The organism is Psychrobacillus sp. OK028, assembly GCF_900103605.1.
Lineage (GTDB): Bacteria > Bacillota > Bacilli > Bacillales_A > Planococcaceae > Psychrobacillus.
Genome location: NZ_FNHY01000002.1, coordinates 57672 through 115342 on the forward strand (window position 1 = coordinate 57672; position 57671 = coordinate 115342).

The window sequence follows — 57671 nt, forward strand, 5'->3', positions numbered from 1 at the left end:
ACTTATCTTTAAAAAAATGGCTGTTCATGATAAATATCAAGAACAGCCACTCTATTAAAACTAAATTTTCACCAAATCAACAACTGAACCTGTTTTTGCATCTGCTGCGAACTCATATTGCTCAAGTTCACCATTCTTCACACGGGAAATTCCACCTTTATAAACATTCATACTTATGGCAGCTTTTTGAAATTTTTCTGGTGACATATATATCCATGATCCATCAATTGGACCCTCTTTTTTGAAAGAATTTTTAATTTCATTTAATACAAGCTCGGCTGAACGATTGAAATCCATCTTATTAGTAGCTTGGCTGGCAATAACCCCAATAACAATTCCAGTTCCAAGTCCCATCATATAATCTTTTAATTTCATTATTATTCCTCCCATCTTATTTTTTTTAGTGTATCATACATCCTCATTACTATTAAAATTTTTCGGATTACGAAGTTTTATTGTAGTAAACGAAGAGATCTTTTATTACAATAAGAGAAGGATATTATTTTCTGCATAGCTTTAGGAGGCTTTTTTATATGAATGAAGAAACACGCTCACTATTTAAAACGTTGACAGAACTTCCAGGAGCACCTGGCAATGAATATGCAGTTCGTGCCTTTATGCGCGACGAGCTGACTAAATATTCAGATGAAATTGTTCAAGATAACCTAGGTGGAATTTTTGGACTTAAAAAAGGTGATGAAAATGGACCGAAAATTTTAGTTGCAGGTCACATGGATGAAGTCGGATTTATGGTAACAGGAATCACAGATAATGGAATGGTACGTTTTCAACCACTAGGTGGCTGGTGGAGCCAGGTTTTACTTGCACAGCGAGTAGATGTGGTCACTAAGGATAAAACAATTCCTGGTGTAATCGGTTCTATTCCTCCTCATTTGTTGAGCGATGAGCTTCGTAACAAACCGATGGATATAAAAAATATGTTAATTGATATTGGAGCAGATGACAAAGAGGATGCTGTACGAATGGGTATTAAACCGGGTGATCAAATCGTACCAGTTTGTGCATTTACACCGATGGCAAATGATAAAAAGATTATGGCGAAGGCTTGGGACAACCGTTATGGCTGTGGCTTAGCAATTGAGCTTTTAAAAGAGGTACAGAACGAGCAACTACCGAATATGCTTTACTCGGGTGCAAACGTTATGGAGGAGGTTGGTCTTCGCGGTGCACAGGCATCAGCAAATATGATTAACCCTGACTTATTCTTTGCTTTAGATGCAAGTCCTGCCAATGATGCTTCGGGTAACAAAAGTGAGTTTGGACAACTTGGTAAAGGAACACTTTTACGAATTTTCGACCGTACAATGGTAACTCATAGAGGTATGCGTGAATTTGTATTAGATACTGCAGAAACGCATAATATTCCCTATCAGTATTTCATCTCACAAGGTGGTACAGATGCTGGACGTGTTCATACATCGAATGAAGGTGTTCCAAGCGCGGTAATTGGTATTTGCTCACGTTACATTCATACGGCTGCATCTATTATTCATACAGATGATTATGCTGCGGCTAAAGAGCTTATAGTCAAATTAGTTAAATCATGCGATAGCACTACTTTAGAAACAATTAAATCGAACGTATAAGTAAGCGACAGATGCGATACTGTACTTTAAAAAGATGCCTTTAAAGGCATCTTTTTAACTAGAAAGAAGGATAAATGTATGAAGATATTAATAGGTACTCATAATAGAGCTAAAACAAAAGCAGTTCAGACGATTGCTAGTATTTATTATCCAAATGCAATATTTGAGAACAAAGAAGTTCCATCACTAGTGTCGGATCAACCTATGAGTCAGGAAGAGACACGGCAAGGGGCTATTAACCGAGCAAAGCAACTTATGGTGGACTCAGAGGAAGCTGTGTTTGGAATAGGCTTAGAAGGTGGAGTTCAGGTAATTGATGGTCAAATGTACATTTGTAATTGGGGAGCTCTTGTAACGCAAAAGGGTGATGTTTTTACGGCTACAGGAGCTGGAGTTCCACTCCCTGCTGAAATAGCGGAACAATTAATAGCTGGTGCGGAACTTGGACCAATTATGGACGTCTATTCTAATAAGAATGGTATTCGTCATGAAGAAGGTGCCATTGGAGTATTTTCAAGTGGATTTGTTAATAGAAGTGCTATGTTTGAGCATATAATGTTATTATTGATAGGGCAATTTGTATTTTCTAATAAGCTCAAGTAGTTGCAACTGTATGTAATCATCGTTAAAATATATAGCAGTTATGCACTGAATGGAGGAACGAGAATGACCCGAAAATGGATGCGATTATTGATCGCGTCACTAGCTGTCATTTTGTTAGCTGGATGTTCTACTTTAGAGGAACAGACTTCAGATGGGCTTGAAAATGCAAAAGTTGCATTTCAAGATGATGCAGAAAAACCAAATGAAAAAGTGAATGATATCAATATATTTCTACCTAGAGGTTTTTCGATAGAGGAAGAATCAAATGAGACGAATATTATTCTTTCCAAAGGAAATGACTCATATATTCTATTTATTAATCCGAATGAATTGCAAAGCAGTCAACTATATTATAATTTGATGACATCAGATAGTAATCTAAAAGTAGTAAAAGAAAAAACTTTTGAGCAAAATGGACGTTTTGGATTTGCTGCGATTATTGAAAATAGTGAAGAAAAATACGAGCTCATAACAAGTATTGGCGGTATTAAACTAACTACCATATCCGAACAGCAGGATATTGCAACTAATTTAAAGAAAATGATGCTTATTGTTCGGTCCATTGCAACAAACTAGAGGAGTGATACATATGGAAAATCTAGCTTCAGTAGAACAATTTGAACAATTAAAACAACAAGAAAAAGTTGTATTTAAATTTACGGCAGGATGGTGTCCAGATTGTCATTTCATCGATCCTTTCATGGGAGAGGTAGAAGAAAAGTTTAAGGAGTTCACGTTTATTTCCGTAGATCGCGATCAGTTCATCGATTTATGCATCGAGCTTGATATATTTGGTATTCCTAGTTTTCTAGTATATGAAAATGGCGTAGAAAAAGGTCGGTTTGTTAGTAAGGACCGTAAAACTAAAGAAGAGATTGAGACATTTCTACAACTGATTTAAGCGGACGAAACGGTTCACATAGTGGACCGTTTTGTTTAATGAAGGGAAAAGATAAAAATGAAAGCACTTGAACTTGTACGACTCTTAAAAACGAAGCTTTCCGAAGATATTTATACGTATGATTATAATAGAGAAACGAATAAGCTTCGATTGACTCATAAAGCTACAGCGAAAGGAATTGAAATTTCGGTTCCTCCAATCTTAGCTAAATATGAAACGAAAAAAGAAGCCGCTATTAATGAGGTTGTATATACGATACAAGAAACATTTCAAGCGATGGAAAAAGAGATGGCCGGTGAAATAGATCCTTCATTATCAGTATATCCAGTAATCCGTTCTACCTCATTCCCGCTTAAGTCTAATGAAGGCAATCGTTTTATCACGAAGGATCATACTGCAGAAACACGAATTTACTATGCTGTTGATCTTGGTAGTACTTACCGTTTGCTAGATGAAAAGATGCTCGCAGACTGGAAGGTAAGAGAGACGGAAGTAAGAGAACGAGCTCTTTTCCAAGTTAGAAATTTAGAAAATCGCTTTAAAACGGACGAGGTTGCGGGCAATATATTTTATTTCTTTAATAATAACGATGGCTATGATGCAAGTCGTATACTTAACGAATCGTTATTAAAAGACATGAAAAAACAAATTACTGGAGATATGACTATTTCTGTACCCCATCAAGATGTTATGATAATTGGGGATATTAGAAATGAAACTGGCTACGATGTTCTAGCGCAAATGACGATGCATTTCTTCACCGTTGGAACTGTACCTGTTACTTCATTATCTTTCATCTATGAACATGGTGATTTAGAACCGATATTTATCATGGCGAAAAATCGAGTATCAAAGGAGAACGAAGACAAATGAATATTTTTTACAACAAAGCTGGAGTTGGCGATGTGTTATTAATCCAACTAACACCTGAAAAAACAGATAAGGTTATTACAGAAACTAATGGTGATGTCACGCAAGTAAAAGATGCACAAACAAATGAAGTATTGGCTATAAATATTTTTGAATTTAGTAAATACAAAGAGTTGGATGTTCAAGGTAATGTTCCTTTAAACGAAGAAATAGTTGAAACTGTAAAACAAATATTATCAAAAAATGGCTTATCTTTCACACTAGAAGTGGACCTATCTCCTAAATTTGTTGTTGGGCAAGTGGAATCGCTGGAGCAGCATCCTAATGCTGACAAGTTAAAAGTATGCCAAGTGAATGTTGGGGATACTACATTACAAATTGTGTGTGGCGCACCGAACGTAGAAGCTGGTCAAAAGGTAGTAGTAGCAAAGGTAGGAGCGGTTATGCCTTCGGGTATGGTTATAAAAGATGCTGAACTGAGGGGTGTTGCTTCAAGTGGAATGCTATGCTCCGCAAGAGAATTGGCGATTCCTAACGCACCAGAAGTAAAAGGAATTCTTGTTCTGGAAGAACAAAAAGAAGTCGGAAGTGAATTTTTAGTTTAATGAATGAAAAGCATACCATGATGGTGTGCTTTTTTTCTTTAGAAAATTATAGATCTTATATAAAGTGGTTATTGTGAATTATAGCGCAGGTCGGCGACTCTAGTTGAACAATATGATGAAGTGAATACAGGCTCGAGTCGCCCTGAGAAAGATTCCGACCGCAAAGGAAATGAGAGGTATATCTGGATCTTTTTTTGACTGCACTGCATTCGTCTAGGTAAGTCGTTACACGCTCTCGAGCACATTTATTTGTGCTTGTATGAAATTTACTTCCTCTCTCCGTTATGTTACGCGAACACTCATTATTTACTCGCTCATTGCCATTATTTACTCTCGGAATGCCCAAAATATTCACCGTCCCAATATATAAGTGGCACTTTACAAATAGTCAAACAACAAAAAGGCATGATATTTTTCCCATTCTACCTGTTAAATACAGACGAAACCTATTATTATTGATAGAATAAGAGGTATCTTTTAGAAAGAGTGATGAATTTGAATTGGTTAAAAAAATTATTTGCATCAGATGAAAATGAAGTTGAAGAGGAGTACGAAGAGCAACAACAAGTGATCCATTCCGCAACAAAGAAAACTCCTTTTCGTTTCCCGTTAATATCAGATGAAGAAAAAAATGAATTGTTATACGGATATCCCAAGGAAGAAAAAATAGTAGAACCATATAAAGAGGAACCTTATTTAAAGGAACAAGAATTTAAACCATTGCATACCCAAAGTCTGTGGCAGCAACGTAAACAGCCCACTGTAACACATCGTGCTGAAAAGAAAATGATGGAAGAAACTCCTGCTATAAATCGAAAGAAAAGAGCATTTACACCTACAGAGGTACCTTCTCCTGTTTATGGCTTTTCCAAAACGGTAGTAACAAAAGAAAAAGAGTTCACAGAAGAGATTGAACCTAAAATTGAAGAAGTAACTGCTGCAGCAACTTATCCGGAACCTACTATTTTAGAACCGGAAGTAATAGCAACAGACAATCTCGTTCAGCAAACAGAGCTAGAGGAAAATCAGTTGGCTTATGATTTAGAAGAGAAAGCACATGCAACCGAGTTAGTAGAAGTTGTACAAGCAGAGGTAGCTGTAGCGGAAATGGTAGAAACAATTGATCTAGCTCAAAATGCAGAAATCATTGAAGAAAAGCCAGTAAAAGAAAATATTCGACCATTTAATGTACTAATGCTGAAATCAGATAAAAGTAAATTGAATAGAATAGATACTATGAACAAAATCTCTCCGGTAGCGCAAAAGGCGGTTAATACACCAAAGCCATCCATTCAGCAGGAGCAGAAACAAACAAATGAAACGGTTCAATTAAGTGTGCAGGAAGTTAAAACAATAGAAGAAAAAGTAGAGGAAGAGATACTACCTAATTATGTCAGACCCTCTTTTAGTCATTTACTTCCTCCCGAGATGAATGTGGAAGATAAGGAATGGATGGAGGAGCAAGCATTTACATTAGTAGATGCGTTATCACATTTTCAAGTAGTTGGTGAAATTGTTCAAATGGTACAGGGACCAGCAGTTACTCAATTTGAAATAACAGTTGGTCAGGGAACAAAGGTTAGTAAAATACGAAACTTGGCGGATGATCTTAAGCTTGCGTTAGCAGCAAAGGATATTCGTATTCAAGCACCAATACCTGGGAAGAGCTCTATTGGAATAGAGATACCAAATAGAAAATCTCGTGCAGTGCGCTTAGCTGAAGTAATAAATACAGATATATTTTTAGGCTCGGATTCTCCCTTGGAAGCCGCTTTAGGATTGGATCTTACAGGTAAACCAGTGACATTGGATTTGCGTAAAATGCCTCACGGACTCATTGCAGGAGCAACTGGTTCTGGTAAATCTGTATTTATCAACTCATTATTAGTAAGTCTGTTGTATAAAGCGACGCCAGCTGAAGTAAAATTATTATTAATAGATCCTAAAATGGTAGAGCTTGCACCGTTCAATCATATTCCACATCTTGTCAGTCCAGTTATTACAGATGTAAAAGCCGCAACTGCAGCACTGAAGTGGGCAGTGGAAGAGATGGAACGACGCTATCAGTTGTTTGCACATATTGGGGTGCGGGATATATCGAGATATAATACGCTCGCTACCGAGAAGCGCCAGTTTGCTCAGAAGCTTCCGTATATTGTCATAGTAATTGATGAGCTTGCGGATTTGATGATGATGGCTCCTACGGAAGTAGAAGATGCTATTTGTCGAATTGCACAAAAGGCAAGAGCCTGTGGAATACATTTAGTATTGGCTACACAGCGACCTTCAGTTGATGTTATCACTGGTCTCATTAAAGCAAATATCCCTACACGAATTGCATTTTCCGTATCTTCACAAATTGATTCACGCACGATTTTGGATCAGCAGGGTGCAGAACGTTTGCTAGGAAAAGGAGATATGCTTTACCAAGGTAACGGAATGTCTAGCCCTGTTCGTATCCAAGGTACCTATGTATCGGATGACGAAATTGAAAGTGTTATTGAATATGCTCGAACTCAGGGGAATCCAGATTATTTGTTTGAACAAGAGGAGCTTCTCCAAAAAGAAATAACCTCTGAACAGGACGAATTATTTGAAGAGGCTTGCCGATTTATTGTAGAACAAGGAACTGCATCCACTTCATTATTGCAGCGTAAATTTCATCTAGGATATAACCGAGCAGCCCGCTTAATAGATGCCATGTATGAAAATGGTTATGTTACAGAGCAAAAGGGAAGTAAAGCTAGAGATGTTCTTTTAACAAGTGAAACTTTAGACGAAATATTTAGTTAACATTTTTTATTAAATGTTCACAAGAAGAAGTGTTATAATGATGAATACGTCCAGATAGGCGCATGAATTATTCAATGTATTTAAGTGGGGCTAATCCCAGGAGGTTACTACGTATGACAAAGTACCATTTTACAGGCATTAAAGGGTCTGGTATGAGCCCGTTAGCGCAAATTTTGCATGATACAGGCTATGAAGTGCAAGGCTCTGATATTGAAAAATATTTTTTTACAGAAAAACCATTACATGAGCGAAATATAGAAATATTATTGTTTGATGAATCTAATATTAAAGAGGGTATGACAGTTATTGCCGGGAATGCTTTTCCAGACAATCATCCTGAGTTGGTCAAAGCTAGAGAGCTTGGCTTAGAGGTAATCCGATATCATGACTTCTTAGGCGATTATATGAGTCAGTTTACATCTATTGCAGTTACTGGGGCTCATGGTAAAACATCGACTACTGGTTTGTTATCTCATGTATTGAGTGGATATGAACCAACTTCGTATTTGATAGGTGATGGAACTGGAAAAGGCGTGCATAATGCTTCTAATTTTGTGTTTGAAGCTTGTGAATATCGTCGTCATTTTCTAGCGTACAATCCTGATTATGCTATTATGACTAATGTTGATTTTGATCATCCAGATTATTTCCAAGATATCGATGATGTTTTCCAAGCATTTAAGTCCATGGCGATGCAAGTGAAAAAAGGTATCTTTGCTTGTGGCGACGACAAATATTTACAACAGATAAAATCGGAAGTTCCGGTCGTATACTACGGCTTTGGGGAACATAATGATTTTGCAGCCCGCAATCTTGAAATCTCAACAGAGGGTACATCTTTTGATGTATTTGTACGCAATGAATTTTATGATCGCTTTTCTATTCCAATGTTCGGTGATCATACTATTTTAAATGCGCTTGCAGTTATCTCTCTTTGCCATTATGAAGGTGTCCCATCAGATACTATTCAAAAAGGGTTAGAGACGTTTGAAGGTGTAAAAAGAAGGTTTACGGAGACTATTGCAGGTGATGATATTATCATTGATGATTATGCTCATCATCCTACAGAGATAAAGGCAACTATTCAATCGGCTAGACAAAAGTATCCCACTCACCAAATCGTTGCTATTTTCCAACCACATACTTTTACAAGAACGCAAAAGTTTTTACAGCAATTTAGTGAGGCTTTAAGTTTAGCAGATCGCGTTTATTTATGTGATATTTTTGGATCTGCAAGGGAAAATGCTGGAAATTTAACGATTGAAACGCTTGGTGATATTATTGAAGGCAGTCACATTTTAACAGAAGAAAATGTAGGCGAATTGCAAACAAATGAACAATCTGTATTCTTATTTATGGGAGCAGGCGACGTTCAAAAGTATCAAAAAGCCTTTGAAGCAAAACTTAATAATTAATAAAAGAGCTTAATCTATTTAGATTAAGCTTTTTTTAGAAGGATATTTAAAAGAAACGTAGTATAGTATAGATAGGAAGTTTAATTTGATTTGATTGGGGTAAAATTGTATTAAGACAGATCAGCTTTAGGAGGATGTTCAATGGAAAATCTTTTATACATAGCCGCTATAATAGCCGCTGTTGCATTTCTAATACTTTGTATAAGTTTAGCGATGACCTTATTTTCAGTTAAAAAGACATTAAATAATGTGGCGGACACATTAGATGGGTTAGAAACGAATCTTCAAAACATGACAAAAGAAACAGCGGAACTTCTTCATAAAACAAATGACTTAGCAGAAGATATTCAAGCTAAATCTGAGAAGTTAAATACAGTAGTCGATGCAGTTAAAAATGTAGGAACATCTGTAAATGGATTTAATCATTCTATCCAACGTTTAACAACTTCTGTAACATCCGAAGTGGAGAAGAATGAAGAGAAAATTGCTCAGGTTGTACAATGGAGTAATGTTTTTCTAGGCGTTCGAGACAAATGGAAAGAACGTAAAGCATTAGAACGTGCTGGGTATTACACTTACGACAATGACAACCAAAAACCACTATAATTGGAGGAATTTTACATGACAAATCAAAAGCAAACTAAACCTAACTACAATGATGCAACTTATAATCATGAATATTATGCCAACCAATCATCTTATAATCAGCAGGGAAATCCCAATTATCCACCAGTACCATACTACAACAATGATCCAAGAGATGATATTTACCGTGATGAAGAAGTAAATGGTAAAGATTTTATTCTCGGTGTGTTAATTGGTGGAATAATCGGGGCAACGACTGCTTTATTGTTAGCACCAAAAACTGGTACAGAACTTCGTGGAAATCTTTCTACTCAGGCTGGTCAGCTAAAAGAGAAAACGATGGATTTATCTTCTACTGCGAAAGAAAAAACAACTCAGCTTTCAAAGCAAATTCAAGAGCAGTCCGGACAATTAGTTGAAAAAGTAAAAGCTATTAAACCAGCTGCCTCTTCACCGTTGGATGACGGTACGGCTTCTTCTGAGGGAGAAGAGCCAATGGAATTTATGGAAACGGTCACCTTTACAACTGAAGAATTAACAGATCAAGAAGAAAATGCGACAGCAGTTGCAGAAGCGATTAAAGAAGCAGTTGCAGAAGAAGAAAAAAAGTAAATATATCATAAAAAAGCATTGCACATAGCAATGCTTTTTTGTATTTATCCTTTCTTTCACGAAAAATTAATTATTGCATAAAATATTATGGAGATGATTTTAACTTTTAGGGAGCTATTGACTTGAATAAAAATAATTTAAATTTTAGACAAGATAATCCAGACCAGCAAACGGAGAGTCAAGCTGCAAAACTAGCTGTGATTGCCACAGCAATCACAACCTTTGGAGATGCGTTAGCCACAATAGCTGCTGTTCTTGCACTAGAAGAGAGCCGACAGAATAATAGCGATAGTTCTGATAACAAAAATTTACAGAAACAAATTGACCATTTAAACGATGAAATTAAATATCTAAAAAAACAAATAAATAGTCAGAAGCGTTTTTACTGAAATAAATCTAATAACGAATTAAATTTTATAAAATCGGGCACGCTATACTTGAGGTGACAAGATGAACTTTCCAATAATCCATACAAATTTTTGGGATGCTCTAATAGCTGTTCCGGCAATTATGATTCTAACTCAACTTCTAAAAGTATACTTTAAAATCCCTAGCACATTTACACCGTATATTGCACTCCTCATTGGGCTATTAATATCCATTTTTATTAGTCATCCAAATAACTTATTCGCTGGTATTTTCATGGGGTGGTTTTATGGATATGCAGCTGTTGGAAATTACGCTGCATTAAAAACATCGTGGGTCGCCTATAGAAATGAGTGAAGGTTCATAAACAAGAAGAAAAAGAGTCGGATTCACAAAATTTGAATCTGACTCTTTTTGTTTTATCCAAACAAGATCTCTAAAAAATCGCCACCAAATATTTCTTCATCAAAACGTGAAGGCTCTCCGTTTTTTAATATTTGGAATGAACCAGCTTGCTCCGGCATAGTCCATTCAGTAAAACGAAAAACGTCTTGAAAGATCCAGGGGGAATTATTTATATCCTGCCACTGAATGTTCGATTTTTTAGGAATTATATCAGTAGGGGACAATTGGACGTTTTCTTTCTGCACAATTGCACATTCTTTCATGAGCTCCACTGTTTTGTTTTGGAATGTAACTATTATTTTGTCCATTAACTTTTTTTCAAGTTGATTTGCAAGCTGTTGCAACGTTGGTGAACTAAATGTTTCCAGTTGTATAATATCATTTTCTTGAACAGGATAGGTTAGTTTGGCCTGGCTACCATTTAACAATAGCTTTGATGAAAATGATGGGATAAAATGTTCTTTATTGTTTATGGTTACAGTGTAAGGTTGTAGTTGGATTAAGTAATTTTCTTTGTGAATAGAATATATAACCTGTTCTATTGTTTGCGGCGTTTCAACAGTTATTTTGTCGTTGTCTTGCAAAACCTTATCTAAAGAAACCTTATGCCCATTTTGTTTCACAATAGGTTCAACTATATACATAACACCTTGAAAAGTAATAGATTTAATCGTCGCATCGTCCAAAAGATCCCGCACTGTAGCGAAACCTTCTTTTCCGTCAACGCCCTCTAATAGTTCTATTTTATCATTATTTTGAATAGCTGTTTTTGTACTAGCTTCAACTCCGTTTAGCTGGATAACAGCTGGTTTTCCATGCTCTCCTGGAATATGAATGATTTGCCCATTTACTTCTACAGTTAATGCAGCTCCAGGCTTACCATAAAGTTTACGAGCTGAAATATTAGCAGCTAAAAAGGCATCAGCAATAGTCATTTCTTTAAGTTCAAATAACCGAACGATTTGGTTATTCACTTGCACAGACATGTATTGAATTGGTGCACGTTTTGCTGCAATGGCAATTCCGATAGGGGTAACCAATTCAGGCGTGATTGGAATATGTTCTTCCTTCGTTAAGTGCTGTATTGCATCTATCCCACGAACTGCAACACGATTGAGAGGTAAATTTAGTTTTTCAGCCAAAACACTAGGGAGAGTTGGAGTTAAACTTCCCCCACCTACTAGCATCACAGCCTTCGTAGGTTTGTTGTTATTTAAGCGCAAAATTTCGTTTGAGATGGCACTTGCTAAAACCTCTATAGCAGGTTTTAGTGCTTTAATCACCTCATCTTTTGGGATATCCTGCTCAAAACCTAAAATATCGTGTATTTGGACAAATTCCTCGGTATTAATTTTTCTCTTTGCTTGTTCAGCTAACGGGAAATCCAATAAGTAATGATCACTCAAAGCTTCGGTAATTTCATCTCCAGCGGTTGCTACCATTCCATAGGCGACTACAGTTCCTAAATCTGTAAGAGCAATATCAGAAGTTCCCGCCCCAATATCGACTAATGCTACGTTTAATCTTCTCATCGAAGGAGGTATAAGCACATTGATCGCAGCAATTGGTTCAAGCGTCAACGCTTCCATTTCCAAGTTAGCACGTTTTAGTGCAGAAATAAGAGATTCTACTACGACGCGTGGAAGAAAAGTTGCTATAACCTCTATAGACGCTTCGTTTCCTTGTTGATCTACTAAACTTCCTATTTCTTCTCCATCTAATCGATAATAGACAACACTGTATCCAACACAATAATAGTGATTAGAATGCTTGTCTGTATCATTTTGTATTAAATTACTCTGTGCTTTTTGGACGGCTGAAAGCTCCAGTCGATTCATATCATCCTCTGAAAAGATAGGTCTATTTTTAATGTCCATTACAACTTCTGCCTGCTCTGTTTTCAACGCTCTACCAGCCGCAGCCACACTTACTTTTTCCAATTTTCCATGCTTTTTTTCAAGCTTCTCTTTTACGGACTGAATGACCTCAGCCACTTTTAACACATTATGTATTTGACCGTCAACCATTGCTCTTTCTTTGTGTTCTTCCACTAATATATCCAATACATGGAAAGAGTCTCCATTTTCTTCTAAAATAATCCCTACTACAGATCTTGTACCAATATCTAATGCAAATAATTTAGGTGTCAATTTCCCACGTCCTTTTTCAGACAAATACTTTAACGAGTTGAATCGCTAAAATAAAATGCGTGACATTTTCTCGAGCATTGATTATAATATTACTTATATCTAAAAATGTATCACAATTTTCTGTCGTTATAAAGTATCGGTGGAAAGAAGAGAGGAGAAATTATCTATGAGTCATGTAGATTTAGACGCTTTACGCGCACGTGTTGATGAGATTAACGTAGAGATTTTACAGTTAATCAACGAAAGAACTGGTGTTATTCAAGAGATTGGTAAAGTAAAAGAGAAACAAGGTGTTAATAGATATGATCCTCTTCGCGAAAGACATATGCTAGATCACTTGAAAGAAAATAACGCTGGACCACTTCCACAATCAACGGTTGAGCATATCTTTAAAGAAATCTTCAAAACCGCTTTAGAAATTCAAGTGGATGATCAAAAGAAAGCATTACTTGTTTCTCGTAAAAGAAAACCTGAAAATACGATTGTTAATATTAATGGGGAACAAATTGGAACAGGTACACCATCATTTGTTTTTGGTCCTTGTTCAGTTGAATCCTATACACAAGTTGCAGAGGTAGCAGCAGCTATCCAATCTAAAGGATTAAAACTTATCCGTGGTGGGGCATATAAACCACGTACTTCCCCTTATGATTTCCAAGGATTGGGATTAGAAGGATTAAAAATATTAAAGAAAATTTCACAAGAGTTTGGCTTATCTACGGTATCTGAGATTGTAACGCCAAGTCATTTAGATGAAGCTCTAGAATATATTGATGTTGTTCAAATTGGTGCACGTAATATGCAAAACTTTGAATTATTAAAGGCAGTAGGGTCTATCAATAAACCAGTCCTTTTAAAACGAGGAATGGCAGCTACATTAGAAGAATTCATCCATGCCGCTGAATATATTATGTCACAAGGGAACGATCAGATTATCCTATGTGAACGCGGTATTCGGACGTATGAACGTGCAACCCGAAACACATTAGATATTTCGGCTGTGCCAATTTTAAAACAAGAAACACATTTACCAGTATTTGTAGATGTTACACATTCAACTGGTCGTCGTGATATTCTACTACCTGCTGCAAAAGCTGCAATAGCTATTGGTGCTGACGGTGTAATGGCAGAGGTTCATCCAGATCCAGCAGTAGCTTTATCGGATGCTGCACAACAAATGAACTTACAGCAATTTGATGAGTTTTATGATTCTGTACAAAAATTCTTAAAAAATCATGAGATTCATGCCTAGTTAGTGAAAAAATTCACAAAACCGACTCTTATTTTAGAGTCGGTTTTACTATTTCATTGAAAGTTAGGAAGGTTATCAAGTATTATTGATATATATAATTTTTTGTATGTAAAAAGGTGAAGGAGGGATATATGTTGACTATTACAATTTACGATGTTGCCCGAGAGGCAAACGTATCAATGGCAACTGTTTCACGTGTTGTTAATGGAAATCAGAATGTGAAGCCAGCTACACGTCAAAAAGTATTAGCGGTAATTGAACGTCTGGATTATCGACCAAATGCTGTTGCACGGGGGTTAGCAAGTAAAAAAACAAAAACTGTCGGCGTTATCATTCCAGATATTTCGAATGTATTTTATGCAGAGCTTGTTCGTGGTATAGAAGATATTGCAACAATGTATCGTTACAATATCATATTAACTAACTCCGATCAGCAAGAAGATAAAGAAGTTCAATTACTGTCTACACTCCTTAGTAAGCAAGTAGATGGGGTAGTGATGATGAGTGATGAAATTTCCCCTGAAATGTTGCATGAGATGAAAAGAGCAAGCGTTCCAATCGTATTAGCAGGCACAGTTGAAACTACAAATTCGTTTCCATCCGTAAATATTGAATATCATGAAGCGGCAGTGGATGCAGTTAACCGTCTTATCAAAAATGGTCACACACGCATTGCCTTTGTATCAGGATCTATTGATAGCACAATAACCAGACTATACAAGCTATCAGGTTATGAAAAAGCATTAAATGAGGCAAGTATAGAAATTGACAGTGATCTCATAGTTGGAGTAAATAATACATACGACGATGGCCTTGTTGCATGGGAGCAATTGCGAGAGCTAAAGAATCCTCCAACAGCATTTTTTGCTGGTAATGATGAAATTGCTATTGGTTTAATCCATGGTGCACAAGATAATGGATTAAGTGTACCTGAGGATGTCGAAGTAATAAGCTTTGAAAACTCCAAACTATCTCGTATGGTTAGACCTCAGCTTACGAGTGTCGTTTTGCCGTTGTATGATATTGGAGCGGTTTCCATGAGACTGCTGACGAAACATATGAATAAAGAAAATATCGAGGAAGATACGGTTATTCTGCCGCATTGGATTGAAGAACGAAAATCAGTTAAGTAAAAAACACCAGTAGCCATTTAATGTTGGTTACTGGTGTTTTTTGAATGCTTGCTGACTTCGCAGTTGGTAGAGTGCTTTGTCGAGCATTTGTTTGTTCTTTTCTGTAATTTCTTCTTTACGTGGAATAGGTTCGTACAGCGGTTCAGGATCTAGCCATGTAGGAATGAGAGGGATTGGTGATTCTTTCGACCATTTATCCAACCAACTTTGTGGTAACACGCCTTCCGGATAAGGAAAGTCATTCATCTCCATCCATACGTAGGACCATGCACGAGGTACTACTCGCCATATATCGTAACCACCACCGCCAACAGCAATCCATTTACCATTGCAAAATTCATGGGCTAGCTCATGTGCAAGCTTCGGAATCTCTTGATAAATTTTCATCGTTCCATATAAATGAGTAAGTGGATCAAAATAATGTGCATCGGCACCATTCTGACTAAGAATAACATCCGGTTTAAATGCTTCCACAATTTCTCGAAAGCTTGTCCGATAAATATCTAAAAAAGACTCATCCTCTGTAAAAGCATCAATAGGGAAATTGAAGGAAGTGCCATAGCCTTCGCCAGATCCTCTTTCCGTAATACCGCCAGTCCCTGGGAATAGATATCTTCCTGTTTCATGAATTGAAATAGTACACACATTTGGATCATCATAAAAAGTCCATTGAACTCCATCTCCGTGATGAGCGTCCGTATCTATGTAAAGAACACGGGCGTTATATTTTTCCTGCATATACTTGATAGCAACAGAACTGTCATTGTACACACAAAAACCAGACGCACGTCCTCTAAAACCATGATGTAGCCCGCCACCTAAATTCACTGCATGGCATGACTTACCTTCCATCACATAGTCAACTGCAGTTAAAGTACCTCCTACGAGACTTGCACTTGCTTCATGCATATTAGGGAAGATAGGGGTATCCTCGGTGCCAATACCATAGCTTTCATATTTCGTACTATCAACATTTTCCTTGCTTGCTTCTTTTACTAACTCAATATAGTTTGCATCATGGACGAGAAGTAGTTCCTCGTCAGTAGCCATTCTAGGGGAAACAATATCCGATGAAGATAAAGCATTTACCTCTTTTAGTAGATCAACTGTCAATGTGAGTCGTTTTTGATTGAATGGGTGAGTATCCGAAAACTTATAGCCTAACTGATCTTCGGAAAAGACGAATACAGCTTTTTTCATAGACCTAACCCCGGATGATTCGGCCATAATACCTCGTAGCCCTCTGCACGAATAGCTTCAATAAGTCTAAGTGGGTTTATAGTCTTTACTCTAAGTACTAAAATTTTATAATCACTTTGATCTTTATCGGGATACACTAAAACACTTAACACATTTACTTTTTGATCGTGGAAGACTTTTGAGACTCCGAACAGTACACCAGGTTTGTTCGGTACTCGGATTTCAATTTGGGATCCTGGCTGATGTACACCTGTTAGCTCGATAAATTTGTAAAGTAAATCCGACTCTGTAATCATTCCTACAAGTTTTCCATGCGATACAATTGGTAAGCAACCAATTCGATTGTCATAAAAGATACTCGCAGTTTCCTCTACGAAATCTAGTGGATGACCAGTTATCGGGTTTTTGGTCATTATTTCTCCTAATGTCCGATTATATATTTTAGGGTCTGATACATTTTGTAGTGTGGATGGAGTTGCTTCTTTTAAGTCTCGATCGGTCACGACTCCAAGTACTTGTCGCTTGTCATTAATAATAGGTAGATGGCGTATTTTTTTCTCTTTGAGTAATTGCAATGCGTCATTTATCGTATGTTCTGGTGTTAAAGTTGGTACGGAAGTATTCATAATTTGTTCAACTAGCATGTGCATGAACTCCTTTTGTAAGAAAGTTAGTCATTATTAGTACATAAACCGATTCATAAAACGTAGTTGGTCGAACTGCTGGATCGATTCCGAGTCTACTCTGCTACCAATCTTAGCCATTAAGCAATTGGCAGGATGAGAGCTAATCTCCGGATCGTCTGTTGCAAAATACTGTAGACCACCCGCTTGCATCATTTTCTCCATTACTTTTCTATATTCCCATACGTTTAATCCTGTCCCTTTTAAATCCCAGTGCCAGTAATACTCTGTTGTAATCGTAATATAATCCTCCATAGCATCATCCATCATGGATACTCGAAGGAGTGTTTTTCCGACTCCTGTGCCACGGAATTTTGGAATTACCTCAATAGCCCCTAACTCTATTAGATTTTCCATATTACCTTGTGACCATCTTTCAAGTGGGTCTGGATATAAGAATGTACAATAACCTACAATCGTTTCTTGATCTCGCACAATGATAATTCTTCCTTCAGGCAGTTTAGCAATTTCAATAATTGCTTGATGCTGCTGTGTTGGTGTGCGAAAAGCTACTAAATCCTCGTGAAATTGTAGCCTCGCAATTTCTTCAGATGGAATAGGACCTTCAATAACGACAGTGCCATGTACAGTTTCTTTCTGCTCTGCATTATACATTTTTGTATGTATCACGGATTCACCACCTCTTTAGATAATTGTAATTGTATATATTATACATGATTTTAATTTAATATTGCGATTACCTCTATTATTTTAATCAAAGATTCTAAAAAGTATAAAGATTAGCAAAAATACAAAGAAGTATTGTAGAATGGAATAGTAAAGTTATAGAAAGGGTGAATAGGATGAAAATTGAAACATTACAAGTAGTTCAAGGGGATTTTCAGTTAAGTAATTATGAGGAAACTGCAAAAAATTTTAAATGGGAAGACGCAGAGAAAGAGTTCTCATGGTATAAAACTGGAAAAGTGAATATGGCGTATGAAGCAATTGATCGTCATGCAGAAAACGATAAGAAGGATAAAGTCGCACTTTATTATCAAGATGCTGAACGAAAAGAATCCTATACTTTCGGTGAGATGAAAAAGTGGACGGATAAAGCTGCAAATGTATACGTGAACCACTCAAATTTGTCTAAAGGGGATCGCCTGTTTATATTCATGCCAAGATCACCAGAGCTATATTTTGCACTTCTTGGAGCTACAAAATTGGGATTAATCGTTGGTCCGCTTTTTGAAGCGTTTATGGAAGGTGCTGTTTACGATCGTTTATTAGATAGCGAAGCAAAAGCAATTGTCACAACACCGGAATTATTAGATAGAATTCCATTAGATAAATTACCTAATTTAGAGACTGTGTTTATAGTAGGTGAAAGTATAGAGGAAACTGATAAGTTTATCGATTTCAAAAAAGCTTTACATAATGCTTCAGAAGCCTTTGAAATCCAATGGGTTGATAGAGAAGATGGACTGATTTTACATTATACTTCTGGTTCTACAGGTAAACCGAAAGGGATCCTGCATGCTCATAATGCAATGGTGCAGCAATATCAATCTATGAAATGGGTAATGGATATTAGAGATGACGATATCTATTGGTGTACAGCAGATCCAGGATGGGTAACTGGGACGGCATATGGCATCTTTGGACCCTGGCTAACAGGAACGACATCACTTATTCTTGGTGGTCGATTCTCACCAGACACTTGGTATAATGCAATAGAAGAGTATGGAGTTACAGTATGGTACAGTGCACCAACTGCATTCCGCATGCTAATGGGTGCAGGAGATGCCATCGTTAAGAAGCATGATTTGACTTCATTGCGCCATGTATTATCAGTAGGTGAACCGTTAAATCCTGAGGTTATTAAATGGGGTATGCAAGTGTTCAATAAACGAATCCACGACACTTGGTGGATGACCGAAACTGGTGCGCTAATGATCTGTAACTATGGTTGCTTACCTATTAAACCAGGCTCCATGGGTAAACCACTACCTGGAACTGAAGCAGCAATTATTGATAACCAGGGTAACGTTGTACCGCCTTATACGATGGGTAATCTAGCGCTGAAAAAGGGTTGGCCATCTATGATGCGTCAGGTATGGAACAACAAAGAGAAGTATGATTCATATTTCATTAATGATGAATGGTATTTCTCTGGAGACTCCGCATATATGGATGAAGAAGGATACTTTTGGTTCCAAGGTCGAGTAGATGATGTAATCATGACTTCCGGTGAACGCGTAGGACCATTTGAAGTAGAAAGCAAATTACTAGAGCACCCAGCTATCTTAGAAGCCGGGGTTATAGGAAAACCGGATCCTGTACGTGGTGAAATAATTAAAGCCTTTGTTGCATTAAATGAAGGATATGAACCATCTGACGAACTAATAACAGATATTCAACAATTTGTGAAAAAAGGACTTGCTGCCCATGCAGCACCACGAGAAATTGAATTTAAGGATAAGCTTCCAAAAACAAGAAGTGGTAAAATAATGCGCCGCGTACTAAAAGCGTGGGAATTAAAGCTACCAACAGGTGATTTATCGACTATGGAAGACTAATAGTTTAAGTGAATTAAAAGATCACCAATAATATACAAAAGCATTGCGTTTCGCAGTGCTTTTTGTATTTAAAATTATCCAATATAGTCGTTGAGGTTTAAGTTAATACGCATTCTAAAAAGGTAGGGGTGAAATTAAATGGAACAATTAAATCAAATTATAAAAAAGTTAAAAATAAACGTTCTTTCCATTAAGAATGTTCCTGATTCCTTTAGCTCAACTGTATATAAAATACAACAAATGAATCAGAAAATAGTGTATCTAAAAATACCCTATTCTAAAGTCAAATTAGTACGGGAATATGAAGCGATAGAAATATTGAGCGGTGAGCTACCAGTGCCTAAGTTAGTGGGATATTGGGAAGGGGACGATGAGATACCAGGTGCTCTTCTGCTTTCAGAGATGAAAGGACAGCCTGTTTCTGGAAAAGTTGATGAAAAATTAGCTTATGATATAGGCGTTCACCACGCAAAGTTGCATAACGTGTCTCCAAAAGAAAATAAATCATATAAAGGTATTTTAAATGTATATGAACAATGGTCAACATTTACTGAAGCACATTTTTATGGTTTTGCAGAAGATGTCAAAGAAGTAATACCAGAGGATTTATTAAGGCAATCGATAGAGCTATTTGAAGAGCGTCGCAAATTTCTTCCTAACCCAGATGGACCGAGCTTTATACATATGGATTTTCGTCCGGCAAATATTATAATCCATGAAAATCAAGTTTCTGGAATTATAGATTTTGAAAGTGCTCGCTTTGGTGCGACGGAAATGGATTTCACAAAAATTAACCGTGATATATTTATGAAAAACCCAGGGACATTAGAAGCTTACCAACAGGGATATCAATCTATTCGGCCATTAATAGATTTAGAAGGCGTATTGCCATTTTATCGTTTTACGGATGCATTTAATTCATTAGGGTGGTGTAAAAGACGTGGCATCGAAAAGCATCAGCAATTTTTTGATGAGAATTATGTTATCTTAAAATCTATTCTGATGAATGAACATTAATTCAACTTTCGATTTCTAATAAAGAAAAGAAGGCGACTCGTCAAGAATCGCCTCCATGTCTTCTTTATTCCTCATCAAACCACAGTTTATCTTTGTTATCAATATCACCATTATAATTGATTAGTATTTCATCTCCTGCTTTTATATTTTTATAAGCAAAGAAATCAAATGTGTGATTTTTAAAATTAATCTCATATATTGCATTCGGTTCATAAGAATGATTAAACAACATTCCATAACCAAGGAGAATAGCTGAGTGATTTATCCCATACTCAAAAGCGTAATCAGCTAGTAGGGTTTGCTCAATGTACTGATGCTGTTCGTTTGGATACGAAATGACAGGTGCTTCATGGAAAAGCTGCCCTTTTTTGATGTCACATGTAGCAAATACTCCTCTATTGAATTCTCCATCACTTACTGGAGATGTTTTTACCTCGATCATGTTTATTCGCCTCTCACTTTTAAAATATTCTTTCTAACTGTAACATTAATTTGAACATTATGCTCCTTTATTTTGGAGTGAGAAAAATTGTCCAATTTGGCGTCTCCATTTTTAATAAAAAAAGAGCCCGAATTTGGGCTCTTTTTATGTTTAATTTTATCTAATTATTCTCCACCTTCACCAGGAGGAGTTGGTTCTGTCTCTACAGGAGGGGTAACAGGTTTTTCCTCACCAGGTGGAGTAACTGGTTCTACTACAACAGGAGGTACAACTGGCTCCTCCTTATCATCTTCCGGTGTTTTTGGTGGAACTACAGGTTCCGGTGGTTTCGCTGCTTCTATAGACACTATATTAGAAGAACCAGATTCTAAACCAGTGATATCCACAGCAACCACGATAAATTGACCTGGTCTATTTATTGAAAATCTATTTCCTGCAGCCTCTTTCATAGAAGAGAGGAGAGCCCTTTGTCCATTTCCTACTTCATATACTCGATACCCTACAACATCTCCTGAAGTAGAATTAGCCCAAGTTATCGTGCCGTTTGAAATGGAAGCTGTGACAGCAGCTGGTGGGCTTCCGTCAGCATTAAATACTTCCTCCGAAACTACATTTCCTCCAAAAGCCGATTTTGCAGGGAAGAGTTTCGAAGCGTTACCTCCAAATTTTCCAAGCATACGCTTGATAAAGGCTTCGTTTACGCCATAACCACCACTTACAACAAATTCACGCGGAGTCGTATCTAGCGCACGATATCTATTTCCATTTATCTCAACGTATGAAGAAGAGATTAAACTATCATCTTTGGCAGTTGGTAATAAAACAGCCGCGTTAAATAAATCAGATTTCACTAAACCGGCTTGAGAACATGCATCAGAAACTGCTAGTCCTGAAATACCACAGAAGGATCGAGTAACTACTCCTTCAGGAGCTTTAAAATTATTAGGTGCATCGACTAATTCAGGATTCACATCATACATTGCATTCATCATATTAGACCAGAGCATATTAATACGAACGCTAGGGTGATTATAACGATTATTCATATAATACAATGTTTGTGTATCATCTCCATAACCCAACCAAACTCCTAAAGAAACATTTGGATTATAGCCTACTAGCCACGAGTCATTATGATTTTGTGTTGTCCCCGTTTTTGCACCAAAGTCAGATTGGAATTTTAATCTAGAGTTTGCTAATTTTGCAGTTCCTCTAGTCATTACATCTCGTAACATATCGGTAATGATATAGGAAGTAGCGGCACTGAATACGGGTACAGCTTCCACCTCATGCTGATAGATAACATTGCCGTCTACGTCTTCAATTTTTTCAATCATATACGCATCGATAAACTGACCACTATTAGCAAATGTACCAAATGCATTGGTGTTTTCTTCAAGAGTTGCACCATTTGTCATTCCCCCAATGGAAAGGGCATGATTGGCATATTCACCTTCTTCAATATGTTCAAATCCCATTTTCTTTAAGAAATCAGTAGGCTTACGATCCATTATCAAATCATAAAGTCGGATAGTGGATAAGTTTTGAGATGTGGTTAAAGCATCACGAGCAGAAATAATACCTAACTCTTGTTCAGTAGTATAGTTAGATGGTGATTTTGCCCAAGTAGTACTACCCAAATTTTCTAACTTCAGATCGACTACAGGACTACCAGCACCAATTACGCCATATTCAATCGCTGGAGCATAAACAAGCAAAGGTTTAATCGTAGAGCCTATCGGCCGGACCCCTTGAGTAGCATTATTTTGAGCCTCAATCGTATGATCTCGTCCGCCTAAGAAGGAAAGTATTTTACCTGTTCCATTCTCTATCAACATTCCACTAACTTGAACAGGGAAATCTTTTAAAACTATTTCTCCTGAATCCTCATCTTTTACTTCTTTCTGGAAAGTATGACCATAGTACTCAAATTCATCTCTTACTTTTAACATAGTCTCATACATGTCTTTATTAATCGTTGTATGAATGCGATAACCATCTGTACTTATGGAACGCTGTGCTAAAATATCGTATTTTTCATAAAGTTTTTTCTCGTTATCTAATCTATCAGGATCAATAGAGTCTGCCTCAGCAAACTTATCTCTTAAAATAGCTTTCACTCTATTTTCAATTTCGTATGTTAACCAAGGATATTTCTCTTCAGGAAGAATCTCTGGCTGTCTAAAATCTTTTGTAATATCATATTTTACTGCATTATTGTATTCTTCATCTGTAATATAACCGGTTTCATTCATCCGGAATAAAACAGTTTTCATCCGCTCAATACCAAGCTGAAGAGCTTCGCCTTCTTTGATAGTGCCACCTTGTCTAAATGGTGTATAGGCAAATGGAGCTTGTGGAATACCTGCAATGTAGGCAGCTTGCGGTAAAGAGAGATCTTTTGCTTTAACATTAAATATTCCGTTTGCTGCTGTTTCTATTCCTGCAATATTTCTCCCATTAGAGTTTCGACCATAGGGAATTATATTTAAATATGCTTCAAGTATTTCTTCTTTGTTCATAAAGTGCTCTAAACGCATAGCTAATAGTATCTCTTTAGCTTTACGCTCGTAAGATACTTCGTTGGTTAAAATTTGGTTTTTGATCAATTGTTGCGTTAAAGTTGAACCACCTGTTTGTGTATCTGAATTTGATACATCTTGAAGTAATCCGCGGAATAATGCCTTCGGAACAATTCCTTTATGGACTTCAAAATATTCATCCTCAGTTGCCAACACCGCATCGATGACAAAAGGAGAAACCTCTGATAATTTTGTTTCCGTTCTTTCTAGATCAGTCCGTAATTTACCTAAATAAATGTCCCCTGCAAAATAAATTTCGGATGTTTCTTCATAATTAAATATATCACTTCGCATTTCTTCCTTATCACGAAGTGGTTCTTCTTTAACTAATGAAGCAAAATAACCTGCGCCGACAGTTAGACCAAATACTCCCAAAGTAAGAAGTCCCACAATGAGAAGTAGACTTAAATTCCAAATAACACTAGAGGATATTCTAACGCCCTTTGCCCACTTTGTAGATTCCCACTCTGCAAATTTGTCTCTATATATCTGTATTTTTTCAAGCAGTTTTTTCATTCAGTTCTCGCCCCCTAAATCTTGAACTATTATACCATAAGCGCATATTGTTAGAGAATAGTTATTGACATACAACGTATATTAGGTAAAATAGGTATATATTTTAACGGAGAAAAGTCCGAAGTAGTATTTATGCATACTGTCAAGAGAGCTAACGGTTGGTGGGAGTTAGTCAGTGTATAAAAATGAATTACAGGCTTGGAGTTAAACGTACTCACAACGATACGGTGATTGAAGCGGAGGGAGTAAATCCTTCAAGCTGGGTGGTACCGCGCTATTTGATTAAGCGTCCCTGCATGATTTTATATCATGTGGGGACTTTTTTATTTTAAGGAGGGAATTATAATGACGAACTTATTAGATGATTTAGCTTGGAGAGGTCTGTTATACCAACAAACAGATGCTGAAGGTATGGAGCAGCTTCTAGGGAAGGAAAAAATCTCATTGTACTGTGGGGTGGATCCGACTGCAGATAGTATGCATATTGGACATATCGTACCATTGCTAACATTGAGACGTTTCCAAATGCATGGGCATAGACCAATTCTTTTAGTTGGTGGTGCAACAGGAATGATTGGAGATCCTTCTGGTCGTTCAGAGGAGCGTCAATTACAAACGACAGAACAGATCGATTTAAATGTTCAGGGTATTAAAAAACAAATGGAGCAAATTTTTGATTTTGAATCCGAAAACGGTGCACAAATGGTTAATAACCAAGAGTGGATTGGCTCCATGAATGTTATTGAATTCTTACGCGATTTTGGAAAATTAATTAATATTAATTACATGCTCGGTAAAGATTCTATTGCTTCTCGCTTAGACACAGGTCTCTCTTTCACTGAATTTACGTATACCCTTATACAGGGAATTGATTTTAATCATTTATATGATCACTTTGGATGTCGCGTTCAAGTAGGTGGATCGGATCAGTGGGGGAATATTACGACTGGTTTAGAGATGATTCGCAAAACACATGATGAGAATGCGAAAGCTTACGGTATTACCATTCCATTGGTTACTAAATCAGATGGAACTAAATTCGGTAAGTCTGCCTCTGGTTCTGTATGGTTGGATGCAAAGAAGACCTCTCCATATGAATTTTACCAATTCTGGATTAATACAGCGGACTCAGATGTTATTAAGTATTTGAAAATCTTCACATTCCTAGAGCGAGCAGAAATTGAAGCTTTAGAGGTAACTGTTGAAAATGAGCCACATTTAAGAAAAGCTCAAATTACATTAGCAGAAGAAATGACACGTCTAATCCACGGCCAAGACGCTTTAGATCAAGCAATTCGAATTTCCCAAGCATTATTTAGCGGGAATTTGAAAGCATTGACTGCAACGGAAATGAAAGATGCTTTTAAAGATGTACCATCTGTTGAAATGGCGAAAGAAGAAAAAACGATCGTAGACTTCATCGTGGAAGCCACAGTGTCGCCTTCAAAACGCCAAGCCCGTGAAGATGTAGCAAATGGTGCTATTTCGATTAATGGAGAAAAAGTGACAGATGTTGCGTACGTTGTAAGTGGAGCAGACCGTTTAGAAGATGAGTTTATGATTGTACGAAGAGGCAAGAAAAATTATAAAATGATTAAGTTTGTATAAGATAAAAGCTACTTCCCTATACTGTATGGGAAGTAGCTTTTTTACCTTTTGTTCGGAACAAAGTGAAAGACTAAAAACCACCACGCTCATCTATGTGGTGATTATTCTGCCCATCCTTTACCTGGAGCTGTTTCTTTTGATGCTCGTTTAACTTTTGATATTCCAAATAACTATCGCCTGTTACGTTGTCTTTTTTCTTTTTATTCAATGTATTAAATGATTTATCCTTTTTCATACAAAACCCTCCTATTTTATAAATTTCTTTGTTAGTGTTCACCAATTATGTTTAAATAGTCACAAATTTATTAAGGAAATAAAAAAAATTAAACTTTACTAGTTAAAAAAGAGCATAAAATAAGGTAAAATAAAAATTGGGACAAAAGTTTGGATTTAAAACATAACTTTTATTATTGGATCGAGGGGACGTACGAGTGAGTGCAAAGAAATATGTATTAAGTCATTTTGATGATTTTTTTGTAGTTTTATTTGAAAAAGATAATAAAGCAAACAAACTGGTCATTTTAAAGGATAAATTTACAGTACATGCAAAAGAGGGAGATTTATTAGAGGTAGAAATCAACCCTGATAAATCCGGTTACAATTTTAAAATGCTCGAAGAAGAGGGCGATAGTACGAAACAAAGATTGTTGGATTTAATTGAGAATATGAAAAAAAACTAAGAGTGAATTGAAAGCTAATTTTGGAATTAAACAATTGAAAAAAGTCTGCCAAAACACTTTTAAGTTGTAAGAGGAGTAAATTACTTCAAAACAACTTGGAAGTGTTTTTGTTATATAAAGATTTAATAATTGAGTGACTGATGCGCTTGAAGCCTTATGAAGATACAACAGGTAGTTGACCAAGAAACTGCTTGATTCACAAATAGTTTATAAAGAATAAACTTTTTTTTATAATCAATTCTTCCATAAAAAATTACTTTTACAATATTGTCTACTACCATCATGTTTTCTCCATACTAATAGATGAGGTGGTAAAATGACGATTGTACGACTAGGCTATGTTGCGATGAGTATGGAACTTAAAAATGCTTCCCCATCTAAAACAATGACCTTCACTCAATTTCAAAAATACAGGGATCGTGAAGCAGCAATCTCCAAATTAGAACGAATTGCAATGGCTAATTTAGAAAATACACACAGGTTGCTTAAACATAATGTCTTTAGTGAAATTTACTTTTATCGTTTAAGCTCTCGACTGATTCCTTTAGCAAACCACTTAGAACTTTCAGAATGGGATTATATGAAACCGTTAAAAGAGAAGCTGCAAGAAATAGGGGAGTTTACGAAAAAGCATAACATGAGAATTGATTTTCATGCAGACCATTTTGTTGTTCTGAATACCTCTAAATTAGAAGTATGGAAAAATTCATTAAAAACCTTAATTATGCATTATTCGCTATTAAATGAAATGAAAATTGATCCTACTCATCGCTGTGTGCTACATATCGGTGGCAGTTATAAAGATACAGAAAAATCATTGGAGCGTTTTGTTAATAACTGGATTGGTGTTCCAAAATACATTCAAAAGATGATCATTCTCGAAAATGACGATACCTCATTTACACTTGATGATACTCTTTATTTATGTGGAAAATTAGGAATTCCGCTTGTATTTGATTATCATCATCATCTTGTACATCATCGGAATGAAAATTGGGTAGATAAATGGGAATGCGTAGTGGCAACATGGAAGGACTCACCCCTTCCAATTAAAATGCATATCTCTAGTCCAAAAAATGAGGCTGAATTCCGTCATCATGCAGACACTGTGGACGTGGACATGTTTTTTAGATTTTTAAAAGAGATTAAAGGATCAGTCCCACAAATCGATTGTATGATTGAAGCCAAATGGAAGGATGAAGCTCTATTCACTTTAATTAAAGAGATTAAAAATAGAGGAGATATTGAAATGATTGATGGATCATCCTTTTATCTAAAGTGATCACGTAAAGCTATCGTCTTTACTCAATTAAATAAAAAAGCCTTCGAAAACCTGTATTACAAAGGTTTCGAAGGCTTTTAATATCACTCTTTGCAGAGCAAATAAATTAACGAGAGTAGAACTCAACGATTAGAGCTTCGTTGATTTCAGCAGATAATTCTCCACGTTCTGGATTACGAACGAAAGTACCTACTTTGTTGTCTGCGTCAAAAGATAAGTATTCTGGTACGAAGTTATTAACTTCGATAGATTCGTTTACTACATCAAGGTTTTGAGATTTTTCACGAAGAGAAATTTCTTGACCTGCTTTTAAACGGAATGAAGGAATATCCACACGTTTACCATCAACTAATACGTGACCGTGGTTTACTAATTGACGTGCTCCACGACGTGTACGAGCAAGACCTAAACGGTATACAATGTTATCAAGGCGAGTTTCAAGAAGAATCATGAAGTTTTCACCATGTTTACCTTGCATTTTACCAGCTTTGTCAAATAGTGTACGGAATTGACGTTCGTTTACACCGTAAGTGTGACGAAGTTTTTGTTTTTCTTGTAATTGTAAACCGTACTCAGTTAATTTTTTACGTTGGTTAGGACCGTGTTGTCCTGGTGCGTAAGGGCGTTTTTCTAATTCTTTACCAGTACCGCTTAGTGAAATACCAAGACGACGTGATAATTTCCATGATGGACCTGTATAACGAGACATGTATGTCTCCTCCTCTATGTTGGTTTTATTTTGTTGTAAAATAAGACCAGATGTATTCAGACTAGCAGACATTTTGTTTTCATGTATCATCGCCCTAGCAGCCGAGGGTTACGGGATACACCATCTATGTTATAGAGGAACAAAATGAGCAATCTAGGCCATACAACTGCTGCATTTATTTTACACAAAGTCCATTGTATCTCTATATGTATTAAAAGTCAAATTATATTCTACTTCATAAAAATTGTAAAATACGATAGACAGGGAATATATAAATAGGATAAAATATAGTTAAATTGAATTATACGTAACTGTGATAAAAGTATCATAGATGCTCTTGGAAACCTAAAGAGGTGAAGTAATGGATAGCGAAGATAAGTTGATCCGTCTTAAAAGTAAAATTCTAGATATTTGGAACGATAGCGTATTTACACATGAATCAAGTATTAAATGGTTTGAAGAATTTCAAAACATTTTAGATGATTTTTTTGAGATACAAAAAGCAAAGTATTTCATATACGATGCGGATACTTTTTTACAGCTTTCTTGGAATCATTCATTTACAAAAAAGCTTAATGCTGTTAAATGGTCAGAGATTGAAAAGTTTTTCTATGACAAGGATTATGTAGATGTACAAACTCTTCAAGTTGAGGGTTCTTCTGACCTAGAGGTTGCATTATTATTAAGAGATACAGAATTACAGCCATTAGGTTTAATACTAATGGAATCTACAGAAAAATGGAAAGAATTTTCACAAACACCTCAACTAAATGAATTTTTGAAAACAATTACTAAATTAGTTAAAACTATTAGGAAATCTGTTTATTTAACACAGCAGGAGAACCAATATCGAAATTTGTTTAATGTAACAAAAATGTTTAATTCGACATTAGATATCGGTCAAATTTTAGAAGGAACGTTACACTCCGTTCAAAAAGCTTTTCCTAATTTCAAGTCTAAACTTATCCTTTCGAATGACCAGGATCGTAAAACATCTGTTCCATATAAATTATTCGATTATACAACGGAAAGAAATGCTACAGTTGAGGCCTATGTTTCGGGTGAATTAACAACTGAGTTAGCACAAGACTTAGGTGTTCGCTTGTTGAACATTCCAATCGTAGGAAAACAAGGGATTTACGGAATTCTCCAAATTTCTGCACCGCTAGATTATTTATTTTCTATTAGGCAAAAAGATTTTGCAGTTTTACTCGCTGCAGCAGCTGGTAATGCATTAGAAAATGCTAAGTTATATATTCAGTCGCATCGACTAGTTTCCGATTTACAATTGATCAATGAAACCTCGCACAAGTTAAATATGAATTTGTCGTTGGATGAGATGGTTAACTTTTTAAGAGACCAGCTCGTAAAGTTTTTCCAACCAGAGCATGTTGGCTTTGTATTTATCGAAAAGGATGAATATAAAATTTCTCCTGCAAGTACAGAGTTATTCCATACGATGGATGGACAGCTATATATTCAATACGTTTCAAATCATTTTAAAACGGAGAAGGATTCTTTATTTATTGCCGACTTCAATCGTTTAACGGATTTGAAATACGAATACCGTTCGATAATGGCTATCCCTTTAAAGGAACAGAGCAATATTACTGGTTTTAGTCTCATTATGCACAAAGAACCCTATTTTTTCTCTTTTGACAATTACAAACTTATGCAGTCCTTGATACAGCATTCATCTTTAGCTATTAGCAACTCAACTTTAAGAAATAAGCTTCAAAAAATGGTAGATCGAGATCACTTAACAAATCTATTTGCACGGAATTATTTAGATAGATTTGTTGAAAAGGCGATGAAGATGGACGACCAAGGTGTCTTTATACTTATGGATATCGATAACTTTAAACGAATAAATGATACGTATGGTCATCAGATAGGTGACGAAATTTTAATACAAATAGCAAGGGTTATACAGGGAATGATTGAAAACAAAGGAATTAGTGCGAGGTGGGGCGGCGAGGAGCTTGCTTTATACTTTTCAAATATGTCATTAGAACAAGGCATAGAAATGGGTACACAGTTGTTAAAAGCCATTCCACAAAATACAAATCCATCTGTAACCGTTTCAATGGGTATATCAAGCTGGCGTCGACAGGAGGATTTAAGTTTTAACAATCTCTTTCATTATGCAGATACTGTTTTGTATAAAGCGAAAAATAGTGGTAAAAACAAACTTTGCGTTTATAAGGCATCTCACTCTTGCTGAGGAGGTGTCTTTTCTTTTGTAAGAATTCGATGTACAATATATGTAAGCGTTTACAAAAGGGGGAGTATTTTTATGGGTAACTCAAAATATTCTAAAGAAACATTGTATATTCATGAAGGATATAAAACTGGAGAGCATCAGGATAGCCTTTCTGTGCCACTTTATCAGACGTCAACATTCGCATTTGACACAGCAGAGCAGGGGGAAAGAAGATTTTCTGGGGAAGAGCCTGGAGGAGTATATTCTCGAATAGGTAACCCTACCGTACGGGTGTTAGAGGAACGGATAGTTGCGATGGAGTTGGGGGAGGGTGCCTTAGCATTTGGCTCGGGTATGGCTGCAGTGAGCACTATTTTAGTTCACCTGACAAAATCTGGTGACCATATTCTATGTACAAGAGGAATTTATGGTTGTACATTCGGATTGCTTAAAATAATGAAGGAAAAATACAATATTACGCACGATTTAAAAGCTTTGGTAAGCGAAGAAGAAGTAGAAAATGCGATTCAACCAAATACAGCGTGTATTTATATAGAAACCCCGATTAATCCAACGATGGAAATTGTAGACATTGAATTGATTACAAAAGTAGCGAAGAAACATGGAATTCCAGTAGTTGTAGACAATACATTCTCTTCTCCATACTTACAAAATCCATTAGAGCTTGGTGCAGATTTCGTGCTTCACAGTGCGACCAAATATATTAATGGACATGGTGATGTTATCGCAGGAATTCTTGTAGGAAAAGACAAAGAGAAGATGGAAACCATACGCGGTACTGTTCAAAAAGACTTTGGAGGTATTATCTCACCATTTGATGCATGGCTTTTAATAAGAGGTTTGAAGACGTTGCATGTTCGGATGGATCGACATTCGAAAAATGCGAGTGAAGTTTTCGACTTTTTAAAGTCGCATCCCTTCGTTGAAAATATCTATTATCCCTTTGATGTAGATAACCAACAGTACCATGTGGCGAAGAAACAGATGAAGGCTGGTGGAGGACTTATTTCGTTCACAATAAAGGGTGGAATGAAACAGGCGCAAAAGCTAATGAATGAACTTAAATTGATAAAAATTGCGGTTAGTTTAGGAGACGCGGAAACACTAATCCAGCATCCCTATACAATGACGCATTCCATTGTTCCGGAAAAAGAGCGTTTAGAAATGGGTATTACAGGTGGATTATTAAGGCTTTCTGTTGGGTTGGAGAACTCTAGGGATATACTAGAAGATTTGAAGCAAGCATTAGACAAGATGTAAAGTGGAAGAGAAGTCTTCTTCCACTTTTTAATTTATTATAAGGAGTGATTATACATCCGGTACCGTAGACTAAATAGCGATTTACAAATGGGACTTAGGAGGAAATATTATTGAAAATAGATTACCTTATATTTAATTCATTACCCGATGCAGCTATATTAGATTGCATTGTAGAGTTACATAAAGATATTTTTGGCACTTCCGATGATTTAATTAACAACATAGCAACTAAACCTCGGTTATTATGTATTACTGCCACGAGTGGTGCAAAAGTTATTGGATATAAGATTGGTTATGCTTTAGACAATGATAAATTTTATAGTTGGTTAGGCGGGGTGGATACTAATTTTCGAAAATTTGGTGTAGGGTCAACGTTAATGGAGAAGCAACATCAATATTTAAAAGAACAAGGCTATAGTGTCGTACAAACAAAAACAATGAATAAGTGGCGAAGTATGTTAGTTTTGAATATAAAAAATGGCTTTGATGTCATTGGTACATATACGGATAAAAAAGGATTACATAAAATTATTCTTGAAAAAGATTTATAAAATTTGCATACGTAATATTATTTCAGTTGCTTCTGTTTTTATTGTTCTATTTTTAGTTACTTGGCTTGAACTATTTAGGTTATTCGAATAATTACTTGGCTTAAAAATATTACTTAACAAAGAGATGCAATGATCTAAAATTATTAGATGATCTTTTCAAGGAGGAGGTTATGATGAAAAAGTTTGTTTTTATATTTGGACCACAAGCAGTTGGGAAAATGACTGTCGGACATGAATTAGCAAAGGTAACTGGTCTAAAATTATTTCATAATCATATGACTATTGATTTATTAGAGCCGCTATTTGGATATAGTCCGGAAATGTGGAGATTAACACATCTATTTCGACAGGAAATATTTAATTCATTTTCAAAAAGTGATAATTATGGAATGATTTTTACTAAGGTATGGTATTTTGATAAAAAAGAAGACTGGCATGAAATAGAAAATATTTGTCAAACTGTCGTTTCTCAGGGGGCAGACATTTATTTTATAGAATTAGAAGCTAAAGTTGAGGAAAGGTTAAAACGAAATAAGACACCACATAGACTTGAACATAAACCGACTAAAAGAAACATTAAACAATCTGAACAACATTTACTTGATACACTAGTAAGTAGTAGGTTAAATTCTTATGAGAATGAAATTGAAAAAGAAAATTATTTAAGAATAGATAATACATACTTGAGTGCCGAAGTAGTCGCCAAAATAATAATAAAAGAGTTTCAATTATAGTTTTAAGTTCAATAAACTATTTTAAAGGAGAGAACATTTTGAAGAAAGTAGCACTATTAGTAATTGATGTTCAAAATGGAATGTTTCCAGAAGGTGAGGAAGTATTCAAGGGGGAAAGGCTCCTTCGAAATATAAATGAACTGTTAACTCGAGCAAGGGCTATTGAAATACCGGTTGTTTACGTGCAGCATAATGAGCCCATAGGGAAACAATTAGAGTATGGTACAAATCCATGGAAAATTCATTCTTCCATTGCACCACAAAATCAAGATATTATCATTCAAAAAACAACCCCAGATTCATTTTTTAATACCACTTTACACGATGAACTGAAAAAACAAGAAATTGAACATTTAATCATTGCTGGTATTCAAACAGAACTATGTGTTGACACCACATGTAGAAGAGCATTTAGTCTGGGATATAAAGTAACTTTAGTTTCAGATGGGCATAGTACGTGGGATTCCGGGGAACTAACCGCAGAGCAGATTATTAACCACCACAATAGTCTCTTACGCTGGTTTGCTGATATTTATCCAAGTAAAGACATTAAGTTCCATTAGTAATGTTAGAAATCAAAGTAAGGAGTTTTTTTATGGAGATTTCATTGATAAGACATGGGAAATCACAATTGATTGAAAGCGATAGAATAACTTTTGCTGAGTTTAAGAAGTGGGTTGAAAAATATGACTTTAACGGGGTGTTTGAAGAATCTACATACCCTTTAGAGACCATAGAAAAAGTAGCAGCTGCAAAGGTTGTTGTTACAAGTGATTTAAACAGATCTGTTGTGTCAGCAAGGTTATTAAATCCTAAAACTAAAACAATTTCCGACCCTATATTTAGAGAAACAGAATTACCTATCCATACAACAATCGTATTTAGAGTAAAATTAAAGCCAAATACCTGGGCAGTAATTTTAAGACTAATATGGTTAAGTGGCTACTCTAACAAAAGCGAATCTTTGAGTGATGCGAAATTGAGGGCAAAAAAGGCTGCACAACAACTAATTGTTTATGCCAATGAACATAAATCAATAGCTTTAGTTGGTCATGGTTTTTTTAATATATTAATCGCCAAGGAATTAAAGAGATTGGGTTGGAAAGGTAAAAGAAAAGCTGGTGCAAAACATTGGAATTGTACCACATATTCCTCTTGAACTTAACAGGTAAACAAATGATGTGATAGTTCAAGTAGAAAAAAGGAAAAGGACCCAACTGAGTAGGGTCCTTTTGAAAATTGAATATTATAGATTTTTTAAATATGCTTCACTAATACTTCAATAAATTGCTCTAAACCTTCCGCATCCTGCTCAGAGAAACGTTCTTTGATGGGACTATCGATATCCAAAACCCCTACGAGCTCACCATCTTTTACAATTGGAACAACTATTTCAGATTGGGATGCTGCATCACATGCAATATGCCCAGGAAAAGCATGTACATCAGGAACAATAACAGTTTGTTGTTTTGAAGCAGCTGCTCCGCAGACACCTTTACTTAAGGGAATTCTTACACATGCAGGTAGTCCCTGGAACGGTCCTAGTACTAGCTCACCATCCTCCATTAAATAAAACCCTACCCAGTTAATTTGATCAAAAAATTGATTTAATAATGCGGATGCATTACTAAAATTGGCAATTGCATTTGCCTCCCCAGTTAAAAGAGCGTCTAGTTGTTTGGATAGCATATTGTAATTAGCTGTTAAATCTTCTGAGTATGCTGATTTTGTGAACATATTTATTGTCTCCATTCTATAGTAAAGTACTTATTTCATTGTAAGACTGATGTAGATCTTTTGCCTGATGTGCGTCTGAACCAAATACAAGTGGAATCTCGAGTTCCTTCGCTAGCTTTATATAAGAAGGCGGAGGATAACTTTCTAAACAATAAGGCTTAGCTAATCCCGCACTATTTACGTCAAGCTCTAGTTGCTGATGTTTGATTTCGTTCAAAATAGCTACTATATCTTCATGGTCATGCACTTCCTCGGTAAAGGCATGCTGGAATTTATGCACTAACGTTATATGACCAATTCTTTTTGGTTTAAAATTACCAAGATTACTCGTTATTGAATCTGTCAGTGTTTTATAATACAATTTATAAACAGACATTGGGTTTCCAAGTCGATCGACGAATTCTAAAAACGTAGTTTTAGAAAAGTCGATGCAAGTATAATCATTTTCGTACTTTAAGAAATGAACAGATAAAATAGAGTCATCTAAGTATTTTCCATATGTATTTAAGAACGAAGTAGTTATTTGTTCAAATCCAGTGATAAAATCTACTTCTAAGCCTGTAGAAATAACAATATCTTTGTTATATTCTTTTTTCAACTTTTCTAACTCGGAAATATAAGATTCCAATTGGTCTATGCTCATTCCACTGTCCTTATCAGGTGTTGGGTCTATAAAACCTATAGGTAAGGGTGCGTGCTCCGTAAAGGTAATTGCCTGAAACCCACGTTTAATCGCTTTTTCAATATACATATGAAAAGAATCATTCGTCCCATGTGGGCAATAGGGTGTGTGGATATGACCATCTTTTTTCAAAAAAATCAGCCTCCTCATTATTAAAATATAATTTTTAAAAAGAATTAATTGTTTTTCTCTTGTTTTATGAAACAATAACATAAAAAGCATGGTAAGATATAGAGTAGCTTTGGAAATAGAACTTTTTGAATTTGGAACAGGGGGCTTACGATGAAGTATATCATCCCAGCAGTCATTATACTTTTAGTAATTGCGATTTTTGCATTTATCATACGACGAAAACATAACGCTGAAATAGAGAGATTAGAGCATGAGAAACATCAAATTCAAAACAAACCAATTTTAGAAGAAATGACAAAAGTGAAACAGCTTAATATGAATGGTCAAACCGAGGAAATGTTTGAAAGATGGAGAAATACATGGACAGAGGTAATGGATGTACATATGCCAAAAATCGATGTCCTTTTATTTGACGCGGAAGAAAGTGTTGACCGATTTATATTCCCAAAAGCAACGAAAATTGAAAAGGAAATTCAAATTTTAATTTCTCTTTGTGACAAGAAAATGTCAGGAATTTTAACAGAACTTGAGGAACTAATCGGTAGCGAAGAAAAAAATCGTATCGAGATGGAGCAACTAAAGGAACAGCATCGTGCAGCAAGAAAAACACTTCTTGCCCATCAGCATTCCTTTGGAGAAGCAGTGAAGGCGTTGGAGCAAAAGTTAGAATCCTTCATTCCACAGTTTGAGGAATTTGATCGATTAACAGATTCAGGAAATTATTTGAGTGCTCGTGAATTGGTAATCACTGTTCAGGATGATGGCCAAAAGTTTTTCCCTAAATTGCATGATATCCCTACAGTGCTATCCGAAATTCAACATAAAATCCCAGCTATAATTCATGAATTGCGAAATGGGCAAAAAGAAATGGAAGAGAGCTCATATTATTTACAGCATCTCGAGATGAATCAAAAATTAGATTCCATAGAAGCAGAGCTCGTGGAACTAAAACAAGCAATCATTGATCTAAACGTTGGTAAAACAATTATTAGAGTGGAAGAGTTAAAAGATGAGTTAGACACTTTCTATGATTTATTGGAAAAAGAAGTGCTTGCTAAAAAATATGTGGACCAATATAAAGAACAAACTGGTACACGTTTACGTGAAGTGACATCTGTGACTCGTGCTGTCAGTGAAGAAGCTTCATATGTACAACAGAGTTATCGTCTTCCTGAAAAAGAAGCGGAAATTCCACAAAGCTGCCTAAAAGAGCTGGAAGAATTAGAGAAAAAATTTGAATTGCTTTCTAGCAGAGTTGAGGAAGAACAATCTGCATACTCAAGTCTGCAGGATGATTTGAATGAAATAGCTGAAGAAATAGATCGGCTTTACGAAGAACAGGATCGATTTGCAAATCGCCTGAAAAACCTTCGCATCGATGAAAATAGTGCACGGGAAAAATTAGATGAGCTGAAAGATATGTTACATGAAACAGATCGTATGTTACAAAAAGCCAATATTCCTGGAATTCCGGAGGATATGGATGTTCGTTTAGAAGAAGCCGAGGAGCATATTTATGTGGCTATGCAAAGCCTCCAGGAAGTACCTTTAAATATGTCACTAGTAGATAATTATTTAGAAAAAGCCGAGGCATGTATGGAGGAAGTACATAAGAGAGCGAAAGAAATGCTTGAGAATGTGTTACTCACAGAAAAAATTATTCAGTACGGCAATCGCTACCGTGCAAGTCACCCACAAGTTCATGCACGTCTAATAGAAGCCGAGGAAGCATTTAGACAATTGCGTTATGCGAAGGCATTAGAGGATGCAGCGACAGCAGTGGAAGAGGTAGAGCCGGGAGCTTTAAAGAAAATTGATTCATTAGTGAAAGAAGACGCTTGGCGTACATAAACTTATTTGTATACAAACGTAAACCACCTCACTTTAGTGACGGTGGTTTTTTTCCGAAAAGGAGCGATAAGGAAAATGATTTATTTTGATAATAGTGCGACGACAAAAGTACACCCAGAGGTGCTTAATACTTTTGTAACCGTCAATGAAAAATTTTGGGCAAATCCAGCTTCCATTCATACGTTTGGACATCAGACAAATGAATTGTTACAATCTGCTAGAGAGCAAATTGCAAATATCCTGAAAACCTCAAGTGATAAAGTATATTTTACATCAGGTGGAACAGAGTCCAACAACTTAGCAATCTTTGGTCTAGCCTTAAAATATAAGCATCGAGGGAAGCATGTATTAATTTCCGAAATTGAGCATCCTTCAATTATAGAAGCCGCTAAAAAATTAATGGATCAAGGATTTGAAGTAGAGTGGATTCCTGTAGACACGGAAGGAATCATTTTGTTAGATTCTGTGAAAAAACTTCTTCGCGATGATACTGTATTAGTCAGTGTTATGCATGTAAATAACGAAACAGGTGCAATACAACCAATAGAAGATCTTTCTAAAATTGTAAGAGAACAAAGCAGAGCGCTTCTTCATATTGATGCTGTTCAAAGTTTTGGGAAAATACGAGTTGATTTTCAGCAACTTGAAGTTGATGCTATTACGATCTCTTCTCATAAAATACATGGGTTAAAAGGCTCCGGTATACTTGCATTAAAAAATTTTATCGAAATAGAACCGATATTATACGGCGGGGGGCAGGAATCAGGTATTCGCAGTGGTACAACCTCTGTACCTTTGGCTGTTTCAACAGCGAAAGCAATGAGACTTGCAATGGAAGATTTAGATGGGAAATTCGTAAATTTACAAAGCCTTTCAGATGATTTAGTAGATTATTTGCAGTCTTTTCCAAATGTAAAAATTGTGTCTTCGGCTAAGAAAGCTCCTCATATAATTTCATTTTCGGTGCGAAAAATTAAAGGAGAAGTGCTGATTAATGCATTGCAGCAACAAGGAATAATCGTTTCCACTAGTAGTGCCTGCTCCTCAAAGCAAACGAAAACAAGTCATGTGCTAAAGGCTATGCATATTTCAGATGATTATATAAAAGGCGTATTGCGAGTAAGCTTTAGTACCACTAACACCCAACAAGAGCTAGAGCAATTTAAAAAAGTATTCAAGCGTGTTATGAATGTTATTAAAGGAGATTAAAAAAGTATGAAATGGGAAAAAATATTAGTACGTTATGGGGAATTATCCACTAAAGGAAGAAATAGAAAGCAATTTATATCGCATTTACGTAATAATATTAGGTTTTCTTTTGTAGATTTGCCTAATATTAAAATTCAGGCTGAAAGAGATCGTATGTTTTTAACGTCATCGGATGATTCGGAAATAGATGCGTTAATAGAAAGACTTCCTAAAATATTCGGTATCCAATCTTTCAGCCCTGTAGCATCCTGTTCAAAGGATTTAGAAGATATTCAAGCAACTGCACTTCAAATTATGGACAGCTTAGATAACCATGAGAAAACGTTTCGTGTTACTGTAAAACGTTCTGATAAATTTTTCCCATTGGACACATATGAGCTACAAAGCTTGGTAGCGAGTAATGTATTAAGAAAATACTCAACACTGAAAGTTCAAATGAAAAAACCAGAAATTGACCTACGAATTGAAGTATTAAATGATGCTGTATATATGATGGCGCAAGTAATTCCTGGAGCAGGAGGAATGCCTCTAGGTTCAAATGGTCGTTCTTTATTAATGTTATCTGGTGGAATTGACAGCCCGGTTGCTGGATATATGCTTTTGAAGCGAGGAGTTCGTCTAGATGCGATTCATTTTCATAGTCCTCCATTTACAAGTGAACGTTCAAAGGAGAAAGTAATGGATCTTGCTAATCAGTTAAGCCATTTTGGAGCGACGGTAAGATTACATGTTATACCTTTCACAGATATACAACAAAGTATACAGGCTCAAATTCCTGAAAATGTATCAATGACTACTACTAGACGGTTAATGATGAAAATTGCTGATCTTGTTCGTGAGGAAATAGGAGCTTTAGGAATTGTGACTGGCGAAAGCTTAGGCCAAGTAGCAAGTCAAACGTTAGAAAGTTTAACAGCGATTAATGCGGTAACATCAACTCCAATTTTTAGACCGCTAATCTCTATGGATAAGTTAGATATTATAGATATTGCCCGGGAAATCGGCACGTATGAAACGTCTATCTTGCCTTATGAAGACTGCTGTACAATCTTTACACCATCTTGTCCGAAAACAAAACCAAAGCTAGAGAAAGTCGAGTACTACGAAAGCTTTAAAGATTTTGATGAATTAATAACAGAAGCTGTACAAAATAGAGAGGTTCTGTCATTTCCAATGAAAAAGTCAAATGACTTCTTAAATCTTCTTTAATAAATAGAAATAATTACCTTTTCTTCTCTGTGTATGAATTAGATGAAAATGAACATTCTAATTTCACAAGGAGGTGAGGAACATGCCAAACAACAACAGCTCAAACCAACTTCTAGTACCTGGTGTAAGACAAGCTCTAGATCAAATGAAATATGAAATTGCACAAGAGTTTGGAGTACAACTTGGTGGAGAAGCATCATCGCGTGCCAACGGATCCGTAGGCGGAGAAATTACTAAGCGATTGGTTGCTCAAGCCCAACAACAAATGAACGGATATCAAAAATAAGTAAAGACGAAAAACTGGTAGCTCTCGCTGCCGGTTTTTCTTATTTAAATGTGGGTGGCATATGCTGCCGGTTTCTTTTTTTAAAAGATAATGCACCAAGACATGTATGTTTTTTAAAAATTGATGAAATATGTAATATACTAATATAATGTCTGAAAGTTTGAATTTTATTTTACTAAAAGAGATGATTTTCCTTTATAATTAGAAAGTAAAAGGAGGAAGTCAAATGAACAAACAAGATTTAATTGCTCCAGAACATTATAACCTCGTAACGGAATTTGAAAAATATGCTGCTGATAAAGATAAATTAGCATTGATATGGGAGTCCGAAGATGGTGAGCAGAAGAAAAGTACATATAAAAGTTTAATTGAACAGGCAAATAAGATTGCTAATCTTTTCACTAATAAAGGTCTCCAAAAAGGAGACGTAGTATTAATAATGGTGCCTCGTTTAATCGAAGCGTATGAAATATATATAGCGGCATTAAAGGCTGGCCTAGTTGTTATACCAAGTTCTGAAATGCTACGTGCAAAAGATATTGAATATCGATTGTCACATAGTGATGCAAAAGCAATTATCGCATATGAACCATTTCTTGATCAATTTGAAGAAGTTTCTAACATAGATGAACAACTATTATTCGTTATCGGCAACCAGAAAGGAAACTGGATATCGTTGACAGAGGAAATAAAATCGGAGTCGGAGGAATTTCAGACAGTTGATACAATAAAGGATGACATGGCATTTCTATCCTATACTAGTGGAACGACTGGAAATCCTAAAGGAGTAGTCCATACACATGGTTGGGCTTTCGCACATTTACGTACTTCTGGGCCAAACTGGCTGGCAATTCAAGAGGGAGATATTGTATGGGCAACAGCAAGTCCTGGCTGGCAAAAATGGATATGGAGTCCTTTCTTAGCTACACTGGGTAGTGGAGCTACTGGCTATGTATATAACGGGAAGTTTGATCCAAAAACTTACTTAACAAATATTCAAGAGAAAAAAGTGAACGTTTTATGTTGTACACCAACCGAGTACCGAATTATGGCAAAAGTTGATACGTTAAGTGATTATAATTTATCCTCTCTTCATAGTGCTGTTTCAGCTGGAGAACCGTTAAACAGAGAAGTAATTGAAAAATTTGAAGAAATATTTGGTTTAGAAGTACGAGATGGCTACGGTCAAACAGAAAATACGTTACTTGTTGGAACAATGAAGGGAATGGAAGCAAGACCTGGATCAATGGGGAAACCTACGCCAGGAAATACAGTGGACATTATCAATGACCTAGGGCAAATTTGTGCTCCTGGAGAAGTAGGAGATATAGCTGTCCATGTAGAAACACCAGCGTTATTTAAAGAATACTTAAAGGATCCTGAAAGAACTTCCATGCAATTTAGAGGGAGCTATTATATTACAGGGGATCGAGCGAAAAAAGATGAGGATGGCTATTTCTGGTTTGAAGGTCGTGGAGACGATATAATTATTAGCTCAGGCTACACAATTGGACCATTTGAAGTAGAAGATGCATTGACGAAACATCCAGCAGTGCAAGAATGCGCTGTAGTTGGAGCACCACATCCGGAAAGAGGGAGCATTGTTAAAGCATTTATTGTATTACGTGATGCATCTATTGTAGGTTCTGAGGATTTAATAAAAGAATTACAAAATCATGTAAAGCAAGTGACAGCACCTTATAAATATCCAAGGGAAATCGAATTTATCTCCGAATTACCTAAAACGACATCAGGGAAAATTAGAAGAATTGATTTACGATTAAAAGAGAATAGTAAAAAGTAAGTTTTTACGGTAAAGCTACATGAGAAAACACGGAGGGAAATTTATCCTCCGTGTTTTCTTGTTTACTTTAGTGATTTAAAGCAATATAATTATTTAATATTTCGAGTATCAAAATAAAGAGGTGTCATTAGTGGGAAATGAAGAAAAACAAGGAATTATATTTGTAATTATTGCTTATGTTCTATGGGGATTCATGCCAATATACTGGAAGCTATTGGAGCATGTTTCAAGTGATGAAATACTTGCAGGAAGGGTAATTTGGTCTTTTATATTTACACTGATGCTTGTAATTGTAGGAAGGAATTTGAAACAGCTGAAAATAGATTTAAAAGATTTATGGGCAAACAAGAAATCTTTTTGGGGACTTTTCGTAGCTTCCTATCTAGTAACAGGAAATTGGTTCACATACATATTTGCAGTTAATGCAGGTTATATCGTTCAGACAAGCCTAGGATATTATATAAATCCCTTAATATCCATAATGCTTGGAATCTTATTTTTGAAAGAAAGATTGTCAAAGGCTCAACAACTCTCGGTTCTATTAGCTGCTGTTGGAGTCATTATATTAACTGTTTCTTATGGTGGATTTCCTTGGATCGCATTTACGCTTGCCATTACATTTGCATTGTATGGATTGATCAAGAAAAGTATTAAAATTGATGCAGTTAGGGGATTAACAATAGAAACCTTTTTTGTATTACCTGTTGCACTCTTCTATTTTGTCTATTTATTGTTTACAGACAAAGCAGTATTTTTTTCTTCCAATGCGATAACCGCAATCCTACTCATCTTCACTGGTGTTGCAACTGCTGTTCCTTTAATATTATTTGCTAAGGGAACGAAAACGATGCCGCTATATATGTCAGGTTTTTTTCAGTACATTGCACCTACTTTAATGTTGCTAGTCGGTGTCTTATTATATGATGAGGCATTTAGCAAGATAGAGTTCTTATCTTTTTCATGTATTTGGATTGCTTTAATATTGTTTACAGTTTCTAAAGTTATGGAAGTAAGAAAAGCACATGCACTGGATAGATGAAATAAGGCAAGGATATAAGGGTTTTTCCATTTAAAAACGTGAAATCGGTCAATTGATTTCACGTTTTTTCATTATTTTAGGAAAGTGGAGTCAAGAGATGATTGGATAACATTAGGCTCGAGCCATGCCTACGGAAAGCGTCCGCCGTAACGAAAAAACAATTAGTGTAGAAGACTAGAAAATATTGTCCAAGACTCATTTTGATTTATAAAAATGTTCTTTTTACTTTATCCCAATAGCTATTGTTTTTTAATTTAACGGTTTTTATGATTTTATCACTTAGGCAAATGGTTACATTTTCTACATGTTGAATACTAAGTGCTTCATTATCCGTGCTCATCGAAGGATAATCATTCCAATCCTTATGTAGGCGAAGTTCTAGTGTTCTTTGACCACTTAATATAAAGGAAGATCCTAAAGTTCTAAAGTCATTACTATTAACGGAAGCAATTTCAGCAACTTGAATACAAGGCAAGAGTGGGTCGACAACCGCCCCATTTAATGACTTGTTATAACCTGAGCTACCCGTCGGAGTTGAAATTACCATACCGTCTCCTCGAAAGGACTCGAAATGCTTGTGGTCAATAATTATATCTAATACAAATGCTTTTATAATGTTAGAGCGTATTGTAAATTCATTTAAACAAAGGAATTTGGGATTGTTATTTACCGAAACTTCTAGCAAAGGGTATTTGCGAACCTGAATGTTCTTGGAAAGAACTGCTTCCGCCATCGCTTCTATATCATCCGCTAAAAAATCACAGTACATACTCAGGGAATCGGTAGTAGAAATACCCGCATACAAACAATCCTGTCTAAATCCAGTTTTGCGTACTGCTTGTAAAAAAGAACCATCTGAACCGATACTGACAATAATAGAAGCAAATTCAGGGTCCTCTACAACCATAAAACCATGATTATTTATTGCTTCAGCGATTCTGTCTTTTCTTTGCAAAGATTTTGTGTCATTCTTAGTGTATAAATATATTGCGTTTTTGGAGGTCATAAACATTCTCCTTTTCTATTGTATATATTTATTTTACCATTTCGTGAAACATTTAGATATTCTTTACGTATTAAAGAGAAGTATTAAAGGAGGAATTGTACATATGAATATGAAACGCTGGTTTGCTATTTTAGGAGCGTCTTTATTATTGCTCATCTCAATTTTCGTCAATACGATCTCTACTGCATTTACAACAGATTGGACATCGTATTTAGATGATTTTGCGAACGCTTCTAGCTCAGAGTTTTTTGAAACCGTAATTGAAGAGGGAAGTATGAATGACCGCATTGCTTTACTTACAGTGGATGGTGTCATCCAAGATACGGGAAGTGCAAGTTCATTGTTTGCAGCGGAAGGTTATAACCACCAGTTTTTCCTACAGCAATTAGAGCAAGCAAAGATTGATGACACTGTAAAAGCAATTGTATTACAAGTAAATTCACCTGGTGGCGGGGTTGTCGAATCGGCACAAATTTATAAAGAAATCATTGAACTTCAAGAAGAGACTGAAAAGCCAATATATGTCTCTATGGGAAGTATGGCTGCTTCAGGTGGTTACTACATTTCCGCACCAGCCGATAAAATATTCGTCAATAAAGAGACGATTACAGGATCCATTGGTGTCATCATGCAAAGTATTAACTATGGTAAGTTAGCAGAAAAATATGGCGTGGAATTTGTAACCATCAAATCTGGGCCGTATAAAGACATCATGAGTCCGACTAGAGAAATGACAGAGCCAGAACGAGCGATGCTTCAAGAAATGTTAAACGACTCGTATGAAGATTTCGTGGATATTATTGAAAAAGGTAGAAATATGACAGAAGCGGATGTTAAAAAAGTTGCAGACGGTAGAATTTTAAATGGTCGTCAAGCAATTGAAGCTGGATTAGCAGACGATTATGGGTTTTTGGAAGATGTAGTTCAAGCGATAAAAACGGATAATAAATTAGAGAATGCAGAAGTATTTGAATATGGTTACTCTCAAAGCTTGGTTTCGCTGTTTGCGGTGAAAGCACAATCTTTCTTAGGTTTAGATCTCGAATCGAAACTTATTGCACAGTTAATTACGGAAAATAGCTCACCAAGAATGATGTACCTATATGGGAATGAATAAGGAGGGTTTATGATGAGTGAATTTGTACAATCAGAAGAACAGCATGTGCAAGCGAACACCTCTGCAACCCAGCAAGTTATTGTTCATCGAACTCCACAATATGGTCAGAAGACTGCTGGCTTCTGGATTCGTTTTTGGGCATACACTGTAGATATTCTCATTTTGGCTTCTATTGGAATGTTATTGATCAAACCTATATTTCGCTTGTTTTCGTTGGAGTTAAATAATCCTGCCTGGTACGCACCTTTTACTATAATCACAGCAGTTATCTTCTATGCGTATTTTGTGTTGATGACAAAGTTCTGTAACCAGACAGTGGGAAAAATGATATTTGGAATTCGTGTAATATCAAAAGATGGTGAAAAACTTAAATGGGGTAATGTCATTTTTAGAGAGTGGGTTGGTCGGTTAATATGTATAATTCCGCTGAATATTCCATATATTGTCGTAGCTTTCACTCCGAAGAAGCAAGGTGTACATGACTTTATCGCTGATACATTAGTCGTTCATGAAGCAGTGTATGACTTAAGTGAGAAAGTAACATATGAAAGTTCAGCTGCAAAAGAGTTGCAAGAGCCGAACGTATTCTAGTAAGATGAAGATATTGAAAAAGGAGGCTACATATTATGGCACAAATAACATTTAAAAATAATCCTGTAACATTAGTTGGTAAAGAAGTGGTAGTTGGAGAAAAGGCACCTGACTTTTCAGTGCTAGCAAATGATTTATCACCTGTGACTCTACAAGATTCAGCTGGTAAAATTCGTTTAATCAGTGTAGTTCCTTCTCTTGATACTGGAGTTTGTTCTACACAAACAAACAAATTTAACTCTGAGGCTGCTAGTTTAGGTGAAGATGTAGCAATTTTAACTGTTTCAATGGATTTACCTTTCGCACAAAAACGTTGGTGTGGAGCTAATGCTGCTGATGCAATCCAAACTTTATCTGACCACCGTGATGCATCCTTCGGAGAAGCATACGGAGTACTTATGCAAGAATTACGCTTGTTAGCACGTTCTGTATTTGTAGTAGATAAAAACGATGTGGTAACTTATGCTGAATACGTTGGAGAAGGTACAGATCATCCAAACTATGAAAAAGCATTAGAAGCGGTAAAAGCACTAACAAACTAAGAAAAGAATGGACGAATTGCAATAATGGCGCACTTAGCCTTTATTTTCTATTCTGAAGCGATTCGAAGGGCTAGACGTAGGAGCTAGACAAATACTGAGTAAAAAGTATATAACGTTTTTAACTAAAATAAAATCAAGCCCACTCTGCAGCTTTAGAGTGGGTTTTACTATGAGGGATAATATGCATACACATGTTGAACAAATTTTCACGTATATTGATCAGGAGAGCAGTTTTATCGAGAATGAAGCTTCGGGTACTTATTTAGAAGGTGTTGTATATGCACTTGAACTTTGGTTATCTGATAAAAAGAGACCTTCTGTAAACGATGCAGCTAAAGAAGAAATTCGTAAAGCCATTCAATTAGCTATTTTAAAAGGCATGAAGAAATCCGCGCAGGTAAATCATCAAATGACTCCTGACGCAATTGGACTATTAGTAAGTTATTTTGTGAATGAAATGACTAAAAGTAAAAAAGAACTATCGATTCTAGACCCTGCACTTGGAACGGGAAATTTATTGTATACGATTATGAATGCTTTGCCGAGCGAAAATTACGCTTTTGGTGTTGAAATTGATGATTTATTGATTCAATTGGCAGCTCAGACTGGTGAATTATTGACCCATGATATTCAACTTTTTAGACAGGATGCATTAAAACCATTACTTATAGACCCAGTGGACATCGTAGTGAGTGATTTACCGGTTGGATATTATCCAGATGCAGAGACAGCACAAGAATACTTCTTGCATAGCACGGAAGAAATGTCCTATGCCCATCATTTGTTTATAGAGCAATCTATGAAGCATGTAAAACAAGGTGGCTATCTATTCTTCTTAGTACCAGATACTATTTTTGAATCGAAACAGGCAGCGAAGCTTCATGAATTTATCAAAGAAAATGGTTGGATTCAAGCGGTTATCCAATTTCCAAACTCTATTTTCAAAACAAAGGGACAAGAAAAAAGCCTTTTAATATTACAAAAGAAAAGCAGTGATTTAAAAGCACCGAGAGAGGTTCTATTAGCAAAGGTTCCAAATATGATGAACAAAGAAGCAATGGAGTTATTTTTAAAAAAGGTCGAAATTTGGCAAGAAGAGAACAGTAAGTAAGTTGCTAGCTCCTACTATGAACGGTACAATTAAAGTACTAGTTCAAAGAAGGAGCGTTTTTTATGTCCATAATATTAGCGATAAATGCAGGAAGCTCTTCATTAAAATTCCAAGTATTTGAAATGGTAGACGAACAGGTGATTGCTAAGGGGATAATCGAAAGAATTGGTCTAGGCAACCCTACTTTTACAATGACGACAAATGAGGAACGTATTAATATTATTGAACAGGTAGACAATCACGAACAAGCTGTAAAACTTTTGATAAATATGCTAATAGAAAAGAATGTGATCCGTTCATTAGACGATATAAACGGAATAGGACATCGCGTAGTTCATGGTGGGGAGATTTATAGTGATTCTGTTTTAATAACAAATGAAGTATTGGATACTTTAGAACAATTATCAGAATTAGCACCACTTCATAATCCTGCGAATATTACAGGTATTAAAGTATTTAAAAAGGAGCTTCCGAATGTCCCAGCAGTAGCTGTTTTTGATACCGCTTTTCACCAAACAATGCCTGAAAGTTCTTATCTATACTCTATTCCGTACAATTACTACGAAAAGTTTGGCATACGAAAATATGGTTTTCATGGGACATCACATAAGTATGTATCCGAGCGGGCTGCTGTACTATTAAATAGACCATTGGAAACAACTCGCTTTATTTCCTGTCATCTGGGCAATGGTGCTAGTATTGCTGCTATTCATCACGGTAAGTCGATTGACACTTCAATGGGTTTTACACCTCTAGCAGGTGTGACAATGGGTACTAGATCAGGTAATATTGACCCTGCATTAATCCCTTACTTAATGGAGAAAACAGGTAAAAATGCCGAAGAAGTATTAGATATTTTAAATAAGAAATCGGGAATGCTAGGTGTTTCTGGATTTTCTAGTGATTTAAGAGATATTGTTGGAGAAGCTGCCAAAGGTAATGAACGAGGACAGCTGGCACTAGATGTATTTGCTAATCGAATACATAAATATATTGGCTCCTATGCCGCGCGGATGAATGGAGTAGATGCTATTATTTTCACAGCGGGAATCGGAGAGAACAGTGAAGTCATACGTGAAAAAGTATTAAAAGGGCTTCAGTTTATGGGCGTGTATATGGATCCGGACCTAAACAAAATAAATGGAAAAGAAACTTTTATCAATTATCCTCATTCACCAGTAAAAGTGATTGTTATTCCGACAAACGAAGAGATTATGATTGCAAGAGATACGGTGAGAATTGCGAAGCTTTAAGAGGATGAATGATTTCTCTTTTATGAAAATCCTTTTCAGTTATGATTATTCTTCATTGTGCAATCATTACCGATATTTGATATGTACAACTTTCTGAGGGTTATGATTACAACTCTAGGAGGATGTATTATGAAAAAAAGAAGGACTTCACAAGCAAGTAAAGGTTTAACATGGTCAGAAGGTCGGGAAATGATTATCCGTATTAAAACTTTGGAAGGCAGAGCCACTCGTACAATAGAAAGTTACATCAAACTATTTAATGATTTTGAACGCTGTTTTGGGGTTCGAAAGTATATGACGAATGTTACTCAAGATGACGCAAGAAAGTTTATTGAGTGGCAATTGAATGAGAAAACCAAATTTTTAAAAGCAAGATTTAGAAGAGATAAAAAGAAAGGTGTATCAATTGTTTCTGCAAATTCCTATTTACGGAATGCGAAATCTGCTTTTCGTAACTTGAAAAACTATAACTTAATTAACAGGAAATGACAGAGGGGTTGTAAAAAATGGGTGAATTAATAAATGTTCGAAAGTTTCAAGATGATATTGCAACAGAAAATGCTATTAAGAACCAAGTACATAAAAAGCTAGAAATGTATGAGGGAGATTTCAAACGATTTGAACTGTATTGCATACAGACACACAGATCCATTTCATTTGATGCCTTAGAAAAGTATCTGTACCATACAATTGCTAACGAAGGTCTATAAACTATCTACTTTCAATCGCAGAGCAGCTGGAGTTAAGTATTGTCTAATTAATCAACATAACTTAGTTGAAACAAATGAACAGGTACAACGTATTGCTAAGCTCAGGAGTATGTACAATAATGAGGAATACTTACGTAAAAAGAATATGGTAGGTAAATCAGCAGAGGATAAAGACGAAGTAATGAACCTCATTAACAAACTGGATACCAGAGCAAAAGCTATTTCCATTGTAAATCTTATAACTGCTAATCGACCATCAGAAATGCTACTACTTAAAATAAGCGACTTTGATTTGGATAATAAATCAGTAACCGTAATGATGAAGAAGCAAAAAGAAATGAAAATAAAGCGTTTAACTCTGGAAGCAGTCCATTTAGTGAAGGCGAGTATCCGAGAATACGATTTGAAAGAAAATGACTTGTTTGTTGGGAAAGTAGACAAGTGGGATAACTATTCAAGCGTAGCAATTAGTGATTCCGCATACAGAAAAACCATTCATAAGTGGTTAGGTTTTGCACCTTACACGCTACGCAAGACACAAATTACGGCTATGCACGAAGCAGGAGCAGATATTGCAACAATTGCTAAACAAAGTGGTCATAAGTCGCTTGAAACAATTACTAAGCATTACCTTGAAGTGAATGATACAACAGTCGATAAATATTTATAAAATTAGATTGGAGCAGATGGCTATAAATTTAGCTACTGTTCCATTTTTTAGTGGTAAATGTATAGTACATACAGTGTTTATCGTAATCTACAAAGATTATAAGATTGATCGTCAATTGGGGTCATTTTTTATATTTTCATTAATTGGATACAGCTTAAGTTATAATTAATTTATAAGAATATTATCTTGTACTAATTTGATATTGATTTGATAGCTATAAATCATTTTTAGAACTAATGTATCTTTTATGGAGTGTTTGCATGAAACAAAGTTTGTTTGATTGGTGTAATAATGAAAAAAGGCATTTGCTTGAAGAGTGGCATAAAACAAAGAATGGTAGATTAACACCAAGAGATATTGCGCCTATGTCCAATAAAAAAGTTTGGTGGCAATGTGTAAAAGGGCATGAATGGGAGTCAATTTGCAAATAGAAGTAAAGGAACAGGTTGTCCTATTTGTTACGAGAAGGGACGAAAAAAAATAATAACGTTTCAAAACCTTAACAACTAGTGCAAGACATTCAATTATTATTAAATTGAATGTATCTGGATGACAAAAAAACTGCTAATATTCACATTAGCAGTTTTGAATTACTTGACAGTGATTGGTCTACCTTTCCTTGTTCTTTTCATTGTGCCTATATTTTTCTTCTTTTCATTATTTTCTTCGTATAAAACCTCTACGGAATCGATTTCTTCATTCTTTGTATTAGGAGGAATTGTTGCCTCATTTACAGGTTCATTGGACTTATGTACGTCAGAATCGGAATCGCTTGGAACACGAATTGTAACTACAACTAAAGGTGATAATTCAGGGATAGCATCGCTAAAGTTGATTTCCCCGATATCCTTTATAGTAATTTGAGAATCATGTAGCATTTGTTTAACATATTCAGGTAACTCATTTACTGTTTTCGGTTCAATTTTCGGTTTAGGCAGTTCTTTTCCGCCAAGATCTTTGCCATCAGGGGAAGGAGGGGAAGGAATTTTAAGACCATCCCCACCTCCTCCATCACCCAAGTCGTTATATTCTCCAATGATATTATCTACACTTAAATCTCCACAAAAAAGTCTTGAGACTGTAAAGCTTTTGTCGAATACTTCTTCGAACTTCTTTTCTGAATTAGAAGTAGGATACAGATAGTCTGCATAACAATACGTCCATCCAAGAAGTTCGTAATCTGTTGGAAAACAGCCATCATCACTTGTAGGAATAACAGTTGAATAAGTTTCTTGTTCAAGGTAGTTATAGAAACAATAAACTGGAATATATTCTTTTTCCCATGCACGATAGATTATATTTTGACACTGGTTAGAACCATCTGTGTATAGATGGTGGAGATTATATTTATTTTTTTGATCCTTTATTTTAAGTTTTTTAGCTTGAACAAGTAATTTCGTCCATTCGTTACCATCAATAATAAACCATTCCCAATCAGCACCATTTTTTCTTTCCTCTGTTTTATTAAAAGGTTCTGTTGCGATATGAAAGTTCCTAGATACTAGAGTTCGTGGCATTCTACGTGCAAGTTCCATTAATGTAGTTTCCGTAATTGTTTCTTCGCCAAAGATAAAACCTCTTTCAGCTGATTCACCATAATCTCTCCAAATATCTCTAGAAGCTTGTTTAAAAGTTCTACAAATCAGTTCTTTATGATTATCTTTCCGCAAAATTATTCTCCTCTGTAAATAAATTTCTTTATAATATATACCACATAAAAGATTTTCTTTGTTATAAAATTTTACATTGTGTTAATAATAAATGCTTCACAATTTTTCAACATAAGATAATAAATTCTATTACTCTGTGATTATTTGTTCTATGATTAGGTTTAATCACTATGACTTGAAGATATTATAAAAGTTTACAGGGTGTGGCTTATGCTGCATCTTTTTTTATTTGTTTCGGTGTAGATGTAAAGAAATAATAAGTAGAGCAACTGCTCCAACTAATGAAAATCACAATGAAAAATTGCTCACATTTCAATTAGTATATTGATTACGAATAGGTATTTAATGATTGCAAATCATTTGTTAAAGCGTTCTACTACTTAAACAAACAATTAACTTTAAGTTGGGCTAGGGACTTTGTAGAGCAGGATATAAATGTGTGGGGGCGGTAGTTAAACATTGAAAGTGAAATTAGCGTTTCTAGTTAAGCTATAAGCTCTTCCACTTCCACAGAAGAAAAAAGTAATTCCTCTTTTATAATCTTTTATTATATGAATAATCAAACAATAAACATGTTATAATTGTTTTAAAAATATGCAAAAAAATGGAGGTGTCATAGTGAGTAGGTCATATGTTAATCAAAGTACATTATCTTCTAAATTGGGTTGGTCAGAAGCTACTGGTAGGAAATGGATAACTGAGTTTCAAGAGTTCTTACCTCCAAAAATTGTAGGGAAAAGTAAAATGTATGACGATAATGCCTATAAGGTTTTAGTTACAATAAAACAACTATCTGAAAAAAAGTTTACTAGAGGAAGAATATTAGAGATTTTTAAGGAAGAAGGTGTTCCTCAATCTGTCGATGAGATAGAAAAAATAATTAAAGAATATTCCGTATTAGACGAGGAAGGACAAGCTCTGGTTGATTCCATCCCGTCTTTAAAAGATCTTATTATTCCATTGTTAAATGTTATGAGTGATAAAAAACCCTTCATAGCATCTATGCTAAACAAAGGCGTTGCTGAGTATCTATCACTAACTGAAAATCAATTAAGCATATCTTATCCAGATAGCAAGGAAACTATTTTTACATCTAGAATGAGAGCGTCAAGATTTTCTTTGCAAAAGCAAGGTTATATTGAAGAGGTAAGCACACATACTTATCAAATTACAACTGAAGGAACAGAATTATTAAATAATAATAATGTTAATATACATGAAGAAATAGAAGAGTTAGAAAAGGTTATTGACCCAATAGAAGTAATTCAAGAAAATGTCGAAGAAATTGAAGAAGAAGTAGTAAATAGATTGGTGAATGAATTAAAAAAAGCTCACTGGAGAAGGTTAGAAACAATTGTAGTTGAATTGCTTACTGCAATGGGTTACGGTGACGGACAAGTGACACAGAGAATAAACGATGGTGGATTAGATGGAATTATTAAAGAAGATAAATTGGGTTTAGATAATATTTATGTTCAAGCAAAAAGGTGGGAAAACACTGTTGGTAGACCAGAAGTTATGAGTTTTTCAGGAGCATTAGATGCAAAAGCAGCTAGAAAAGGTATTTTTATAACAACATCTTCTTTTACAAAAGGTGCAGAAGAATATGTTGAGCGACTTGAATCTAAAAAAATTATATTAATTGGTGGAAGAAAACTAGCAAAATTAATGATTGAAAATGATATAGGAGTAAGTGTTAAGAAAAAAATAGTTATTAAAGAAATTGACTTTTCATATTTTGAAGGTGAGTAACACAATCTTATCATACGAGAGAGTAGAGAAATAGTATGTTAGTGGTGGGGGTGGATTTATCAACATATGAATGTATTAAAATGAGGGGTAGAACTAGTACTTTCACACACTTAAAGTCAATATTTCAGGTGCAGCCACATATCTTTGAACAGCTCTATTTTTATTCTAACCATTTCTTTTTAGGAGAATAGACAAACGTTGAACATGGAAAAAACGATTAGTAAATAAAAGAAAATAAGGATATATTAGTTTGTAAAAATCATACAATTAAGAGAGGAAGATTGTAATGTTCAAACGTTTGATAAATATATTTATTATTATTGCATTAATTTTTTCTTTTTCACTAGGAGATGCTCAACAGATTTTTGCATCAACTGATGTAACATCGCCAGTACTTGAGAGTATAGAAGTAACTCCAAAGGCGGTAACTGTTGGAGACGAAGTTGAGGTTAAAGTGAAATTAAATGATGTTAAATATAAAGTCAAGCAAATAATTGTTTCTTTTAATTCACCTTCAAGTAAAACTACAGTTAACATGATGGAAATTCGCTTAACATATGATAACGAACTGGATGAGTGGGTTGGAAATAAAATTATTAGTGACAACATGGAAAATGGAACATGGAAGTTTAATAATATAAGTATTATTGATGATTCTGGCATAATACAGAATATTACAGCCAATTTATTACCTAAAGGACTATCACTTGATTTTAATGTGGAAAATAATGAAGGTGACTGGACACCACCTAAAATCGAACATGTAGAAATCAGTCCTAAAGAAGTAGCGGTTGGTGAAATAATTACTATAAAAGCAAAAATAAGTGATGATAAATCTGGTGTCTCGGGAGTATCTGTACAATTCTATTCACCAAGTTATGATTTTACTCGTGATTTTAGAGAAGTATATTTCAATTATGATTCAAATCAAGATTTGTGGGTCGGTAATTATAAAGTAAGTAATGAGGATGAAAATGGAACTTGGAAATTTCATATGTTATCTACTACTGACAAAAACGGAAATGGGAGTTTTTTACACAATTCTTCCGTTATGAATGGTGAAATGGACTTTAATGTAATCTCAGAAAATATTATAGACGTAAATAATACTGCTTCCATTTTTGGCGTAGGTCCGTCAGGCAGCAGGGAGGAAATAAAATTATCATTTTTTATTGATCAAAGTATATTTGAATTAATAACATATGATACTGTTGGAAGCATAAGTTTAAAAAATGAAATAGGTCAATTTTTAACATTAAATTTAAAGTCAATAATTAAAGAAGGAAGAATGTTAAGTACTTCATTTACTATGCCTGGAGAAGTCGAAGAGGGAAATTGGGAAATTATTGATATTAGTTTGGAAAATATCAATAATCAATATTACTTTAATAATTTTCAAGGAGTAGAATCTGTAGAAAAATTCTATATTCCATCTCAAGAAGCTGATAGTTGGGTAAGAAACACTTTGGATAAAAAAATTGAATATGAACTTATTAATTTATCACCAAATAATTACTCTACTATTGGAGATTTTATTAAAAAGTTCAGATTAGCATTACCACCATTTGTTGAGAAAGTTACTTATGACGAGCTAATGAAATATGCCACTTTAAAAGAAGATCCTTATGGAGATGCAGTGTTTATATATGAATGGTGGAAGGAAGGAATTATATCGTCTTTAAAAACTCCTCCAGTACCAATTTTTGTCTATAATCATTACTCAGAAGGTATATCATTTAAATTACAAAGTAAAATCGATTGGTATGTAGCAGATGTATTACATTATGTACCAAACCTTAATAAAGAGGATAGTAAAATTACTGCAATAATTGAAAGTCCAGATGGAAAGGAATATGAAATAAGTAATTTTAAATATGATCCTAAATTCTCTGTCTATGACCCTAAATTTTATATCTATGATATAGGATATAAAGTGGGAGGTTGGAGGGGAACGTTTGAATTGCCTGCTTTACCATTGAATGGTAATTGGAAAATTGATCGCTTAATAGTTGATAATGAAGGTGAAGATTCTAAAACTTACATTAATGGAATCGACTTTTATGGGGCAAGTATTAAATTAATTGATGCTTTTGAGCCGACATCAGATAGTCCAATTCCAATACCAACAAAACCAGAAGAACAATTGCCACCTACATCACCGCCAGTAAATGTGTTCAGAGATGTTTCGAATAATTATGGTTTTATTAAAGAAATTTTGTATCTTTTGGATAAAGGTATTATTACTGGATATAAGGATTATACGTTTAGACCAAATGAAGTCGTAACGAGAGGGTCTGCAGCAATTATGATTGGTCGTGCATTAGGTCTAGAAAAAGTTGTAAGTGAAACTGCATTCACAGACGTTAACCAAAGTACAGTAGCGGCTGGCTATATCGCTGCAGCAGTTAACAAAGGGATTATTAAAGGTTTTGATGATAATACGTATCGTCCTGATGAAATAGTTACTCGTGGTCAAATGGCAATATTGATTAATCGTGCATTTGATATTTCTTCAGCTTCACCTAATACATTTAAGGATATGAACTCAAGTATGGCATCATTTGATGCTGTATCAAGAATTTCTTCATTAGGAATTGCGAGTGGTTATATAGATAATACTTATCGTCCGAATGAATTACTAAATAGAGGACAATTCTCTGCATTTTTAGCAAGAGCTGTAAATCCTTCTTTTATTAAAAAATGAAAAATAAAAGTTAATTATTATTAGTGATTTCTCTTTAGTAAAGGATAATTAATTAAGAGGGGAGCAATAAAGCTACTCTCTTTTTTATGCCACAACATAAAAGAATGATTTTATATGGATACTAGATGGCTTAGAATAGTTATAAAAAGTAGTTTGAATAGAAAATAAAGTAAGTTAAATGAGGAATTATGATGTTAAATGAATTTTTAAAGGAAAATAAGAAAATCTTAAATATTTGTATATTAATAATTATTTTCATAGTAGTCCTAGTTCCTATTATTATAAATTTACTTATGATGTTTTCTACCCCTCTTACGGTGGGAGATGAGTCTATTTGGATTAGCTCATTGAGTACCTATTTGGGTGCATTAATAGGTGGGATTATTTCGGGTACAATAACTTTAATTGGGGTAATTTATACAATAAAAAGCACTTTTCAAAGTTTAGATAAAGATAAGGAAATTGAATATCAAAAAATGAGATTGAGTTCTCTTTATCAACCTTGTCATGCATTAACAACGAAGTTTGCTTTTCATAAGGGTGCTCATGATTTCACTGATTTGGCTGAAGAACAAAAACTTGAATATCTATATTTATTACAAGAAAATCAAATATACGCCACGCCCTCTTTACGAACTTTGATTTTGGAGCTAGGTTGGAGCTATAAGAGTTGGTTAACTACTAGAGGGGAGATAGATATTGCTGATATGAATGAAAAGTATAAAAAAACAGACGATCTGATATTTGAAGAAATGAATGCAATTTTAAAAGAATTAACCAAAGAGGAAAAGTTTTATAACTTAGAATAAAACTAGTATACGAATAACCGAATATTTTAAGTATTCTGTTTGTAAAACGATAAACAAATGGGGCAATTGTTTATTTTAACTGCTCCCCAGAATCATACAATAGAACAATTGCAATATAATTTCTTGCTTCGTTGTAATAGAAGAAAGGCAATTATCTAACCAAATTAGTTAAAGGTTAGTCTCTCTTAGAAAACGTAGGTTCCAAAATACTTCGGTGGTATTACATAAGAAGAGCTTGTTCAATTAATTTATTGATAAATGGGAGAGAGTCTGACGTATGTTGGGCTCTTTTTTGAAACTTAGATGAATGCTCTATAAACTTAGTTTTTCCATGATTGAAAAGAGTACCAGAGGCACTTAATAGGTAGAGTTGAAAAAACATGAGTTATAAAGTGAAACAGCCCACACAAATTTTAAAATAATAAACTATTTAATAAAGTTTTTAAGAAAAAATGAAATAAACATTAATTATTATGATTG

56 protein-coding genes and 1 other annotated feature are annotated in these 57671 nt (G+C 35.3%); of the genes, 43 read left to right on the forward strand and 13 right to left on the reverse strand.

What is annotated here, in order from left to right:
* Nucleotides 1-60 precede the first annotated feature (60 nt).
* Nucleotides 61-375 carry a hypothetical protein gene (locus BLR36_RS03495; RefSeq protein ID WP_093060344.1) on the reverse strand — a complete coding sequence of 105 codons (315 nt, stop codon included), beginning with the start codon at nucleotides 373-375 and terminating at the stop codon, nucleotides 61-63.
* Between the two features lie 158 nt (nucleotides 376-533).
* On the opposite strand from BLR36_RS03495, the gene BLR36_RS03500 reads away from it, so the two are divergent.
* From BLR36_RS03500 to BLR36_RS03555, 12 genes are all read left to right on the forward strand, one after another.
* Nucleotides 534-1607: a M42 family metallopeptidase gene (locus tag BLR36_RS03500; protein WP_093060345.1), complete on the forward strand. Its 1074-nt coding sequence runs from the start codon at nucleotides 534-536 to the stop codon at nucleotides 1605-1607.
* 78 nt (nucleotides 1608-1685) lie between these two features.
* Complete coding sequence (locus BLR36_RS03505) at nucleotides 1686-2210, forward strand: DUF84 family protein (protein ID WP_093060346.1); 525 nt, start codon at nucleotides 1686-1688, stop codon at nucleotides 2208-2210.
* 63 nt (nucleotides 2211-2273) lie between these two features.
* On the forward strand, nucleotides 2274-2786 hold the full coding sequence (locus BLR36_RS03510) for a hypothetical protein (RefSeq protein ID WP_093060347.1): 513 nt from the start codon (nucleotides 2274-2276) through the stop codon (nucleotides 2784-2786).
* A gap of 13 nt (nucleotides 2787-2799) precedes the next feature.
* Entirely contained in the window at nucleotides 2800-3111 is a 312-nt protein-coding gene (locus BLR36_RS03515; protein ID WP_093060348.1) for a thioredoxin family protein, read from the forward strand.
* A 57-nt stretch (nucleotides 3112-3168) separates the two neighbouring features.
* Complete coding sequence (locus tag BLR36_RS03520) at nucleotides 3169-3984, forward strand: DUF1444 family protein (RefSeq protein WP_093060349.1); 816 nt, start codon at nucleotides 3169-3171, stop codon at nucleotides 3982-3984.
* Nucleotides 3981-4586 carry a YtpR family tRNA-binding protein gene (gene ytpR / locus BLR36_RS03525; RefSeq protein WP_093060350.1) on the forward strand — a complete coding sequence of 202 codons (606 nt, stop codon included), beginning with the start codon at nucleotides 3981-3983 and terminating at the stop codon, nucleotides 4584-4586. The genes BLR36_RS03520 and ytpR overlap by 4 nt, the downstream gene beginning before the upstream one ends.
* 489 nt (nucleotides 4587-5075) lie before the next feature.
* Nucleotides 5076-7379, forward strand: a complete 2304-nt coding sequence (locus BLR36_RS03530) for a DNA translocase FtsK (protein ID WP_093060351.1) — start codon at nucleotides 5076-5078, stop codon at nucleotides 7377-7379.
* Nucleotides 7380-7492: 113 nt separating this feature from the next.
* On the forward strand, nucleotides 7493-8794 hold the full coding sequence (gene murC, locus BLR36_RS03535) for a UDP-N-acetylmuramate--L-alanine ligase (RefSeq protein ID WP_093060352.1): 1302 nt from the start codon (nucleotides 7493-7495) through the stop codon (nucleotides 8792-8794).
* A gap of 141 nt (nucleotides 8795-8935) precedes the next feature.
* Nucleotides 8936-9400: a DUF948 domain-containing protein gene (locus tag BLR36_RS03540; protein ID WP_093060353.1), complete on the forward strand. Its 465-nt coding sequence runs from the start codon at nucleotides 8936-8938 to the stop codon at nucleotides 9398-9400.
* A gap of 15 nt (nucleotides 9401-9415) precedes the next feature.
* Entirely contained in the window at nucleotides 9416-9991 is a 576-nt protein-coding gene (locus BLR36_RS03545; protein WP_093060354.1) for a YtxH domain-containing protein, read from the forward strand.
* Nucleotides 9992-10113: 122 nt separating this feature from the next.
* Entirely contained in the window at nucleotides 10114-10380 is a 267-nt protein-coding gene (locus BLR36_RS03550; RefSeq protein WP_093060355.1) for a hypothetical protein, read from the forward strand.
* A gap of 61 nt (nucleotides 10381-10441) precedes the next feature.
* Nucleotides 10442-10714 carry a hypothetical protein gene (locus BLR36_RS03555; RefSeq protein WP_093060356.1) on the forward strand — a complete coding sequence of 91 codons (273 nt, stop codon included), beginning with the start codon at nucleotides 10442-10444 and terminating at the stop codon, nucleotides 10712-10714.
* Between the two features lie 62 nt (nucleotides 10715-10776).
* Here the strand turns inward: BLR36_RS03555 and BLR36_RS03560 are convergent, their stop codons facing one another.
* The gene (locus BLR36_RS03560; protein ID WP_093060357.1) at nucleotides 10777-12912 is read right to left on the reverse strand and encodes a cell division protein FtsA; all 2136 of its coding nucleotides are present in this window, start codon (nucleotides 12910-12912) and stop codon (nucleotides 10777-10779) included.
* Between the two features lie 166 nt (nucleotides 12913-13078).
* Here BLR36_RS03560 and BLR36_RS03565 point away from each other — a divergent pair, with 166 nt between their 5' ends.
* Nucleotides 13079-14164 carry a bifunctional 3-deoxy-7-phosphoheptulonate synthase/chorismate mutase gene (locus BLR36_RS03565; protein WP_093060358.1) on the forward strand — a complete coding sequence of 362 codons (1086 nt, stop codon included), beginning with the start codon at nucleotides 13079-13081 and terminating at the stop codon, nucleotides 14162-14164.
* A gap of 134 nt (nucleotides 14165-14298) precedes the next feature.
* Nucleotides 14299-15297: a catabolite control protein A gene (gene ccpA, locus BLR36_RS03570; RefSeq protein ID WP_093060780.1), complete on the forward strand. Its 999-nt coding sequence runs from the start codon at nucleotides 14299-14301 to the stop codon at nucleotides 15295-15297.
* A gap of 27 nt (nucleotides 15298-15324) precedes the next feature.
* On the opposite strand, the gene BLR36_RS03575 is transcribed toward ccpA, so the two are convergent.
* The 3 genes from BLR36_RS03575 to BLR36_RS03585 are packed head-to-tail and all read right to left on the reverse strand — an operon-like array spanning nucleotide 15325 to nucleotide 17810.
* Complete coding sequence (locus tag BLR36_RS03575) at nucleotides 15325-16497, reverse strand: acetoin utilization protein AcuC (protein WP_093060359.1); 1173 nt, start codon at nucleotides 16495-16497, stop codon at nucleotides 15325-15327.
* Nucleotides 16494-17141 carry an acetoin utilization AcuB family protein gene (locus BLR36_RS03580; RefSeq protein WP_093060360.1) on the reverse strand — a complete coding sequence of 216 codons (648 nt, stop codon included), beginning with the start codon at nucleotides 17139-17141 and terminating at the stop codon, nucleotides 16494-16496. Before BLR36_RS03580 ends, BLR36_RS03575 begins: the two co-directional genes overlap by 4 nt.
* A 36-nt stretch (nucleotides 17142-17177) precedes the next feature.
* Nucleotides 17178-17810: a GNAT family N-acetyltransferase gene (locus tag BLR36_RS03585; RefSeq protein ID WP_093060361.1), complete on the reverse strand. Its 633-nt coding sequence runs from the start codon at nucleotides 17808-17810 to the stop codon at nucleotides 17178-17180.
* Between the two features lie 173 nt (nucleotides 17811-17983).
* On the opposite strand from BLR36_RS03585, the gene acsA reads away from it, so the two are divergent.
* Complete coding sequence (gene acsA / locus BLR36_RS03590; RefSeq protein WP_093060362.1) at nucleotides 17984-19702, forward strand: acetate--CoA ligase; 1719 nt, start codon at nucleotides 17984-17986, stop codon at nucleotides 19700-19702.
* Nucleotides 19703-19840: 138 nt separating this feature from the next.
* Nucleotides 19841-20719, forward strand: a complete 879-nt coding sequence (locus BLR36_RS03595; protein WP_093060363.1) for an aminoglycoside phosphotransferase family protein — start codon at nucleotides 19841-19843, stop codon at nucleotides 20717-20719.
* A gap of 64 nt (nucleotides 20720-20783) precedes the next feature.
* On the opposite strand, the gene BLR36_RS03600 is transcribed toward BLR36_RS03595, so the two are convergent.
* Together BLR36_RS03600 and BLR36_RS03605 are read right to left on the reverse strand one after the other, a co-directional pair.
* Nucleotides 20784-21161, reverse strand: coding sequence for an SET domain-containing protein (locus BLR36_RS03600; RefSeq protein WP_093060364.1), 378 nt, complete (start codon nucleotides 21159-21161; stop codon nucleotides 20784-20786).
* Between the two features lie 164 nt (nucleotides 21162-21325).
* The gene (locus BLR36_RS03605) at nucleotides 21326-24259 is read right to left on the reverse strand and encodes a transglycosylase domain-containing protein (protein WP_093060365.1); all 2934 of its coding nucleotides are present in this window, start codon (nucleotides 24257-24259) and stop codon (nucleotides 21326-21328) included.
* A 100-nt stretch (nucleotides 24260-24359) separates the two neighbouring features.
* Nucleotides 24360-24556, forward strand: a binding site (T-box leader).
* Nucleotides 24557-24604: 48 nt separating this feature from the next.
* Between BLR36_RS03605 and tyrS the strand changes: the two genes are divergently transcribed.
* A complete protein-coding gene (gene tyrS, locus BLR36_RS03610) occupies nucleotides 24605-25867 on the forward strand; it encodes a tyrosine--tRNA ligase (RefSeq protein WP_093060366.1) in 1263 nt (420 codons plus the stop codon).
* A 70-nt stretch (nucleotides 25868-25937) separates the two neighbouring features.
* Here the strand turns inward: tyrS and BLR36_RS18705 are convergent, their stop codons facing one another.
* Nucleotides 25938-26102 (reverse strand): hypothetical protein, encoded by a 165-nt coding sequence (locus BLR36_RS18705; RefSeq protein WP_175453957.1) that lies wholly within the window; start codon nucleotides 26100-26102, stop codon nucleotides 25938-25940.
* 196 nt (nucleotides 26103-26298) lie between these two features.
* Here BLR36_RS18705 and BLR36_RS03615 point away from each other — a divergent pair, with 196 nt between their 5' ends.
* On the forward strand, nucleotides 26299-26547 hold the full coding sequence (locus BLR36_RS03615; protein WP_093060367.1) for a hypothetical protein: 249 nt from the start codon (nucleotides 26299-26301) through the stop codon (nucleotides 26545-26547).
* Between the two features lie 316 nt (nucleotides 26548-26863).
* Complete coding sequence (gene uvsE / locus BLR36_RS03620) at nucleotides 26864-27829, forward strand: UV DNA damage repair endonuclease UvsE (protein WP_093060368.1); 966 nt, start codon at nucleotides 26864-26866, stop codon at nucleotides 27827-27829.
* 106 nt (nucleotides 27830-27935) lie between these two features.
* On the opposite strand, the gene rpsD is transcribed toward uvsE, so the two are convergent.
* Nucleotides 27936-28538, reverse strand: coding sequence for a 30S ribosomal protein S4 (gene rpsD / locus BLR36_RS03625; protein ID WP_093060369.1), 603 nt, complete (start codon nucleotides 28536-28538; stop codon nucleotides 27936-27938).
* 361 nt (nucleotides 28539-28899) lie between these two features.
* Between rpsD and BLR36_RS03630 the strand changes: the two genes are divergently transcribed.
* The 6 genes from BLR36_RS03630 to BLR36_RS03655 all read left to right on the forward strand — a co-directional run bounded on the left by BLR36_RS03630 (nucleotide 28900) and on the right by BLR36_RS03655 (nucleotide 34466).
* Nucleotides 28900-30762: a GGDEF domain-containing protein gene (locus BLR36_RS03630; protein ID WP_093060370.1), complete on the forward strand. Its 1863-nt coding sequence runs from the start codon at nucleotides 28900-28902 to the stop codon at nucleotides 30760-30762.
* Between the two features lie 72 nt (nucleotides 30763-30834).
* A complete protein-coding gene (megL, locus tag BLR36_RS03635) occupies nucleotides 30835-32022 on the forward strand; it encodes a methionine gamma-lyase (protein ID WP_093060371.1) in 1188 nt (395 codons plus the stop codon).
* 110 nt (nucleotides 32023-32132) lie between these two features.
* The gene (locus BLR36_RS03640; RefSeq protein WP_371326693.1) at nucleotides 32133-32573 is read left to right on the forward strand and encodes a GNAT family N-acetyltransferase; all 441 of its coding nucleotides are present in this window, start codon (nucleotides 32133-32135) and stop codon (nucleotides 32571-32573) included.
* Between the two features lie 173 nt (nucleotides 32574-32746).
* Complete coding sequence (locus tag BLR36_RS03645) at nucleotides 32747-33307, forward strand: AAA family ATPase (protein ID WP_093060372.1); 561 nt, start codon at nucleotides 32747-32749, stop codon at nucleotides 33305-33307.
* Between the two features lie 38 nt (nucleotides 33308-33345).
* The gene (locus BLR36_RS03650) at nucleotides 33346-33870 is read left to right on the forward strand and encodes a cysteine hydrolase family protein (RefSeq protein ID WP_093060373.1); all 525 of its coding nucleotides are present in this window, start codon (nucleotides 33346-33348) and stop codon (nucleotides 33868-33870) included.
* A 32-nt stretch (nucleotides 33871-33902) separates the two neighbouring features.
* A complete protein-coding gene (locus tag BLR36_RS03655; protein WP_093060374.1) occupies nucleotides 33903-34466 on the forward strand; it encodes a histidine phosphatase family protein in 564 nt (187 codons plus the stop codon).
* Nucleotides 34467-34564: 98 nt separating this feature from the next.
* Here BLR36_RS03655 and BLR36_RS03660 read toward each other — a convergent pair whose 3' ends face one another.
* Complete coding sequence (locus BLR36_RS03660) at nucleotides 34565-35044, reverse strand: GAF domain-containing protein (protein WP_093060375.1); 480 nt, start codon at nucleotides 35042-35044, stop codon at nucleotides 34565-34567.
* 16 nt (nucleotides 35045-35060) lie between these two features.
* A complete protein-coding gene (gene hisJ / locus BLR36_RS03665; protein ID WP_093060376.1) occupies nucleotides 35061-35858 on the reverse strand; it encodes a histidinol-phosphatase HisJ in 798 nt (265 codons plus the stop codon).
* A 150-nt stretch (nucleotides 35859-36008) separates the two neighbouring features.
* On the opposite strand from hisJ, the gene ezrA reads away from it, so the two are divergent.
* The 6 genes from ezrA (at nucleotide 36009) to rarD (ending at nucleotide 43256) form a co-directional block, all read left to right on the forward strand.
* Nucleotides 36009-37709: a septation ring formation regulator EzrA gene (gene ezrA, locus BLR36_RS03670; protein WP_093060377.1), complete on the forward strand. Its 1701-nt coding sequence runs from the start codon at nucleotides 36009-36011 to the stop codon at nucleotides 37707-37709.
* A 75-nt stretch (nucleotides 37710-37784) separates the two neighbouring features.
* On the forward strand, nucleotides 37785-38918 hold the full coding sequence (locus tag BLR36_RS03675; protein ID WP_093060378.1) for a cysteine desulfurase family protein: 1134 nt from the start codon (nucleotides 37785-37787) through the stop codon (nucleotides 38916-38918).
* A 6-nt stretch (nucleotides 38919-38924) separates the two neighbouring features.
* Nucleotides 38925-40127 carry a tRNA uracil 4-sulfurtransferase ThiI gene (gene thiI, locus BLR36_RS03680; protein WP_093060379.1) on the forward strand — a complete coding sequence of 401 codons (1203 nt, stop codon included), beginning with the start codon at nucleotides 38925-38927 and terminating at the stop codon, nucleotides 40125-40127.
* An 82-nt stretch (nucleotides 40128-40209) separates the two neighbouring features.
* Nucleotides 40210-40413 (forward strand): alpha/beta-type small acid-soluble spore protein, encoded by a 204-nt coding sequence (locus BLR36_RS03685; protein ID WP_093060380.1) that lies wholly within the window; start codon nucleotides 40210-40212, stop codon nucleotides 40411-40413.
* A gap of 226 nt (nucleotides 40414-40639) precedes the next feature.
* On the forward strand, nucleotides 40640-42217 hold the full coding sequence (gene mbcS / locus BLR36_RS03690) for an acyl-CoA synthetase MbcS (protein ID WP_093060381.1): 1578 nt from the start codon (nucleotides 40640-40642) through the stop codon (nucleotides 42215-42217).
* Nucleotides 42218-42347: 130 nt separating this feature from the next.
* A complete protein-coding gene (rarD, locus tag BLR36_RS03695) occupies nucleotides 42348-43256 on the forward strand; it encodes an EamA family transporter RarD (RefSeq protein ID WP_093060382.1) in 909 nt (302 codons plus the stop codon).
* Nucleotides 43257-43461: 205 nt separating this feature from the next.
* On the opposite strand, the gene BLR36_RS03700 is transcribed toward rarD, so the two are convergent.
* Nucleotides 43462-44262, reverse strand: coding sequence for an NAD kinase (locus BLR36_RS03700; protein ID WP_093060383.1), 801 nt, complete (start codon nucleotides 44260-44262; stop codon nucleotides 43462-43464).
* 103 nt (nucleotides 44263-44365) lie between these two features.
* Here BLR36_RS03700 and sppA point away from each other — a divergent pair, with 103 nt between their 5' ends.
* The 9 genes from sppA (at nucleotide 44366) to BLR36_RS03745 (ending at nucleotide 50687) form a co-directional block, all read left to right on the forward strand.
* Entirely contained in the window at nucleotides 44366-45379 is a 1014-nt protein-coding gene (gene sppA, locus BLR36_RS03705) for a signal peptide peptidase SppA (RefSeq protein ID WP_093060384.1), read from the forward strand.
* Nucleotides 45380-45391: 12 nt separating this feature from the next.
* Entirely contained in the window at nucleotides 45392-45970 is a 579-nt protein-coding gene (locus BLR36_RS03710) for an RDD family protein (RefSeq protein WP_254771321.1), read from the forward strand.
* A 35-nt stretch (nucleotides 45971-46005) separates the two neighbouring features.
* On the forward strand, nucleotides 46006-46512 hold the full coding sequence (tpx, locus tag BLR36_RS03715; protein ID WP_093060386.1) for a thiol peroxidase: 507 nt from the start codon (nucleotides 46006-46008) through the stop codon (nucleotides 46510-46512).
* A 181-nt stretch (nucleotides 46513-46693) separates the two neighbouring features.
* Nucleotides 46694-47623, forward strand: a complete 930-nt coding sequence (locus tag BLR36_RS03720; RefSeq protein WP_093060387.1) for a class I SAM-dependent methyltransferase — start codon at nucleotides 46694-46696, stop codon at nucleotides 47621-47623.
* A gap of 62 nt (nucleotides 47624-47685) precedes the next feature.
* Nucleotides 47686-48876: an acetate/propionate family kinase gene (locus tag BLR36_RS03725; RefSeq protein ID WP_093060388.1), complete on the forward strand. Its 1191-nt coding sequence runs from the start codon at nucleotides 47686-47688 to the stop codon at nucleotides 48874-48876.
* Between the two features lie 129 nt (nucleotides 48877-49005).
* The gene (locus BLR36_RS03730) at nucleotides 49006-49365 is read left to right on the forward strand and encodes a hypothetical protein (RefSeq protein ID WP_093060389.1); all 360 of its coding nucleotides are present in this window, start codon (nucleotides 49006-49008) and stop codon (nucleotides 49363-49365) included.
* Nucleotides 49366-49382: 17 nt separating this feature from the next.
* Nucleotides 49383-49586 carry a hypothetical protein gene (locus BLR36_RS03735; protein WP_093060390.1) on the forward strand — a complete coding sequence of 68 codons (204 nt, stop codon included), beginning with the start codon at nucleotides 49383-49385 and terminating at the stop codon, nucleotides 49584-49586.
* A gap of 109 nt (nucleotides 49587-49695) precedes the next feature.
* Nucleotides 49696-50256, forward strand: a complete 561-nt coding sequence (locus tag BLR36_RS03740) for a tyrosine-type recombinase/integrase (RefSeq protein WP_093060391.1) — start codon at nucleotides 49696-49698, stop codon at nucleotides 50254-50256.
* A 260-nt stretch (nucleotides 50257-50516) separates the two neighbouring features.
* Entirely contained in the window at nucleotides 50517-50687 is a 171-nt protein-coding gene (locus BLR36_RS03745; RefSeq protein WP_217631733.1) for a zinc-ribbon domain-containing protein, read from the forward strand.
* Between the two features lie 159 nt (nucleotides 50688-50846).
* On the opposite strand, the gene BLR36_RS03750 is transcribed toward BLR36_RS03745, so the two are convergent.
* Entirely contained in the window at nucleotides 50847-51926 is a 1080-nt protein-coding gene (locus tag BLR36_RS03750; RefSeq protein ID WP_093060392.1) for a DUF6615 family protein, read from the reverse strand.
* 618 nt (nucleotides 51927-52544) lie between these two features.
* Here BLR36_RS03750 and BLR36_RS03755 point away from each other — a divergent pair.
* The 3 genes from BLR36_RS03755 to BLR36_RS03765 all read left to right on the forward strand — a co-directional run bounded on the left by BLR36_RS03755 (nucleotide 52545) and on the right by BLR36_RS03765 (nucleotide 57191).
* Entirely contained in the window at nucleotides 52545-53678 is a 1134-nt protein-coding gene (locus BLR36_RS03755) for a restriction endonuclease (RefSeq protein ID WP_254771322.1), read from the forward strand.
* Between the two features lie 286 nt (nucleotides 53679-53964).
* Complete coding sequence (locus BLR36_RS03760) at nucleotides 53965-56382, forward strand: S-layer homology domain-containing protein (protein WP_093060394.1); 2418 nt, start codon at nucleotides 53965-53967, stop codon at nucleotides 56380-56382.
* Nucleotides 56383-56573: 191 nt separating this feature from the next.
* Complete coding sequence (locus BLR36_RS03765) at nucleotides 56574-57191, forward strand: hypothetical protein (RefSeq protein ID WP_093060395.1); 618 nt, start codon at nucleotides 56574-56576, stop codon at nucleotides 57189-57191.
* Nucleotides 57192-57671: the final 480 nt, after the last annotated feature.

Excerpts from the sequence above, each read along its gene's own strand:
- BLR36_RS03495 (WP_093060344.1), bottom strand. The coding sequence starts at position 375 with ATGAAATTAAAAGATTATATGATGGGACTTGGAACTGGAATTGTTATT.
- BLR36_RS03500 (WP_093060345.1), top strand. The coding sequence starts at position 534 with ATGAATGAAGAAACACGCTCACTATTTAAAACGTTGACAGAACTTCCA.
- BLR36_RS03505 (WP_093060346.1), top strand. The coding sequence starts at position 1,686 with ATGAAGATATTAATAGGTACTCATAATAGAGCTAAAACAAAAGCAGTT.
- BLR36_RS03510 (WP_093060347.1), top strand. The coding sequence starts at position 2,274 with ATGACCCGAAAATGGATGCGATTATTGATCGCGTCACTAGCTGTCATT.
- BLR36_RS03515 (WP_093060348.1), top strand. The coding sequence starts at position 2,800 with ATGGAAAATCTAGCTTCAGTAGAACAATTTGAACAATTAAAACAACAA.
- BLR36_RS03520 (WP_093060349.1), top strand. The coding sequence starts at position 3,169 with ATGAAAGCACTTGAACTTGTACGACTCTTAAAAACGAAGCTTTCCGAA.
- ytpR (WP_093060350.1), top strand. The coding sequence starts at position 3,981 with ATGAATATTTTTTACAACAAAGCTGGAGTTGGCGATGTGTTATTAATC.
- BLR36_RS03530 (WP_093060351.1), top strand. The coding sequence starts at position 5,076 with ATGAATTTGAATTGGTTAAAAAAATTATTTGCATCAGATGAAAATGAA.
- murC (WP_093060352.1), top strand. The coding sequence starts at position 7,493 with ATGACAAAGTACCATTTTACAGGCATTAAAGGGTCTGGTATGAGCCCG.
- BLR36_RS03540 (WP_093060353.1), top strand. The coding sequence starts at position 8,936 with ATGGAAAATCTTTTATACATAGCCGCTATAATAGCCGCTGTTGCATTT.
- BLR36_RS03545 (WP_093060354.1), top strand. The coding sequence starts at position 9,416 with ATGACAAATCAAAAGCAAACTAAACCTAACTACAATGATGCAACTTAT.
- BLR36_RS03555 (WP_093060356.1), top strand. The coding sequence starts at position 10,442 with ATGAACTTTCCAATAATCCATACAAATTTTTGGGATGCTCTAATAGCT.
- BLR36_RS03565 (WP_093060358.1), top strand. The coding sequence starts at position 13,079 with ATGAGTCATGTAGATTTAGACGCTTTACGCGCACGTGTTGATGAGATT.
- BLR36_RS03575 (WP_093060359.1), bottom strand. The coding sequence starts at position 16,497 with ATGAAAAAAGCTGTATTCGTCTTTTCCGAAGATCAGTTAGGCTATAAG.
- BLR36_RS03580 (WP_093060360.1), bottom strand. The coding sequence starts at position 17,141 with ATGCTAGTTGAACAAATTATGAATACTTCCGTACCAACTTTAACACCA.
- acsA (WP_093060362.1), top strand. The coding sequence starts at position 17,984 with ATGAAAATTGAAACATTACAAGTAGTTCAAGGGGATTTTCAGTTAAGT.
- BLR36_RS03595 (WP_093060363.1), top strand. The coding sequence starts at position 19,841 with ATGGAACAATTAAATCAAATTATAAAAAAGTTAAAAATAAACGTTCTT.
- BLR36_RS03600 (WP_093060364.1), bottom strand. The coding sequence starts at position 21,161 with ATGATCGAGGTAAAAACATCTCCAGTAAGTGATGGAGAATTCAATAGA.
- BLR36_RS03605 (WP_093060365.1), bottom strand. The coding sequence starts at position 24,259 with ATGAAAAAACTGCTTGAAAAAATACAGATATATAGAGACAAATTTGCA.
- tyrS (WP_093060366.1), top strand. The coding sequence starts at position 24,605 with ATGACGAACTTATTAGATGATTTAGCTTGGAGAGGTCTGTTATACCAA.
- BLR36_RS18705 (WP_175453957.1), bottom strand. The coding sequence starts at position 26,102 with ATGAAAAAGGATAAATCATTTAATACATTGAATAAAAAGAAAAAAGAC.
- uvsE (WP_093060368.1), top strand. The coding sequence starts at position 26,864 with ATGACGATTGTACGACTAGGCTATGTTGCGATGAGTATGGAACTTAAA.
- rpsD (WP_093060369.1), bottom strand. The coding sequence starts at position 28,538 with ATGTCTCGTTATACAGGTCCATCATGGAAATTATCACGTCGTCTTGGT.
- BLR36_RS03630 (WP_093060370.1), top strand. The coding sequence starts at position 28,900 with ATGGATAGCGAAGATAAGTTGATCCGTCTTAAAAGTAAAATTCTAGAT.
- megL (WP_093060371.1), top strand. The coding sequence starts at position 30,835 with ATGGGTAACTCAAAATATTCTAAAGAAACATTGTATATTCATGAAGGA.
- BLR36_RS03645 (WP_093060372.1), top strand. The coding sequence starts at position 32,747 with ATGAAAAAGTTTGTTTTTATATTTGGACCACAAGCAGTTGGGAAAATG.
- BLR36_RS03655 (WP_093060374.1), top strand. The coding sequence starts at position 33,903 with ATGGAGATTTCATTGATAAGACATGGGAAATCACAATTGATTGAAAGC.
- BLR36_RS03660 (WP_093060375.1), bottom strand. The coding sequence starts at position 35,044 with ATGTTCACAAAATCAGCATACTCAGAAGATTTAACAGCTAATTACAAT.
- ezrA (WP_093060377.1), top strand. The coding sequence starts at position 36,009 with ATGAAGTATATCATCCCAGCAGTCATTATACTTTTAGTAATTGCGATT.
- BLR36_RS03675 (WP_093060378.1), top strand. The coding sequence starts at position 37,785 with ATGATTTATTTTGATAATAGTGCGACGACAAAAGTACACCCAGAGGTG.
- thiI (WP_093060379.1), top strand. The coding sequence starts at position 38,925 with ATGAAATGGGAAAAAATATTAGTACGTTATGGGGAATTATCCACTAAA.
- BLR36_RS03685 (WP_093060380.1), top strand. The coding sequence starts at position 40,210 with ATGCCAAACAACAACAGCTCAAACCAACTTCTAGTACCTGGTGTAAGA.
- mbcS (WP_093060381.1), top strand. The coding sequence starts at position 40,640 with ATGAACAAACAAGATTTAATTGCTCCAGAACATTATAACCTCGTAACG.
- BLR36_RS03700 (WP_093060383.1), bottom strand. The coding sequence starts at position 44,262 with ATGACCTCCAAAAACGCAATATATTTATACACTAAGAATGACACAAAA.
- sppA (WP_093060384.1), top strand. The coding sequence starts at position 44,366 with ATGAATATGAAACGCTGGTTTGCTATTTTAGGAGCGTCTTTATTATTG.
- BLR36_RS03710 (WP_254771321.1), top strand. The coding sequence starts at position 45,392 with ATGAGTGAATTTGTACAATCAGAAGAACAGCATGTGCAAGCGAACACC.
- tpx (WP_093060386.1), top strand. The coding sequence starts at position 46,006 with ATGGCACAAATAACATTTAAAAATAATCCTGTAACATTAGTTGGTAAA.
- BLR36_RS03720 (WP_093060387.1), top strand. The coding sequence starts at position 46,694 with ATGCATACACATGTTGAACAAATTTTCACGTATATTGATCAGGAGAGC.
- BLR36_RS03725 (WP_093060388.1), top strand. The coding sequence starts at position 47,686 with ATGTCCATAATATTAGCGATAAATGCAGGAAGCTCTTCATTAAAATTC.
- BLR36_RS03730 (WP_093060389.1), top strand. The coding sequence starts at position 49,006 with ATGAAAAAAAGAAGGACTTCACAAGCAAGTAAAGGTTTAACATGGTCA.
- BLR36_RS03735 (WP_093060390.1), top strand. The coding sequence starts at position 49,383 with ATGGGTGAATTAATAAATGTTCGAAAGTTTCAAGATGATATTGCAACA.
- BLR36_RS03740 (WP_093060391.1), top strand. The coding sequence starts at position 49,696 with ATGTACAATAATGAGGAATACTTACGTAAAAAGAATATGGTAGGTAAA.
- BLR36_RS03745 (WP_217631733.1), top strand. The coding sequence starts at position 50,517 with ATGAAACAAAGTTTGTTTGATTGGTGTAATAATGAAAAAAGGCATTTG.
- BLR36_RS03760 (WP_093060394.1), top strand. The coding sequence starts at position 53,965 with ATGTTCAAACGTTTGATAAATATATTTATTATTATTGCATTAATTTTT.
- BLR36_RS03765 (WP_093060395.1), top strand. The coding sequence starts at position 56,574 with ATGTTAAATGAATTTTTAAAGGAAAATAAGAAAATCTTAAATATTTGT.